Genomic DNA, 57,671 nt, shown 5'->3' with positions numbered 1-57,671 from the left:
AGCAATGGGCACCCAAAGCCTGAGCCCGTTCGTGGCTGCCCGCCGCGCTGAGCTAGCCTATTATTCACCCTATTACTTTCTGCGGCAGCTCGCTGCTGAGCATCAACAGGAACTGTTTGGCACCGGGGCCGCCACCCGCTGGCAGCAGGAGGCCGGAGCGGAAATTGTTGCGGCTGCCTCTGGCGACGTGCAATGGCTGCTCCAGCACCTGACCTGGGATTCGGGCTACTTCAATGCGCCGATGTACCGGCTGTTCACTGCTTTGTTCGATGGAATGACCAGTCCGACCCAGATGACGCAGGCTGCTACTGAGCTGCGCCAGCGGCTGGCCGCCCGGCATGGAGCTGTTTACTATGCTTTCAGCGTGGTTCCGGCCGAGGATATTCGGCTGTTGCAGGCCCTCACCGGGGCCGGCTGGCAATTGGTGGAAACCCGCCTGACTTACTACCGCGACCAACTCCCGTCTTTCGACTATCCACGCTACTCGGTTCGCCCGGCTGCGGTAGGGGAGGCCGCCCTCGTTGGTCAGGTAGCGGCTACCGCTCGCAACGCTTACGACCGTTTTCATGCCGATTCTTGGTTTGGCACTGCGCGAGCCGATGCCTACCTGGCCCGCTACGCCGAAAACACGGTAGCTGCCGGCCTGGCCGATGTGGTGCTGGTGCCTGACCAGCCCGATTTGCCAGTCGATTCTTTCTTGGCCATTAGCGACCTTGCTCATGATGCGCACGCATTGGGAACAGCCCTTTCGCGGGTGTTGCTTACGGCCGTGGGCCCGGCCAACCGCGGCTGGCACGTAAAGCTGATGGCCGAAACCGTGCGCCGTGCCCAGGCTGCCGGCCACGAAGCCGTGCTCATGACCACGCAGGCCACCAACCACGCCGTATTTCGGTCCTGCGAGAAGCTGGGCTTCCGGCTGGGGGCCACCAGCCATGTGCTGGCCTGCAATGGACTGATGGATTGATTATTACCCGCTACCAAGTACTCCTACTCCGATGAATATTCCTTTCCTGAGCTTTGAGCCCCAGCATGCCCCGCTGCGCGATGCCATGACCGCCGCCTTCAGCCGCGTCTACGATTCCTACTGGTACGTGCTGGGCGAAGAAGTAAAGCAGTTTGAGCGGGAGTATGCCGCATTCAACCAAGTGGCGCACACCGTGGGCGTGGCCAACGGCCTCGATGCTTTGGTGCTGGCCCTGCGCGTGCTGGGCGTAGGCCCCGGCGACGAAGTAATCGTACCCTCAAACACCTACATCGCCACCTGGCTGGCCGTGACGCAGGTAGGCGCCACGCCCGTACCCGTTGAGCCCGACCCCGCGACCAGCAACCTCGACCCGGCTCGCATTGCCGCTGCCCTCACGCCGCGTACCCGTGCCATTATGCCGGTGCACCTCTATGGGCAAGCCTGCCGCATGACGGAAATTATGGCCCTGGCCACGCAGCACAACCTCTACGTGGTGGAAGACAATGCACAGTCGCAGGGAGCGGCTTTCGCGGGCGGGCTCACCGGCAGCTTCGGGCACTTGAATGGCACCAGCTTCTACCCCGGTAAAAACCTGGGTGCCCTCGGCGATGCCGGGGCCGTGACCACCAACGATGCCGCCCTGGCCCACAAGGTGCAGGTGCTGCGCAACTATGGCTCACAGCAGAAATACTACAACGAAGTAGTGGGCTACAACTCCCGTCTCGACGAGCTGCAGGGGGCTCTGCTCCGTGTGAAGCTGCCGCACCTGCCGGAATGGACGCGCCAGCGCCAGCAGGTGGCCGCCTGGTACGACCAACACCTGGCTGGAATCCCCAACCTGCACCTGCCGGCCGTGGCCGAGGGTGCCACCCACGTCTACCACCTCTACGTGGTGCACACGCCCCAGCGCGCCGCCCTGCAGCAGCATCTCACGGCCCAGGGCATCGGCAGTCTGATTCACTACCCTGTGCCGCCTCATTTGCAGCAGGCGTATCAGGCGCTTGGCTTTGCGCCCGGCAGCTTCCCCATTGCCGAGGAGCTGGCCAATACCTGCCTAAGCCTGCCCATGTGGCCCGGCATGACCGAAGCGCACGTTGCCGCTGTGGCCGATGTCATTCGGGCATTCTAGTGCGGTATCAGTACCGTGGACCCTGCGAGTCCGCGTGGTGAACTACATGCTGCGCGTACTCGCAGAGTCCACGGTACGCTAACCGGCTGCCTTTAAAGTTATGCCGAACGCGCCCGCGCGGTTCCAATCAATCTACCCCTTCCATGCCTAAGCTCTCTGTCATCGTTCCCTGCTACTTCAACGAGGATAATATTCCGGTGACAACCCGCGAGCTGGTGGCGAACGAAGCAAATTTCGCGCCCGAAGTCACGTTCGAGTACATATTCGTGAACGATGGCTCCGGCGACGACACCCTGGGGGCCCTGCGGCGGGCGCAGGACCTGTACCCCGGCCGCATTCGCATCGTGGATTTGGCCGGCAATGTGGGCTCCTACAACGCCATCGTGGCCGGCATGGCCTATGCCACCGGCGACTGCCTGTCCGTCATCACCGCCGACCTGCAGGACCCCCCCGAGCTGATGGTGGAGATGTACGGCTACTGGCAACAGGGCATTAAGCTGGTCATCGGCAACCGCCAGGGCCGGGAAGATACCGGCCTGTCCGTGGCCATGGCCAAGCTGTTTCATTGGCTGATGAAGAACCTGGCCCTGAGCAACATTCCCGACGGTGGCTTCGACTTCGTATTTTTCGACCGGCAGGTAGCCACCGAGGTGCTAAAGCTGCACGAGCGCAACTCCAACGTGTTCTACCTCATGGTATGGCTGGGCTTTGCCTACGTCAACATCCCCTACACCCGCCGCAAGCGGGAAATCGGCAAGTCGCGCTGGACGCTTTCCAAAAAAATCAAGCTGCTGGTCGATTCGCTGCTGGCATTCTCTTTCGTGCCCATTCGGGCCATTTCCGTACTGGGCCTGGGGTTGGGATTAATTGCCCTCGTTTACGGCCTCTATGTGATTGCCCTCAAAATTGCCAGTCCCGACGAGCCCGCCGGCTGGACCACGCTCATGGTCGTTATGCTCTTCGTATCAGCTTTTCAGATGATTGCGCTGGGGGTAATTGGCGAGTACGTGTGGCGTGGGCTGGACGCATCTCGCAAGCGGCCGCTATATGTGGTACGGGAGGTTTATTCCTGAGTTGATAACATGCATATATTTTTGACTATTAGTTATTTGTTAAGTGTATAGTGCTGCTGATTACCTGGCGTTCAAGCCTTGGTGATTGACTAATGCGAACTATTCATAGCTATGCTGCAGGCTTCAGCATTACATTCTTACCTAACTTTGCCAGCGTTATACCAACCTGTTTCTGCTTTGCTCGAGATGACCATGCCCAAAAAAGTTGCCATTCTTCAGTCGAATTATATTCCCTGGAAAGGCTACTTTGATATGATAAATGCAGTCGATGAATTTATTTTCTACGACGAAATGCAGTACACGAAGAATGACTGGCGTAATCGAAATAAAATTAAGACTCCGCAAGGGAGTGCTTGGTTGACTGTTGCGGTAAGACAGGAGCATTTGCACCAAAAAATTAACGAGACCGAAGTGTTTGACCCTAAATGGGCAGTTAAACACTGGCGTACATTGGCTCAGACTTATGCGAAAGCGCCTTACTTCTCGCAATACAAAGCCGAGTTGGAAGCCATTTATAATACGCCTGATTTCACTAATCTGAGTCAGATTAACGTTACCCTTATTCGTGCTATCTGTGGCTGGCTTGGTATTACAACAAAGCTGAGCTGGTCGACGGATTATGAGCTTATCGAAGGCAAAACGGAACGGCTGGTACAGTTGGTGCGCGATGCCGGGGGGACCAGTTACCTTTCAGGGCCTGCTGCCCAGGACTATTTAGATACGTCCTTGTTTGACCATGCTGGCATAGATGTTAGCTGGATGGATTACAGTGGCTATCCGGAATATCGCCAATTAGGAGCGGCTCCTTTCGAGCATGGAGTGACAGTGTTGGATTTGTTGTTTAATACCGGCCCTAATGCCCCACAGTATATGAAAACCTTTGCGCCACAGGCTGCGGTGCCTGTGTTGTGATAGTTGGTGTGCCGCAATACTCAGTGGTAGTGCCTACTTACCGAGGGCAGGATACCATACGCCCATTGGCTCAGCAGATTGACACATTCTTCCGGAGTGCGGGGCTGAGCTATGAGCTTATTTTTGTGAATGATTGCGGCCCGGACCAGTCGTGGCAGGTGATGCAGGCTTTGCAGCAGGAACTGGGGGCCGACCTGGTGAAAATCGTGCGCCTGGCCCGAAACTTCGGCCAGCACAATGCCCTGATTTGTGGCTTTGCGCACGTTCGTGGTCAGTTCATCGTTACCATGGACGAAGACTTACAGCACAGCCCGGCCGATATCGGCCGGCTGATTGCGGCCCAGGCTGCCGGCAATTTTGACGTGGTATACGGCAAGTACGAAATGCTACAGCACTCCGGCTTTCGCAACGTTACTTCCACGTTGCTCAAAAAGCTGTTAAGCGCCAGCATTCCCGACCTGCACGCCGACTACACGGCCTTTCGGCTGATTCGGACCAGCATTGCCCGGCACTGCCTGCAAATGCGCAATTCCTACACGTTTCTGGATGGGTATCTTACCTGGATAACGAGCAATGTTACCAGTGTGTTTGTAACGCACAGCGAACGAGCCGCCGGCCAAAGCTCATACACGGTGCGCAAATTAATCGAGCATTCCATCAACATTTTCGTTACGTTCTCCGACCTGCCGGTTCGCATATTTTCGGCAACTGCAGTGGGAATATTCTTCCTCACAACGTGCTACGCCCTCTACGTACTGGTTCGAAAGCTGCTTTTTAACGACTTGAGCGCCGGCTTTCCTACGCTGGCCATTCTGTTGGGCTTCGGAGTGGGCATCATCCTGTTGGGCCTGGGTATTCTGGGGGAGTATATCCATCGTATCAACCTGAAAACCACCCGTCGTCCCATCTTCGTTGAGGCCGAAACGAGCAATGAATAAGCCAGGCCTCACGTCCAGCGCCGACGTTCGGGTTGCCATCATCGGGGCCGGAGCCCTGGGGCAGCAGGTGGCGCAGCACTTGCACCAAACTGCCGGCTGGGCCGTGACCGGTTTCTTCGATGATTTCGCGGCTCACGCTACCGTCACTCCTCACGGCACGGTACTGGGCCGGGTCGAAACGATTGAAGCGGCATTCGCGGCGGGCACTTTCGATGCCCTGCTCATGGGCATCGGCTACAATCACCTCGCCGTTAGGCAGCAGTTGTTTGAGCAATTGGTGGCGCGGGTGCCCTTTGCCACCTTTGTTCATCCGGCCGCCTACCGGGATAGTAGCGCGATGGTAGCTCCCGGCTGCTTCGTGTCGCCGGGTTGCATTCTGGATTTGAACGTGCACCTCGGCCCGAACACCTTTTTGTATCCGGGCTGCGTCGTGGCGCATGATACCACGATTGTTGGGCATTCTTTTCTGGCCCCAGCGGTGCGTTTGGCCGGGCACGTCACGGTGAAGCCCCGTTGCTTTCTGGGTATAGGTACCACTGTCATTGATGGCCTGGAATTGGGAGAGGATATTCGGACGGGTGGGGGAGCAACCGTTGTGCATCACCTCACTACACCTGGAACCTATGTAGGTACTCCGGCCAGAAAAACGCTTCCCATCGGCAAATAGTCTGCCTTTTATCGGAAAAACAAGCGCCAAGTCAACACTTGGGTGAGTCTGCCTTTTCTGATGGTTTAAAAGCACCGGACGTAACTTTGCCCCAAATTACAAGCTTAGCTAATGCAGTACGCCATCCCTTTTAACAAGCCCTATCTTTCCGGGAATGAAGCCCGGTACATCGAAGAAGCCGTTCGCTCCGGCAAGATTTCCGGCGATGGCATCTTCACCAAGCGCTGCCATACGTTCTTTGAGCAGCAGCTGGGGTTTCAAAAGGTGCTGCTTACGACTTCCTGCACCGATGCCTTGGAACTGGCGGCGCTGCTGCTCGACCTGCAGCCCGGCGATGAGGTAATTATGCCCTCCTATACGTTTGTGAGTACCCCCAATGCCTTTGTGCTGCGCGGGGCCAAAATCGTATTTGCCGACAGCACCGCCGAGAATCCCAACATGGATGTGGCCACGCTCGAAAGTTTGGTTACGCCGCGCACCCGTGCCATTGTGCCGGTGCACTACGCCGGCATTGCCTGCGACATGGATGCCATTATGGCCGTGGCCGCCCGCCACAACCTGACCGTGGTGGAAGATGCCGCCCAGGCCATCGACAGCTTCTACAAAGGCCGGCCGCTGGGCACTATTGGTGCGCTGGGGGCTTTCTCCTTCCACGAAACCAAGAACATCACCTCGGGCGAGGGTGGAATGCTGGCCATCAACGACAAGCAGTATGCCAGCCGCGCCGAAATAATCCGGGAGAAGGGCACCAACCGCTCATCGTTTTTCCGGGGCGAAGTTGATAAGTACGGCTGGGTCGAAGTGGGTTCCAGCTTCCTGCCGTCTGACATTATCGCCGCCTTCCTCTGGGCCCAGATTGAGAACATGGCCATTATCCAGCAGCGCCGCAAGGACATCTGGGAGCGTTACTATGCCGCGCTGCAGCCCTTGGTGGCGCAGGCCGTGGGCCTGCCTATCGTGCCCGATTATGCTACCAACAACGGCCACATGTTTTACCTCGTGTGCCGCGACCTGGCCGAGCGCAGTGCCCTCATCACGCACATGCGCCAGCTGCAAATCTCGCCGGTATTTCATTACCTCTCGCTGCACAAAAGCCCTTTCTACGCCGATAAGCACGACGGCCGCGAGCTGCCCTGGGCCGACCATTACACCGATTGCCTCGTGCGCCTGCCCCTCTATCACGAGCTTGATGAAAACTTGCAGCAGCGCGTGATTGATGGCGTGTTGAGCTTCTATAAATAGGCTTATCCGGACTTGTTTTATGCATCTGGCTAGCGCAGCGCAGTTGGCGCTGCCTGCCGGTGGGTTTGGCCCATGGTTGCGCTGGCCGCGCTGGTATGGGTACTGCTCCGTTGCTTAGCCACTACTGATGAGGGTTTCTGCGTCCTGAATGGATGGTAGCTGGTCGAATAGGAAAACAGTTTTTTTGCGTTTTACCTCATTGCAGCCAGCGTACTGGGCTTCACCAACGCATCAGTATTTAGCGCTTGGAGCGGTTCTTTGGTTAGGATGCATGATAACCGCAGTGGTTAACTCGGTTTTTTGCGTCCCGCTCGGTTATCCAGTTCGTCGTTACTTGGGTGATGGCTCCAACGGCCTCGCGGGTTTCGGGCCTGAGCCCTTTGTAACCATTTTTGGAGGTTGCTGAAGGTGAAGCAATGGAGTTGAAGCCGGGCTAATAGGGCGACATGCAACGTAGCCGTGCCCTGCGGACTCCGACGGGTTCGGCTAGGCCGGCCGGCCAGCTTGTGGCTAGGTTATCGAGCACGACGCCGGACCCGTATGTATGCAATAAGGCTTCATGCAGTAAGCCAAGCCTAATTATTAGTGTCATGACTGTCAAGGTTTTATAATCGGATGCTGGGTTTGTCCGCTTGCTGGGTAATTGCCTCACCGGTTTCAACTGCATCGAGCATCTGGTCCAATGTACCAGCCCACATTTTTCCAAAGCATGCATCCCGTTGGGCACAGTTGCGTATCAGCCCCAAGAAAAGGCCCATGGTTAGTACAACAGTTGTAAACTTATTGCCGTTTGCCGCACCTGCTAAGAAGTCCAGCCTTATGATTTATGCTTAACTTTGTCACTTAATGGCATACGCGCTTATGCTGGTTTAACTTATGGTATCAGGTATTATTTCTTATTCGCTACGGAGCGTTTCCTATTATCTGAATTCAAAGCAGAAGCGGCAGGCTGTAGTTCAGTTTAGTTTACTGTTGCTTTCCTCGGTGCTCGATGTGTTCGGACTGGCAACTCTGGTTCCGGTATTGCTCGTGGCGGCCGAGCCGGGCGGTGTTCAACACAGCCGTTTCTTCAATCCCATTTATCATGGTCTGGGATTTACATCGGAACGCACCTTTCTGGTCGCCCTGATTGCTGCACTTTTGGTGTTCTTTCTATTAAAAAATGTCTTCAGCACTTGGATTAACTATCTCCAAGCCCGTTTTACAGCTGATGTAGGTCTGAGCATCGTTCGAAGCCAACTGCGGAAGTATCTGCATTTGCCTTTCTGGAATTTTGCTGATTTAGGCTCAGCAAAGCTCATCAACAGTACATTGCAAGTGCCCAGCACCTACGTCAATATGGTGTTGCGCCCCTTGTTTGTGTTCTTTTCGGAACTCACGGTCATCATTGTTATTGCTGTAGCAATTCTCGTATATAAGCCGGTGCTTATAGCCGTGCTGATAGTTGTACTGGCTCCCGCTACCTTGCTCACTTACCGGGCATTAAGAACACGTTCTCAGGCCATCGGCAATCGGCTGAATGAGCTGCGGCCGGCTTCTTTTAACATTATTGGCGACCTATTCTCGGGCTTTGTCGAGCTAAAGCTGGCCAACCGTCAATCCCTTTTTGCTGAGCGCCTGCTCAACAACCAATCCACCGTGCAGGACCTCGATGCCGAGTCTTACCTATACTCGCTGCTACCGGTTCGCGTGATTGAGATGGTAGCTATTTTGGGGGTGTTTACTATTATCCTATACTCCCTCTTTGGCCCCGCTGGCAGCGGGGGACTCATCGCGCTGGTAGGCATGTTTGCGGCCGCCGCTTATCGCCTTATGCCTTCTGTCAATCGCATGCTCATGGCAATGGTTCAGATAAAGCAAAACCAATACACGATTGAGAACCTAGAGCTATTCCGCGAATCGGAATTCAATGAAATGCCGCCTGTCGAGCAGCTGCCGCTTCACTTTGGCCGTGAGCTCGCCTTAAAGCAGGTTACCTATCGGTTCCCAAGCCAGCCGACCGGCGACGCACCGGCTCTACAGGATATTACCCTGCAAATCCAGCGCGGTGAGAAAATTGGGTTTATCGGAGCGTCAGGTTCCGGCAAAACTACGCTTATGAACGTTTTGCTGCGCTTTTACCGCGAGCAGCTCGGCCAGGTGCTGGTTGATGGTCAGCCACTTACGAATCAGCACTTAGCAGCTTGGTATGAGCTGGTAGGCTATGTTAAGCAGGACACTTTCCTGATGGAGGCCACCATTCAAGACAACATCACGCTGGGTGCCCCGGCTGCGGAAGTGCACGTCGACCGCCTGCGATATGCGGTAGAGCAAGCCTCCCTAAGCGAGTTTGTAGCCAAACTGCCCGAGGGGCTGCATACCTTTATCGGCGAGCGGGGTTCCAAGCTTTCGGGTGGCCAGCGGCAACGCATTGGCATTGCGCGGGCACTATATAAGCAGGCGGAAATCCTGCTGCTGGACGAAGCTACCAGTGCCTTAGACAACGAAACGGAGCGGGAAGTAAACGAGGCTATTACGCGCCTGACGCACACCGACATAACCATTCTCATCATTGCCCACCGCCTCACCACCCTCCGCGAATGCGACCGTATCTACGAGTTGCGGGATGGGCGTATTGTGGCCGAGCGCCAATATGCCGAACTGGTGCATTAGCGCCACGCGCTTAGCTTGAATCGACTATGACAATCAACGTTACCAAGGCATATCTGCCGCCCATTGCTGAATACACAGCTTACTTAGAAGGAATCTGGGAGCGTTCCTGGCTCACCAATAACGGCCCATTGGTGCAGCGCCTTGAAGCCGACCTAAGTCGGTACCTCGACGATACACAGGTGCAGTTCACCAGCAATGGCACCATTGCCCTACAGGTGGCCATTAAGGCCTTGGACCTGAACGGGGAGATTATCACGACACCCTTTTCGTATGTTGCGACCACCACTGCCATTCTCTGGGAGAATTGCACACCGGTATTCGTCGATATTGAAGACCGGACTTTCTGCTTGGATGCCACCAAAATTGAGGCGGCCATTACGCCCCGCACCAGTGCCATCCTAGCTACGCATGTGTACGGCTACCCGTGCGATGTGCTTGCGATTGAAGACATTGCCCACCGTCATAACCTGAAGGTTATTTATGATGGGGCCCACGCATTTGGTGTGCGCGTGCACGGCCGTTCACTGTTGAGCTACGGTGATTTGTCAACCTGTAGCTTCCATGCTACTAAGTTGTTTCATACGGTCGAGGGCGGCGCGATTGTGATGAATGACAAGGAGTTGGCTCGAAAAATATGGCTTTATAAATCATTTGGGCACATTGGGGATGAGTACTTTACAATAGGAGTAAACGGGAAGAATTCGGAGTTTCATGCCGCCATGGGCCTCTGCAATCTTCCGCGGGTGCCAGGGTTCATTGAGCAGCGCCGGGCATTGGCAGCCATCTACCGTCAGGAATTAGCTGGTCTCCCGCTCCAGTTTCCGGAGCCAACGGAAGAAAGTCTGGAGTATAATTACGCCTACTTCCCGGTGCTGTTCGACTCGGAGAGCCGTCTGTTGCGAGTGAAGGAAGCCTTGGCTGCGCAAACCGTGAACACGCGGCGTTATTTCTTTCCTTCCCTCAACCAACTGCCCTATCATCAGGGGGCCCCCTGCCCGGTATCGGAAGATGCTTCACGCCGCGCGCTGTGCCTGCCTTTTTACCAAGAGCTCACCGCCGACCAAGTACGCTGGGTTAGCCAGTTGGTGCGCAACTACCACTACTAACCAGTACCTTTTTCATAAGTCGAGCGTATGCTGATTATTGGTGCCAAAGGGCATGCTGTGGAAGTGTTGCAGTGCCTAACAGCTGCAGAGCGCGAGCAGGTGGTGTTCTTTGATGACCTTACCCCAAATCAGCCGAGCCATATTTTAGACCGTTATCCGCTACTACGCAGTGTTGCCGAGGCACAAGATTACCTGGCGCGCACCGACCATCGCTTCGTGCTGGGGCTGGGCGGGCCAGCCCTGCGGCAGCGACTCGCGGTGCAGTTCCAGGGCTGGGGAGGAGTGCTCACTACCACAATGGCCGCCACCGCTGTGGTAGGCCCACACGTAGCAGGAGTGGGTGTGGGAGCTAATATAATGCACTATGTGCTGGTGGCACCGAGTGCCCGACTTGGGGAGGGGGTGCTACTCAACGCCGGAGCTGCGGTGCATCACGACGTGGAAGTGGGAGCCTATTGCGAAGTATCGCCGGGGGCCCGTCTACTGGGCCGCTGCCGTCTGGGCAGCAGTTGCCAGGTAGGAGCAATGGCCGTGGTGCTGCCCGATGTAGTCATCGGCGTCAATGCGATAATTGGTGCCGGGGCGGTAGTGACGCGAAACGTGCCAGCCGGCACTACCGTTGTCGGCGTTCCTGCTCGCCCACTACAAACCAGCCGTAAATAATCAGCTTTTTCGTTTATACTATCCGATGTCTTCTCCTTCACCCACCGTCAGTGTTTGCTGCATCACGTACAACCACGAGGCATATCTGGCACAGGCAATCGAATCGGTGCTAGTGCAGCAAACCGATTTTGCCGTAGAAATGGTGATAGGGGAGGACTGCTCAACGGATAGTACTCGGCGCATTGCGCAGGAGTACGAGCATAAGTATCCAGAGCGGATACGGGTGCTTACCCCGGCGCATAACTTAGGTATTATGCCTAGCCTGATGGCAACCATGGCCAGTCGCACCGGTGCGCCTTATCCCATTTCTGAGAGTGCATCACGGCAGGCATTATGCCTGCCATTTTATCAAGAGTTGGAGTCCGAGCAGGTCAGGCGCATTGCCAGGCTGCTGCGCCAAGCGTTGGCAGCTTAATGTTTTCACTTTTTAATCAACTGCTACCTATTATGCTTATCATTGGGGCTAAAGGATTTGCCAAAGAAGTGCTGGAGGTATTCAGCCAACGTAAGGAACTGACGGGTCTGGCTTTCTATGACGATGTGTCAGCCGATGCGCCGCCGCTGCTTTATGACCGATTTCCGGTGCTGACGGCCGCCGCAGCCGCCGCCGAGCAGTTTGGGCAAAATCCGCATTTTGCGTTAGGTGTGGGCAGCCCGGCATTGCGGCGCATGCTTGTGGCTAAGATGCGAGCCTTGGGCGGTACGCTGACCTCGTCGGTGTCGCCCAACGCCCTCGTGGGCGGCTTCGGCAACGTGCTGGGCGAGGGTCTGAATTTGATGAGTGGAGCTGTGCTAACTAACGACATCCGCTTGGGCGAAGGGGTGCTGGTGAATCTGAATTGTACCATTGGGCATGACGCGGTGCTGGGCGACTTCTGCGAACTCTCGCCCGGTGTTCACGTGTCGGGCAACGTCGTACTCGGGGCCAACGTGGTGCTGGGTACCGGGGCTGTGGTACTGCCCGGCATCCGCATCGGCGACAACAGTGTGATTGGGGCCGGCAGTGTGGTCAATAAGGACGTGCCGGCAAACGCCGTGGCCGTAGGCATCCCGGCCAAAGTCATCAAAATGCTGGTCTCTCCATCTGCCAACCCGGCATGAGCGGCCTCCGGCAAATGAATGTGAGCATGTGCTGTATCACCTATAACCACGCGGCGTACTTGGCCCAAGTATTTGAATTAGTGCGGTCCCGAAATTTGGAAGGCTTAGGTGAAATGGTAATAGTCGAGAAATGCTCTTCCGATGGCACCAGTGCCTTGGTTCTGGCCTATCAGACGTGGCATTTGGCTGGGTGCGGGTGCTTACCCCGCTGCCATCCTGAGTACGATGGTCAATCTCACAGCTACACTTGCGACGACTACGGCTACTGGCCCGACTCCACCAAGCTCCAGCGGCAGGTGGACGTGCTATAAGCCAACCCCGCTTGTGCATTCTGCTTTCATGATGTCAAAAGCCTCTGCTAGGCCTCATCTGTGAGGTCGCCGGTTGTCATTAGTGCTTGATTACGTTGGCCGGAGACAATACCGTGGGCGCGTATGCCTTTTTGCCCGTGACACAGGGCCTTTTATGCTGGTAGTAGAAGTGCTGGGCCGAAATCTACGCGACTGTAGCCGGAACTTGCTCATATTGAAGCAGCGTTTTTTTTACTTCCGACCTCATCTAAACATGACTACTTCGCCTCATAGCACTTCTACACCGGCTACACAAGCTGCCCCTAAGGTGAGTGTGTGCATGATTACTTACCGCCATGAGCAGTATATTGGGCAGGCTATTGAGAGTGTAATGGCCCAGGAAACAGATTTTGCGGTAGAACTAGTGATTGGCGAGGACTGCTCCCCTGATAATACACGGGCAGTCATTCAGCAGTATCAAAAACGTTTCCCCGGCCGGATTCGTATCATCACGGCCGAACAAAACGTGGGGATGATGCCGAATTTTATACGAACTTACCTAGCTTGCACGGGCCAGTACGTGGCGATGCTTGAGGGCGATGACTACTGGACGGACCCACACAAGCTGCGCGACCAGGTAGCCATACTTGACCAAAACCCTGACGTAGTATTATGCTTCGCCGGCTGTGCAGAAGTAGATGAGCAGGGGCAGATATTGAAGGAAAATTTTGTGCCCTCTGCTTACCGGCGCGACTTGTCTCAACTGGAAATCGTGGGAAGCTATTGCCCACCCACTCTCAGTGTTTTGTTCCGGAATCATGTCTTGACCAACCTGCCACCTGCCTTTGCAGTGGTTGGTAACGGAGACTATTTTTTGTTCGGCATGCTTACTGACTTTGGTCACGCGGCATACCTGCCGCGTAGTGTCGCACACTATCGACGGCATGGCGGAGGCGTTTGGTCGGCTCAGAGCCTGGAAAACCAGTACCGAAGTAACCTCAATACCAAATTGGCCATGCTGCGGTACTTCGGAGGGCGTTACCAAGCAGCTATTATGCACAATGTAAACTGGTACTATGTACAATTGCTGACCTTGCTTTGGCATCAGGGGCGCCGGGCCGAGTTCTGGCCGCTTTACCGTGATTTTATCCGGATATCACTCCAAACACTTAACAAAGAGCTTCCTGCTTTCACGCTACGGCTGTTAACCGGGCGGTTATCTACCTCGGCGCTTGCCATAGCGCCTACTAGAAGCTACTAATACCCATTTATCTATCTGAATTACTAGCTATGAATGGCATCACACTGCTTATCTGCACTTACAACGGCGCTTTGCGCTTGTCCGAAACACTTCGCCATTTGGCAACTCAGCAGGTGCCTGCCGGCCTTGGATGGGAGGTACTGCTGGTGAGCAACGCCAGCACCGACGACACCCTAGCAGCCGCTGAGCAAATCTGGGCGGAGCTGGGACAGCCCGTGCCCCTGCGGACGCTGGAAGAACCCAAGCCGGGCAAAGAAAATGCGTTGATTAGGGGTTTCGACGAGGCGAAATACGAAAACATATGTATCGTTGACGACGACAACTGGCTGTATCCGGATTACGTTGGCCTGGTCGCCGAAATCATGAGCGAACACCCGCAAATCGGGATTTTGGGGGCTCTCGCGGAGGGGGCTTTTGAAGTACCGCCACCGGCTTGGTTTGAGCGGTTTCAGGCAGTATACGCGGTGGGTGCCCAGGCAGCCCAGGCGGGGCCGCTCACCGGTCAGGGTGGGTATCTGTACGGGGCTGGCTCGGTAGTACGCCGCTCCGGATGGCGGCACCTGCGTGCCAACGGTTTCAAATTCAGTACCTCCACCAAGCGGGGAAAGATTATCGTGAGCGGGGAGGATGTGGAATTGGGCGATGCCCTGCGTATAGCTGGCTATCAGCTTTGGTACGACCCCCGTTTGCGGTTGCGTCACTTCATGTACAAAGAGCGGCTGACTTGGGAATACCTGCGTCGCATAGGCCGGGGAACGGCCTCTTCGGGCCTTACAAGCTTGGTGTATTACTTTCTTCACCGAGAGCCGCAGCTCGACTTGCCCACGTTTCGAACCCGCTACCTGCGGTGGCTGGCTTGGATGGGCAAAGAGGTGCTGTCGCGGCCCGGTGAACTACTTACTTACCGACTGCATGGGCACGACGAAAACTATCCGGACACTTTTGAGACGCTACGCCGCGGGTACCGCTTGCGCATGGGACTGACCCGGCGTGCGGACGCGGAGCGTATCTTTTTGCAAGTAAAAGAGCTGCAGCAGCGCCTTCAGGTAAACCCTGCCCCAATTACTTCTATTATATGACCGTGCGCGAGACAAACGAAGCCCCGCCGCCCTTGATATCGGTAATTATACCCGTTTATAACGCCGGACCCTACCTCGGCGAAGCCATCGAGAGCATACTGAACCAGACGTTCAACAATTTTGAGTTGTTCGTCATCGACGACTGCTCCAGCGACGACAGCGTGGCCGTGGCCCGGCGCTACGAAACCCAGGACCACCGGGTGAAGTTGCTGGTAAACGACCGCAACCGCGGTCGCGCCTTCGCCGACAACCGCGGCCATTCCCTCGCCCGTGGCCAGTACATTGCCAAGATGGATGCCGATGATGTCTCGTTGCCGCATCGGCTACAGACTCAGTTCGATTTTCTGGAAACCCACCCTGATGTAGGAATTACCAGCGGCTTCGTGGAAACCTTCGGGGACAACCGCACCGTGTACGAGTATCCCGTGGGTGCTGACGAAGCCAAAGGGTTTCTGCTGTTTAACATGCCGGTCAGTAACCCTACGGTTTTCTTTCGGCGTGCTTTGATTGAGGAGCACCAACTCCACTACGACGAACAGATACTTGATACCTTCGGTGAAGACTACGAATGGGTGGCGCGGGCCTCGGCGGTTACCACCATTGCAAACCAGCCCACGGTTCTGCTCCGCTATCGTACCTTTCCCTCAGCACACAAAGCCGACGTGCATGCCCGCCGAACTGACAAGGCCAATGTAATCCGAGGGCGGGTGCTGGAAAGAGCGGGTTTTAAAGCCTCGGAACGGGAGTTGCTGGTGCACAACACCATTGCGCATTATCCTTTTACCCTGGGCGACATAACCTTGGTCGAGGCGCACGCCTGGCTTCTGAACCTAGCTGCTCAAAACAAGCAAATTGCGTATGCCGAACCTGGAGCGCTACGCCGTGTGCTTGCCGAGCGCTGGTTTTGGACCTGCTACCACAACCCCGACCGCACCGTAGACAATTATCGGCAATTCGGTGCGCAAGGGCTGAGCCGGTTTTATCGACCAGCCGTTAAACTGCAACTGAAATTTTGGCTAAAAAATAAAGTGCTCCGGCACATCTAATCTACGCTTTTGAGGACGCAACACCCAAAAAACATTTTAATGCTCATTCCTCAGCTCACCTTTGGTGGCGCTGAGCGTGTATTTCACGACCATGGCCGCGAGTTTGCGCGCGCTGGGCACACCGTTACCGAATGCGTATTCGATAGCCAGGGTCGGATTGATTTTCCCACCCACAACCAGCTTATTGGCCTCGACGTGCCGGCCGCAGGTGCTTCGCCCCTCAGTAAGGCCCGGATATGGCAGCAGCGCGTGCAGCGGCTGCGGCAGCTAAAACGTGAATTGCAGATTGACGTCTGCATCAGTCATTTGGAGGGCGCAGATTATCTTAATTTATTAAGCAAAGGGAAAGAGCAGGTAATTTTGTGCGTGCACAACTCCAAGCGCCACGACCCGGGCTATGCAGGGGCAAGTGGTTGGTTGCGGCGCCGGATGCTCATGCCCGTGCTCTACCGCCGGGCAGACGGCGTGGTGGCTGTGAGCCGTGACCTGCGACAGGAGCTTATCGACTACCTGGGTCTTCCCACTGGGCTGGTACGCACCATTAACAATTTTGTCGAGTTGGAAGCGGTACGGACCCAGGCTGCCGTGAGCCTGCCTCCGGCTGAGGCCGCGCTTTTTGCCCATGGGCCGGTGCTGGTAGTGGCGGGCCGTCTCTCTCTCGAGAAAAATCAGCCTGCGCTGCTGCCCGTTTTAATGGGCCTGCTACAAACCCGTCCCGCAGCAGGACGGCTGTTGCTGCTCGGCGATGGGCCCTTGCGGCCGGCCCTGGTGGCAGCGTCCATCCAGCAAGGCTTACGGGTATGGGACGGCCCCGCCCAGGAGGGTGCTCCTCCTCCCAATCCGGCGCTCTACGACGTTATTTTGCTCGGCTTCCGGCCTAATCCGTTTCCCTATATCGCGCAAGCAGCGGTGAATGTGTTGCCCTCGCTGACTGAGGGCTTCCCGATGGCTATTTGCGAAGCCTTGGCCTGTGGGGTGCCTGTGGCTAGTGCCGACTGCCCCACGGGCCCGCGCGAGATTCTGGCGCCCGCCACGCCCGCTACGCAACGCGCTAGTGGACCCGAATGGGCCGAGTTTGGGCTTTTGTTGCCCTTGCTGAAGTCCGGTGCCAGCCAAGATGCCGGAGTAGCAGCTTGGGTTGCTGCCCTTAGCGAATTGCTTTATAACCCGGCCCGTCGTGCCCATTATGTTGCTCAATCCCTCCTGCGGTCCGAAGCCTTTGGGCCCGAGCCCGTACTGGCACAATGGGAGGTGCTCATTCAACTTCCTACCACTCGCTCGTGAAAGTTCGTTCAGTTATTGTGTTTGTGTACAACAGCAGCCAAGACCCGCTTTTCAAAGGTAATCTCTTGTTGTTTCTGCAGAATGCCGGCCGGCAGCAGCCTGACATACGCCTGCACCTCATCACTTTCGAGCAGGTGCAATACCAGCTCAGCGCGAGTGCGCAGGCCCAACAAAGCGCTGAGTGGGCTGCCGACAATATCATCTGGCACCCGTTGCGCTGGCATTCCGGCTCGTTCAAGTTGCTCAAAAAGATATATGATTTGGTTATAGGACTACTCCTGTGCCTAAACTTGCGCATGAATGGGGCGCGCAGTATCATGGGCTTGGGTACGGTAGCTGGCTCATTCGCACTAATAATTGCGAAGCTTCTGGGCCTACGTTATTACGGCTATCAATTCGAGCCGCACAGCGAATTCATGCTCGACTGCAACGTGTGGCCGGCCAGTAGCATGGCTTACCGCGGCTTGCACTATCTGGAGGGCCTCACCAGCCGACATGCTGATATTCTGAGCACGGGAACTCACCACATGATAGCCCGACTGGCAGTTGAGGGCAGTCCGGCCCGCACCTATTTACTCCCTAGCTGCGTCGATGACCAGCGGTTTCAGTTTTCGGCAGTTGGCCGTAGTCAGGTCCGCGCCCGCTATGGCCTGAGCGAAGGCCAGCCGGTAGTGTTGTATCTGGGCAAGTTTGGCGGAATTTACTATGATGACGAAATTGGAGAATTTTTTGGCGCTTTACGCCGGCATCTGCCCGCGCTACACATGCTTGTGGTAACCCCCGACCCTCCCGCTCATGTAGAGGCGGGCTTACAGCGGGCGGGGCTGGTGCCTAGTAGCTACACCATTACGCGTTGTGCCTATGAGGAAGTGCCCGATTACATTTCGGCGGCCGACTTTGGCTTAGTGGCTGTGCCACCGCTTCCGTCACAGCGCTTCCGCTCGCCCATTAAGGTGGGCGAGTACCTATGCTGCGGCCTCCCGTACTTGGTCTGTCGGGGCGTGTCCGAAGACGACATGGTTGCCCTGCGCGACAGAGTTGGAATAGTGGTAGAAGCCTTCGACCCAGCCGCCGCCCAAATGGCCGCGCCGCAGTTGGCCGCTTTTCTGTCCGAAGACAAATCAACTCTGCGGGCCCGCTGCCGCACCGTCGGCATCGCATACAGAGGTCTTGACCAGTTTTTGCCCGTAGCTGACGAAATATTCAGGCAACTGTAGCTAAGCTGCAACCGCCGCTAGAACGGCCGGGCAGAACCATCGCTGCTGGGAATATCTACTCACTCCTCTACCTAAGTAAATGCATGACAATTGCTGGCTACTCATCAACTTGGCATAGTTGGAGTGAAATTCTTTACGAGTTAAATTATTCCCACGATGTCCCCTTATTTTTCCATCGTTGTTCCGTGCTACAACCGGCACGAGATACTGCCGGCCACAGTAGCGGCAATTTTGCAGCAGCAGGATGGAGATTTTGAGTTGCTGTTGGTTGATGATGGCAGCCAAGACCAAACCTTGGCAGTAGCGCAGGAACTGGCCCTGTGCGACGCTCGGATTCGGGTGTTTACGCAGCCCAATGCCGAACGGGGAGCTGCCCGCAACTACGGCCTGCACCAGGCACGGGGCCGTTACGTCAACTACTTCGATTGTGACGATAAAATGTACCCACACCACTTACGAGTGATACGTGAGTTTTTAGCCCGTAACGGCGAAGTTGAGCTTTTGCATACGGAATACGATGTAATAACTGCCGATGGAAAAGTAGTTGGCCGGCCGGCATACCCGCTCCGAGTTTCAACTAGCGAGGCCTTGCTCCACGACAACTTTCTGGCCTGCAATACGGTGTTCGTGCGCCATGACATTGCCTTGGCCAACCCATTTGTGGAGGACCGTTGCTTGGCCTCGGCCGAAGACTGGGAGCTATGGCTTCGATTGGCGAGCCAATACTCTTTCCATTACATTGCCGCGCGCACCTTTGGCCTGTGCGAGCATGCCGGCCGTAGCCTCAATACCATCGGGGCCGAGGCTGTACGACTGCGCGATGAACGATTTATCGAACTTGTGGAGTCTAATGCCGCATTCGTGCAACGCTACGGGTGCAGAGTTGCCTATTTCGTGGCCAACCGCTATACCTTTATTACCCTCACGTTCGCTCTCACCAAAAGGCGTCGTCTCGATACCCTGCGATATTTGCTAAAAGCCCTGCGCGCCGACCCCACCGTATTGTGGCGCCGTCGTTTCCTGGCATCCTTAAAGCATTTGATATAAATGAAAAGCGCGCTACAAACCCCGGCACCTGAGCGGCCCGCGTTACTGCTGCTTATTCCGAACCTGGGGTTGGGCGGGGCTCAGCGGGTTTTTGCCGACCATGCCCGCCTACTGGCGGGGCCTTATAAGGTCACGGAATGCGTATTCAATCTGGACTGCGCCCAAGGATACGAAACTGCCAACGAACTGCATGATTTGAGCGTGCCGGGCGGCGGCGGGCCGCTGGCAAAAATTGGCTACTTCTTTCGGCGGTGCCAGTTGCTGCGACAGTTGAAACGGGCCCGGCGGGTAGCCATCAGTATCAGCCACCTCGAAGGGGCTGATTATGTAAACTTACTGAGCGGAGTCGGTGAGCGGCGGGTGCTATGCGTGCACGGCTCTAAATTACACGACCGCAACATGCGGGGTGGGTTGGGCTGGGTGCGTCGTCACCTGCTTATTCCGCTGCTGTACCGGCAGGCGGCGCGCATTGTAACCGTTAGCGCCGGCATCCGGGCCGAGCTGGTAGAGCAACTGGGCCTGCCCGCCAGCAAAGTGCAGGTAATAAATAATTTTTTCGATGACGAAGCTATTCGGCAACAAGGCGCGTTATTACCGCCGTCGCCGTACGCTGAAGTTCTGGCTACCCATCCAGTATTGGTCGCGGCCGGCCGGTTGGCCCCCGAAAAAAACCTGCTGGCCTTGCTCAAGGTATTCGCGCAGGTGCGCCAGCGAATACCTTCTTGCAAGCTATTGCTGGTAGGGCAGGGCGAGCAATATACCGCGCTACTAGCCCGATGCCACGACCTCAACCTGACGGTGTATCAGTCCGGACAGCAGATTGGGCTGGCCCGTACGGCCGCCGTATTGTTTGCGGGCTATCAAAGTCAACCGCACACGTTCATCGCCCGCGCCACAATATTCGTGTTGCCTTCCCTCAACGAAGGCTTTCCGATGGCCTTGGGCGAGGCCATGGTGTGCAGCCGTCCCGTAGCCGCCGCCGACTGCCCCACCGGCCCCCGAGAAATGTTGGCACCGGGTACCAGCCCGCCAAAAAAGCCGCTCCGACAGGCCGAAATGGCTGCTCATGGCGTGCTCCTCCCCGTTATCAGCAACCTCGCCACAGTGGCCGCCGACGAGCAAGTTTGGGTTGATACCCTCGTGCAGCTGCTCGCCGATGCCGATAGGCGGCGTGCGTTGGGCGAGCAGGCGAGCCAGCGGATGCGAGCCTTTACAAAAGATACAATTGGCCGCGAATGGCTGGCGTTGCTTGAAAAATTATAATCCTTATTAAGTAATTATATAAGTATAAACGGGCGGTAGTTGCTTCACGCTAATTGTGAGTCAGGTGCTTGTTATATGATTAACGACTTAAAATTAAAGCGGTTATTTTTTGCTCATTGAATAAGGTATTGTATGATTTAATGAATAAAGTCTTGCTTTGTATGTTGCCGGATAAACAATTACGTGTGCTGATAGTAGACAATTCACGGGCCATTACAGGTGCGTTGAATGCCATGCGCCGTGCTACGCAGTCACTTCGTTCGGGTATTCATTTTGAGTGGGTACTGCCCGTTGGCAGTACTTGTGTGGCTGAACTCGAAGCCGATGGCTACGTGGTGCACGAGTTACCCTTTGTGGAGTTGAGCCGCCGCAAAAGCGACTTGCTGCTGTACCTGCCCATGCTGCTCCTCAATGGCTGGCGGCTGCACCGACTGGCCGCGCGACGCCAAGTGGACATTCTGCACCTCAACGATTTTTATAATCTCACGGCTTATGCAGCGCGTTGGCTAAGTGGATGCAAGCTGCTGGTGGTTGCGCATGTACGCTTTCTGCCCCAGGCCCAAGTGTCTTTTTTGGCGCGTGGATGGCGGTGGCTAGCCGAAAACGCGGCGCAACAGGTGCTGTGCGTGTCGGAAGCGGTAAGGAGCTATTTTGCCTCGGATTCCGTGTGGATACACACAGTGTATGACCCGCTGCCCGTACGGGGAGAAAAGCTGCTGCCTCATATAGTTTCCCACGATAATACCTCTCCCGTGCGGCTCCTGTATCTAAGTAACTACATACGTGGAAAAGGTCAAAACTTGGCGTTAGAAGCTTTCCAATCAGCGTATGCCCGTAACCCTAACCTGCGACTGCGTTTCATGGGCGGCAACATGGGCATGGGAAAGAACCAGGAATTCCAGCGCGAACTGGAGACGGCGGCCCAAGCCCTAAATTTGGTTGGAATAGTTCATTTTGAGGGCTTTGTAGTTGATACCGAAGCCGCAATCAAGGCGCACGACATCATTCTCAACTTCTCGGAAGCCGAGTCGTTCTCGCTTACCTGCCTCGATGCGCTGTATTACGGGGTACCGCTGATTGCCAGCGATTGTGGCGGACCAACCGAGCTATTTGAAGCCGGGAAATCGGGGTTGCTCGTACCCAACCGTAATGTGTCCGCAATGGCCGATGCCATAGTGGCCTTGGCGGCTGATGAGGGCCTGCGGCATCAGTTTTCGGGGGCGGGGCGGATATTTGTGCGGCAGAAATTTGCGCCGGCTCACACATACGAGTTGCTGGCGGGTTACTACCAGCAGGCTTTGGCTAACGCGTAACCGCTTACCCATGCGACTAACTACGCCCAATCGTATCGCTCCCGGTTGGCTATTAGAGCGCTTCTCAGGTTGGTTTGACCTAACCTAAGAAGCGCTCTAATTTCCTTAAACACGCGGTTTAGCAAAAGTCCTTAAAGTACTTTCCGAAGCTAATCCGCGTCGCATCCCCGCTGAGGTGACGCGCTTTATCCAACGTATTAACTCTCCGTATGCGCATATTATTTCTTGTGCCTTATCCACCCGGCCGGGCACCATCCCAGCGTTTTCGCTTCGAGCAGTATCTGGACGCCATGACGGTGGCTGGGCATACCTGTCACCTAGCCCCGTTTATATCGGTGGCCACTTGGAACATCCTGTACCAGCCGGGCCAGGCCGGTGCCAAAGCGTTGGGCATTCTGGGTGGTTTTGCCCGACGGATGGTGCTGTTATTACGCGTGCCAAGCTATGATTTCGTGTTCATTCACCGCGAAGCTGCGCCCGTGGGGCCGCCCGTGTTTGAGTGGGTTATCAGCAAAGCGCTGGGCAAGAAGATTATCTACGACTTCGATGATGCCATTTGGTTGGCTAATACCTCCGAGGCCAACAAAATAGCCGCTGGGGTAAAATGGCACCAAAAAGTAGCCGATATCTGTCGCTGGGCTTACAAAAATAGTTGCGGCAATACTTATCTGGCCAATTACGCCCGGCAGTTCAACCCAGTGGCCATCGTAAATCCCACTACCATCGATACCGTGAACCTGCACAACCAAGTGCGCGACCAAGCCGCGTCCGGCCGTCTCGTTATCGGCTGGACTGGCACGCACTCTACCCTTAAGTACCTCGACCAAGTAGTGCCGGTACTGGCCAAACTGGAAGACGAAGGACTGGACTTTGAATTCCGGGTCATATCCAACCAGCCGCCGGCTTTCCCGCTGAAATCACTAGTGTACCTACCGTGGCGCAAAGACACAGAAATAGCCGACCTGCTGGGCTTTCATGTTGGCCTGATGCCGCTGGAGGATGACCCGTGGGCCAAGGGTAAATGCGCATTTAAAGCCCTTCAGTACATGGCTTTGGGTGTACCCGCGTTAGTATCGCCGGTCGGAATGAATACCGAAGTGGTGCAGCACGGCCACAACGGTTTCGTGTGCGCTAATCCCGCCGAGTGGGAAGCCAGCCTGCGCAAACTGCTGGCAGATGCCAGTCTGCGCCAGCACCTGGGTGCCGCCGCCCGCACCACCATCGAGCAGCGCTATTCGGTGCTAGCCAATACGCCCAACTTCCTAAATCTATTTAGCTAAGCATGAGCGCGTGCCAGACGCGGTACGCCTGCAAGACGTCGCTGCCCTGCTCGGGCTGCGGCCTGTGGTACCGTGAGGCTTTGTAGAATGTACAAGCCGCTCAGGTAGAAGGGCATAAGCGGGATTTTGTAGCGCACCAGCGTGCCAAAGTTGCCGCTGGAAATCCCTACCGAAATAGCAAAAATAAGGCTGAATACAAAGCAGAGCGTAAGCACTGGTACACTACTTATGGCACCGATGGTTTTGAAGAATCCCACGCGCCAAAAGATGCGCACCGTGAGCAGCATGAAGTAGGAGGCTTCCAAAGCAGATAGTAACATGGTTGGGTTGCGAGCTTCCCATAGGAACGGCCTAAACAACGATACCACAATGGCCTGGGGAGCCAGCTTTGCCATGCCACCGAGGGTGCCATCCTGCTCTCCTATATTGTAACCCGAACCCTGTTCTGTTTTGCTAACCTGCTGCAGGTAGTCGGCAGTGATTTTACTCTGCTCGCCGATTTTGTCAAGGTTGAAGCGAGCATCAGCAGCGGCTAACTGCGACATAGCGAATATAGCAACTAATGTACCCACACCTAGGAAAAGTGGCTTAGCTAGCCAGCGCACGGCCGCGCTCTTGATGTTACGGGTGCTCTCGTTAAATACCCATAACAGCGCTGGGGGCATGAAAGCCAACAGAATGTACGTCTTCATCGACAGGATAACCGCACTCATCATTACGCCTAGTACCAGACAGCGAATTATATTCTTGCGTTCGATGGCTCCACGGTAGAAGCAATAGAAAAGCCAGCCCAATGCGCCCAGACAGAGTGAATCCTTTAATAGCCCTGAACCCCAGAAAAATACAGAGGGCAGAAAAAATACGGCAATAGCCAATTCTTTGTATGCCTGTGGCCGTATTTTAGAAAATGTCATATACATCACCCACATACCGCTGAAAGTAATAGCGGCAAATAAAATGGCAATGACAGTATATGTATAAAAGCAGAACAGGGCAAATACGGCTGCAACCCGGATAACAAAATACTCGTTGCTGCCATGGCCAAACCACGTCATCCTCGAAACATACTTGCTAATCGCCGGAGTTATATCGCCGGAGGTCGTAACTAACTCCAACCCCGCCGCAAAAGAGTCGCCAAATGCATGGTAAATGATACCAGCCTGATGGTAATAGTTATTAGTATCGCCGCCATATAACGTGTGATACAGAATGCCGAGGGCAATAGCCCCCACGATTTTAACCGTCAGGGCCGGAATAAAGTACTTTTTAGTGTACACGTTCGTAACCGAGCCGCGCACCCCATAGGCAATGCCATAGATAAGGGCCAAATAGAATGGGGTGATATATAAATCCTTTAGCTCCATAATGCGCTGGCTAAGCTTTGCCGTTCTTTTTCAACCACATTTTGGCCTCTTTATATTGTTCTGACTTATGGTCGGCTTTGTCAGCTACTACCACGTAGTAGCGCTTAGCTGCTGTTAGGTCCTTTTCCTTTACTGCGATACGGGCCAGGTTGGCATTGGCAAACAAATAAAATCCGCCGGCAGTCTCGCCTGTGCTTTCGGAAAATACGATGCACCGCTGGTAATAGTCCTTGGCCTTGGCGATATCGCGGTAGCGGTTCTGCATCAGATAACCCAGGAAGTAGCTTGCGTAGCGCCCGCTAATGCCTTCGTAACCTGGCATGCCCTTGTTAATCTTGTCCAAAATCTGGCGGCTCACCCGCTCGCAATCCGTGAATTCACCTTGGTCATAAGCCATAAAGGCGTAAAACCGCTGGAAATAACCATTGTCCGGAAACCGGTTGGCTAAGTACTTCGCCACGGGCATGGCTTCTTCGGCATTGTTCTCCTCGTTTTTGAGGATGCCCATTAGAAATACCCGCGCCTCAGTAGCGGTGTAGAAGCCATTAGCAGCCACGCTACGCAATTGTTGCAGACCCAGTTTTTTATCACCCTTCGGGAAAAACAGCAGCACCGGTTTAAGCAGGGTGTAGTTTTCGCCAATCCAAACCGAATAGTAGTTGAATAGTGCCTGCCCGAATTGAAATTCTGGGCTCAAATCATTTGCTTCCTGGCTTTTTTTGAGGTAGTTGAGGGAGCGGCGGGCATCGACGGTGGCTTTGCGCCAATCGTGACGCTCGCCGTGCAGTCGGGCCGAAAATCCATAAGAGGCCGACAGGAAGAAGCTGGCTTCGTAGTTGTGGTTATCTGCATCATAGAGCGCCTGGGCCTTGGTGACAGCCGTGTCCATATAAGCAAAAAAGGGCTTGTCGTATTGGGTGCTCTGAAAGTTGGTGGGGCGAATTTTCCACCAGGTGCTCAGCCCCAGCATAAAATACGACATGGGGTGGTTTGGGTAGCGGCGGCGCAGCGAGCGGAATTGCTTCTCGGCCTTGTCGAACTTGAAGTTATAAATGTTGTCGACCGCGCCATCCAACTCTGTCTGAATATCCTTATCCACCAGGAGCCAGCCTTTGGTATCAATGGCTGAGGGCATCACACCCACCGAATCGAGCGCCACCGTTTTCATCGGGGGCGGGGTGCGGATTGTATCAAGCGTTTGGGCCCTGCCCAGGAATGGCAGCATGAGCAGCCCCAAGCAGACACAAAACAGCGAACGCAGCATAGAATGAGAGTAGAGAGCAGCCCCAAACCGTTGTTCTTCCAGCACGAATTGGGAAGTAGAGGAAATGGGTCTGCTAAAGTACGGAGTTTGCCTTAGCTTTGGCCGTACTTCCTCTTGCTTATGCATCTGCTCCACTCGCTTTGCCGCCTGCCAGCCCCCGCCGGCAACGAGGCTGCCCTCACCAAATTTGTGCTCGATTATGTTCGGCAGCAGCAGGCCACCTGGCTGCACCAGCCTCAGATTATCGCCGATGAGAGGTTCCAGGACTGCATTCTGCTGGTGTTCGGGAAGCCACGTACGGCCGTTTTTGCCCACCTCGATAGCATCGGCTTCACGGTGCGCTACGGCCGGCAATTGGTACGAATTGGAGGCCCGCAGGCCGAAGCGGGTTATCGCCTGGTAGGAAAGGATTCGCAAGGAGAAGTAGACTGTACATTAACCGTTGACGAAGAAACCGGGGAACTAGGCTACGCGTTCCACCGCGACATTGACCGGGGTACGGAGCTCACCTTCTACTGCGACTTCCGCGAAACGCCCACCACCGTACAAAGCTGCTACCTCGACAACCGTCTGGGCGTGTGGAATGCCCTGCGCTTGTGCGAAACCCTGGAGCACGGTATCATTGCTTTCTCGTGCTGGGAAGAACACGGCGGCGGCTCGGTGTCCTACCTCGCCAAGTACATCTTCGAAACCTACGGCGTGCGCCAGGCCCTGATTTCGGACATCACCTGGGTGACCGAGGGTGTACACGCCGGCCAGGGCTGTGCCATTTCGTTGCGCGACTCGCTCATTCCGCGCCGAGCCTACGTCGACCGCATCCGGGCCATCGCGATAGATTCGGGCATTCCCCACCAATTGGAGGTAGAAGGCAGCGGCGGCTCCGATGCCAAAGAGCTGCAACACGCCGCCGCGCCCTGGGACTGGTGCTTCGTGGGCGCACCCGAAGACCACGTACACTCGCCCGATGAGTTGGTAGATAAGCGCGACATTACCAGTACGCTGGCACTTTATCAGGTGCTGATGCGGTATTTATGAGAGGACAGTGGGAATGTCAGGTAAAGTACGGGAGGGGGTAGCTATTGCGGGACATTCCAGAATCGATGCAATAACGCTGAGTAGCTTTGTGGGCTTTTACCGTTGCCCATCAGTCAGCACTACTTTTTATCCCAAAAATTAGATACTGGGCTATTTTGCTTCGAAGAAATCCACTTTCACCTCGCATGAATACTAATGTCAGTCCGGCTACTGCTTCACATTCAACTTCTCGGTTGTTTCCCTATGCAGTACCTCTGCTGCTAACCCTAGGGATGGTAGTACGGCTCTGGTTTGTATGGGTAGGAGCTATGCTGTATTACAAAAGTAGCAGTCCGTTCATCAACGACGACACTGCTTCATATACTGACAGCTTCATCAACCTGTGGCACCGTGGTCTATACAGCTTTAACCTTCTGAACCCGGAAGCTGCTTTTGGGCGGCTGCCCGGATACCCGTTTTTTTGGGGAGCGCATTACCTGTTGTTTGGTAAGCAATACGTTTTTCAGGCGGTGGCTTTCAGTCAATGCTTGCTCGATACGCTTGCTATCTACTTGGTGTACGCTGCGGCCAAAGCATTGTCGCACGATGTCCGCGCAGCTTGGATTTCGGGGCTGTTCTACGCGCTGTATCCATTCATACTGGTGTGGATGCCGGTTTCAAGCACTGAAGCCTTTGCCACTTTTTTAACTATCGCAGTATTTTGGTGGTTGGCTACCCGCCCTGTAGATAAGCGCAATGCCTTGGTAGCTGGCTTACTGGTGGGCCTGTCCCTAATAGTACGTGAATACCTCGGGATACTGTTGGTGCCGGTGTTTTTCTGGCTTTACACAGCTAAAGGCTTTGGGCGGCAATTTGTTGGATTGAGTTTTGTGGCCTTGCTCGGGTTCACAGCTTTGTACATTGGCTGGCCTGTCCGCAACTACGTGTTTCAGCACCGTTTCCTCCTGCTCAAACCGCCCACCGCTGGATACGAACGGTACACAGAGGACGTGAATTCGGCTCGTAAATGGATATACGGCTGGGACCCTGATGCCAATGCTTATTTGGACGGCATTGCTGGCATTACTGTCTTGCCCGAGTTTCCAGCCGATGTTTTCGGTACATATGCTGAAACTGCCCGTGCTCAAGCCCTTATTCAAATGGCCCGGCAGTGCGGAACGGGCTTCTACATATGGCGGACTAACCAACACTACAGCCAAGCCAGTAATTGTAACGCCGAGCTGAGGGCAGGTTTCACGGCTTTAGATAGTTCGTACCAGCAGAGACACCCATTTCGGTACTGGACTCGCGTTCCGCTGCTGAACCTTAAAAAGGCGTTTTTCAAAAACCAACTTATGCAGGGCGGCAGTAAACTCATAGGTATGCTGTTCTTATACCGAAGCATTATGTTGATAGTCTGCTTGGTGGGAGCATTTCTGCTACGTCGGCACCGGAGCGTTTGGCCATTACTATTCTTCTTTGCCTTTATGTATCTGTTTATCTGCGTCGGCTTACGCCAGCTAGAAATGCGGTATTTAATCCAGTCTGATGCTGCTCTTTTAATTTTGGCTGGGGTTCCTTTTGGGTGGCTGCTCAACCGCCTCGAACATCTCGCACCAACTCAAAGTAAAAGGTAGTAGCTGCTCCGATGCCGAAGCATTGCAACACGCCGTCGCGCCTTGGGACTAGTGCTTTATCTGTACGCCCGAAGTGCATATGCGCTTGTCCAATGGATTGGTAGAATAGCGCAATATTACCAGCAGGCTGCTACTCTGCCATGTTTTGCTTCGGAAATTATTAAGGGCTCGGCTGTACCTTTGCCCGATTATGGCTATAATCGTACCTGCGTCATCCTTACAGAATAAATCCGTTGTTCCTCGGTTGCTCAGCTATCAGGAACTGGATATTCTCCACGCGCTGCGGGGATTTTGTGCCTTTTACGTTGTCGTTTATCACGCCAAGTTTCTGTTGTGGTCGGGGGGCACCGAGTATTTACGGGTTTCCCCCGGGCTAGTTGGAGCCCATCGCAATACGTGGCCTTCATTGGCGATATGCTTAGTTCGGCAGGCTATGAAGTGGTAATTTTCTTTTTTGTGCTTTCGGGCTTTTTTATCCGCTACGCGCAACTCAAAAAGCACCGTCCGGCCTTTCGGTTCTATCTCAACCGTATTGTACGCATTTACCCGCCTTATCTAGCCTCGCTTGCGCTGGGAGTATTGACCCTATATTACGTGGCAGCGGCGCATCCAAATTTGATGACCAATGCTATTGGTCGCGAGTTTAATGCCAGCCGACTCGCAGCTTGGCACGAGTTGCACCCGCTTACGCTGCGAGCAATAGGTCGCGCTGTCCTTTTTCTGATGCCTGGCAAGCAGTTTTTTGGATACAATAACGTGTACTGGTCGCTGCTGCCCGAGGCGCTTTTTTATTTGGCAGTGCCTTTGGCTTTCTGGCGTGTTCGGTACTACTACTCACTGTCGGCAGCCTTCTACGCATTTGGTATGGTGGCCAGTGTGCTGCACTTGAATATCAGTTTTTTGGGTGATTTTCTGTTACTCTACAACGGCTACTTCGCGCTGGGAGTGGGGCTTTACGATGTGGTGACGACGCGACCCCGCTGGCTGCCAGCCTTCCGGCAGTTTTCCGGGTTCTGGTTAGCGTTGGGCATTGGAATGCTTTTGCTATTGCTCATCGGCTTGGCAGCATTACACTTGCGGCTGTTATCGGGGCCGCTGGCCTCGGCGCTGGCGGTATTAAGCGTGTCGGCGCTGTTGGCTGGGCGTGTGCAGCGGCAAAATCTACTGGTACGAGCATTTCATGAAGTTGGGATTTTTAGCTTTTCGCTCTATCTGTATCATTTCCCGCTCCTTATCCTGAGTTACGTCGCCTTGGTCGCGCTGACGGGCGAATTGGTCAACTTTACCCGCTACTATTGGATTGCGTTGCCAGTAGTAACAGTCAGCTGCTTTGCCCTTTATTACGTCACAGAGCGGGCTGCGGTGCGTTATTTTCGAGGAACCTGATTATGAAGTGAATGGGAGAGTAGTTTTCGGTAGTATTTCCGCTATTTTGCGAACCAAAACTGCTCTAATCACATTTTCCCACCCATTCACTTTTTATGACCCCATACCTTTACGCCGTGCCCGCGCTGGGAATTTTTGCCTTGCTCTACACCTGGCTGCGTGCTGGCTGGGTAGCAAAGCAGGATGCTGGTGACGCGCGCATGACCACCATTGCCGGCTACATTGCCGATGGTGCCATCGCCTTTCTCAAGGCCGAATACAAGGTGCTGGCCCTATTTGGGCTGATTGCCGGGGCTTTCCTGTTCTATCTGGGTAGCACGAGCGGCAATTCCAGCCCCGTCATCGTCATTGCTTTCTTGATTGGCGGGGTGTTCTCGGCACTGGCCGGTTTCATCGGGATGAAAATTGCCACCAAGGCCAACGTGCGTACGGCGCAGGCGGCTAAAACCAGCCTCAGTACCGCGCTCAACGTGTCGTTTTCGGGCGGCTCGGTGATGGGCATGGGCGTGGCCGGCCTGGCCGTGCTGGGTTTGGGCTCGCTGTTTATTGTGTTCTATAAAATGTTTGTGCCCAGCGGCCTCGCCAATGGCATGGAAATGGAAAAAGCCCTCGAAGTCCTTACCGGCTTCTCGCTCGGGGCCGAAAGCATTGCCCTGTTTGCTCGCGTGGGCGGCGGCATCTACACCAAGGCGGCCGATGTGGGCGCCGACCTCGTGGGCAAGGTCGAAGCCGGCATCCCGGAGGATGACCCCCGCAACCCCGCCACCATTGCCGATAACGTGGGCGACAACGTGGGCGACGTGGCTGGCATGGGGGCCGACTTGTTCGGCTCCTACGTGGCCACCATTCTGGCTACCATGGTACTAGGGCGCGAAGTAACCGTGACCAATGACCAGTTCGGCGGCCTCTCGCCCATCTTCCTGCCGATGGCCATTGCGGGCATGGGCATCATCGCCTCGCTCATTGGTATTCTCTGCGTGCGGGTGAAGGAAGGTGGCAACGTTCAGGGCGCGCTCAATACCGGCAACTACATCTCGGTGGTCGTGTCAGCCGCCGGTGCATATGGCTTGATTATGTGGATTTTGCCGGCTGGTAATTTCACCATTCGCGGCATCATCTTCGATGCCATGCACGTTTTTTATGCCGTGCTGGTGGGCCTCGTGGTGGGCACGTTGATGAGCATCATCACCGAGTATTACACCGCCATGGGCAAGCGCCCGGTCAATAGCATCATTCAGCAAAGCAGCACGGGCCACGCCACTACGGTTATCGGCGGGCTGGCCGTGGGCATGGAGTCCACGGTGCTGCCTATTCTGGTGCTGGCGGCTGGCATCGTGCTCAGCTACGAAGCGGCGGGCCTCTACGGTGTGGCCATTGCCGCCGCTGGAATGATGGCCACTACCGCCATGCAGCTGGCCATCGACGCCTTCGGCCCCATTGCTGACAATGCCGGCGGCATCGCCGAAATGTGCGAGCTGCCCAAGGAAGTACGCGAGCGCACTGATATTCTGGATGCCGTGGGTAACACCACTGCCGCTACCGGCAAAGGCTTCGCCATTGCTTCGGCCGCGCTTACCTCGCTGGCCCTGTTTGCCGCCTTCATGGGCACGGCCAACATTACGTCCATTGATATCAGCAAAGCGCCCGTGCTGGCTGGCGTGTTTATCGGGGCTATGATTCCGTTCATTTTCTCCTCGCTGGCCATTGCCGCCGTGGGCCGGGCCGCCATGGCCATGGTGCAGGAAGTGCGCCGGCAGTTCCGCGAAATTCCGGGCATCATGGAAGGTACGGGCCGGCCGGAGTACGAGAAATGCGTAGCCATTTCGACCCAGGCAGCTATCCGGGAAATGATTTTGCCGGGTGCTATTGCTTTGCTCACGCCTATCATCGTGGGCTTCGGCTGCCGGGGCCTCTTCTCGAACGCGTCTTCGCCTGAGGTGCTGGGCGGTCTGCTGGCTGGTGTTACCGTCAGCGGCGTGCTCATGGCCATGTTCCAGAGCAACGCTGGCGGGGCCTGGGACAACGCCAAAAAATCTTTTGAGAAAGGCGTGATGGTGAACGGCGTGATGCAGTATAAAGGCTCCGACGCGCACAAAGCCTCCGTAACCGGCGACACCGTGGGCGACCCCTTTAAAGACACTTCCGGCCCGAGCATGAACATCCTCATTAAGTTGATGAGCATCGTGTCGCTGGTTATCGCGCCGCACATTGCCGAAAAAGGCGGCGAGCGCGGCATGGCCCCCGTGCAACTGGAAAAGCAGCGCATCGAAGCCACCCTGCAGCCCCACGTTCGCTACGCCGAAGCCTTTGTGCCGGCTGCGGCCCGCGTGATTTATACGGCGTTGCGGACGATAGAGTAGGGGAGGTTTCCTCCGCCGCGTCAATCTTACCGGACCACTTCGGGGCATGTACCCTGCCGGGTACGGCACTCTCCGGAAATGCGGAAAGGGCGTAAGGTTGATGCGGCGGCCGATTCCGGCCGTAGCTTTGCACCCTCATTATACCCCTCCCGCGCCGCATGGGCCACTCCCACATCACCATCCACAATAAGGAATTTCGGCCGTATTTATCGGCTGCTCAGTTGGATGAAGTCGTGGCCGGCCTGGGTGCCCGCCTCAGTGCCGACTATGCCGGGCGAAAGCCGTTGTTTGTGGTCGTGCTCACCGGTGGGTTCATGTTTGCTTCCGATTTGCTGAAGCGCTTCGTGGGCGAATGCGAGATTGTCTTTATTCGCGTGGCTTCTTACGAGGGCACCGATAGTACCGGCGTGGTGCAGGAAATTCTGGGTCTGCGCGAAGAAGTGCAGGGCCGCCACCTCATCATCGTGGAGGATATTGTGGACACAGGCACTACCATGCACCACCTGCTGCCCACACTGCTGGAAAAAGGCCCGGCTTCGGTCGAGATTGCGGCGCTGTTTTTCAAGCCTGCTAGCCTGCGGCACGACCTGTCGGTGCGCTACGTGGCCCAGGAAATCCCCAACGACTTCGTGGTCGGCTACGGCCTTGACTACGACGGCTTAGGCCGCAATCTGGCCGATGTATACGTAGCTGTGTAGCAACGTTTCTGCCCCCGATTGAGTAACTTGCCCAAACCCACCTAAATCACCTCCCTCGCGCAACGCGTCTTCTACATGTTGAATATCGTGCTGTTCGGCCCTCCCGGCGCCGGCAAAGGAACCCAGAGCCAAAAACTCATCACCCACTACAACCTCGTGCACCTGAGCACCGGCGACCTGCTGCGCGCCCAGATTGCGCAGGGTACCGACCTTGGTCTGCAAGCTAAAAAGCTTATGGACGAAGGTTTGCTCGTGCCCGATTCTGTGGTTATCGGGATGATTGGCAGTGCGTTGAAAAATAATCCGCAGGTCGGGGGCTTCATTTTCGATGGCTTCCCGCGCACCGTGGCCCAGGCCGAAAGCCTCGACCGCCTCATGACCGAGCACAACACGCACATTGGCTGCATGATTGCGCTCGAAGTGCAGGAGGAAGAACTGGTGACGCGCCTGCTGGAACGTGGCAAAACCAGCAACCGCCCCGACGACCAGGACGAAACCAAAATTCGCCGCCGCGTGACGGTGTACAACACCGAAACCGCCCAGGTAGCCGGCTACTACGCCGCCCAAAACAAATTCCACGCCCTGAACGGCATTGGCCCTATTGACGATATTTTCGGCCAAATCTGCGGGCTGATTGACAAGAACAAAGCGGCTGCTCCCGAAACCCCGGCATCTGCGACCAAAGAAGTTAAAGCGTAACTTTACGTTTTTACACGACTGTTTTAATACGGCTGTCATCCTGAGCGCAGCGAAGGACCTTATCACGCTTGTACGGTTTAGCGTTACTGCAAATCGTTTGGCGGGCCTAAGGTCCTTCGCTGCGCTCAGGATGACAGTTCTTTTACATCAAATACCCAATCCCCGTGGCCTCCAACAATTTCATCGACTACGTCAAACTTATCTGCCGCTCGGGCAAAGGCGGTGCTGGCTCGCACCACTTCTTCCGGGCCAAAGGCCTGCCCAACGGCGGCCCCGATGGCGGCGACGGCGGCCGCGGCGGCCACATCATCCTCGAAGGCAACTCGCAGCACTGGACGCTTCTGCACTTGCAGTACCAGCGCCACGTATTTGCCAAAGACGGCGAGGGCGGGGGCGAAAACCTGCGTAGCGGTGCGCAAGGAGCCGATATTGTGCTGCAAGTGCCCCTGGGCACCGTGGCCCGCGACCCCGACGGCACCCAGATTCTGGAAATCACGGAGCACGGCCAGCGGCTGGTGCTCGTGCCCGGCGGGCGCGGCGGCTGGGGCAACGACCACTTCAAGAACTCCATCAACCAGGCCCCCGAGTACGCGCAGCCCGGTGAGCCAGCCATCGAGGCCATCATCATTCTGGAGCTGAAGCTGCTGGCCGACGTGGGCCTCGTGGGCTTCCCCAACGCGGGCAAGAGCACGCTGCTCTCGGTGGTGAGTGCCGCCAAGCCCAAGATTGCCGACTACGCCTTCACTACCCTAGTGCCCAACCTGGGTGTGGTGGCCTACCGCGACTACAAATCCTTCGTGATGGCCGACATTCCCGGCATCATCGAGGGCGCGGCCGAGGGCAAGGGCCTGGGCACCCGCTTCCTGCGCCACATCGAACGCAACTCTATCCTGCTCTTTATGATAAGCTGCGACAGCCCCGACATCGCCGCCGAATATCAAATCCTACTGGGCGAGCTGGAGCAGTTTAACCCCGACCTGCTGGACAAAAAGCGCCTGTTGGCCATCACCAAATCGGATATGATTGATGAGGAACTGGAAGCCGAAATCCGCCAGACGCTCCCGGCTGACGTGCCGTCCATGTTCATTTCCAGCCTGGCAAATAAGAACATTGTGCAGCTGAAAGATATGATTTGGAAGGCGCTGCACGAGTAGGTCGGTGGCAGCGTGTCATTGAAGACTATCGGAAAGGATGCCCAGAATGCATACGCTGGTATTTCTCATAAACTAAATCGGGGTCTTGCTGTACGCGATAATCAAAGTGCATTGACAACACATTTCCCGAAAAATTCAACCTAGAGAGAGGTGGTATTGGTGTCAGCATTTTCGCTTTTGCCCATTGCTGAGCCACAACCGCTACGGGGATGCGAGATAAAGCAATCCATGTGGCTTTACCTCCACCAATGGAGGCCAAGAAAACAGCGTGCAAGACTACCCGCAGAATTTCTATAATACTCGCATTATTACTCACAGTCAGTTCCTTCGAATAAGGGTCGTCCCCGTTGGCAACACTGTCGCGGGTGAGATGAACTTTCATAGACTAAAGATGCGATAAAAGGAATCGTGACTTTATGCAGAATTAGGTTGGGCTTAGGGCGAAATTCTATCTCACCCCCATTCCGCCACTATGGCAGCCCATGCCCCTTTGGCCCACTCCTTGCGCCCGCAGCCTGACTAACCGGCTAACCCCGTGAAAAACCCCTTTCGACGAATATTTCCGCAAATGGCTAACGAGAACAACCTCCCCGAGGACGACAACCTGACCGCCGACCCCAACCACGTAGCTGGCGAAATGGCCGATGGCGAAAGTACCGACCCGGACATGACCGCCACCGGCGCGCCCCAGCCTGAGGCCTCCCGCACCGACGCCGAGCTAGTTGAAATCAAAGACAAATACCTGCGCCTCGCCGCCGAGTTTGAGAACTACAAGCGTCGCACCAGCAAGGAGCGCATCGACTTGTTCAAAACCGCCAATCAGGAGTTGATGGTGGCCCTGCTGCCCGTGCTCGACGATTTTGAGCGTGCCCGCAACGCCACCCAGGCTACCACCGATGCCAACGCCGTGCGCGAAAGCATCGAAATTATTCAAAGCAAGCTGAACAAAACGCTGCAGCAAAAGGGTTTGACCGCCATGGATGCCCAGGGCGGCGACTTCGATGCCGAGCTGCACGAGGCTATTACCCAGATTCCGGCGCCCAGCGACGACCTGAAAGGGAAAATCGTGGACGTGGTGGAGCAAGGCTATTACTTGGGCGACAAGGTTATTCGGCACGCCAAAGTGGTGCTTGGGCAGTAATTTTAAAGTAACTGTCATCCTGAGCGTAGCGAAGGACCTTATCACGGCCGAATTGATTATTGCGAATCGTTCGGCCGTGATAAGGTCCTTCGCTACGCTCAGGATGACGGACGATTCATAAAGCAGAAAATGGCTACGAAGCGCGATTATTACGAAGTATTAGGCATTGCCAAAAACGCGGAGGGCGACGTTATCAAGTCGGCTTACCGCAAGATGGCCATTAAGTATCACCCTGATAAAAACCCCGACGACCCAACCGCCGAGGACAAGTTCAAGGAAGCGGCCGAGGCGTACGAAATCCTCAGCAACGCTGATAAGCGCGCCCGCTACGACCGGTACGGCCACCAGGGCATGGGCGGCGGTGGCGGCGGCCCGCAGAACATGGAGGACATTTTCTCGCAGTTCGGCGATATTTTCGGCGGGGGTGGGGGCTTCGAGGGCTTCTTTGGGGGCGGACGGCAGGGCGGCGGCCGACGCCAGAAGAAGGGCTCGAACCTGCGCATCAAGCTGAAGCTTGATTTGGAGGAAATCGCCAACGGTGTCGAGAAGAAAATCAAGGTGAAGCGTTACGTGGCCTGCCAGCCGTGCAGCGGCACCGGTGCCAAAAATGGCACCGATATGAAAACCTGCCCCACCTGCCAGGGCCAGGGCCAGACCAAGCGCGTGGTGAACACCATGCTCGGCCAGATGGTGAGCAGCAGCACTTGCCCCACCTGCAACGGCGAAGGCAAAACCATTGTGGCCACCTGCGACGTGTGCAAAGGTGAAGGCCGCCAGCTGCACGAGGAAGTGATTCCCATCAACATCCCCGCCGGCGTGGCCAACGACATGCAACTGAGCATGAACGGCAAAGGCAACTTCCCCGAGCGCGGCGGCGTGCCCGGCGACCTCCTTATTCAGATTGAGGAGGAGCCGCACGAATTCCTGAAGCGCGACGGCAACAACATCATGTTCGAGCAGTACATCTCGTTCGTGGATGCGGCGCTGGGCGCGAGCCTGGAAGTGCCCACCATCGAGGGCAAGGTGAAAATCAAGGTTGACCCCGGCACCCAGCCGGGCAAAATCCTGCGCCTGCGCGGCAAAGGCATCAAGGACCTGAACGGCTACGGCCGCGGCGACCAGCTTATCCACCTGAACGTGTGGACGCCCAAAAACGTGAGCAACCAGGAGCGCGAGCTGCTGGAGAAGCTGCGCGACTCGGACAATTTCACGCCGCACCCCGGCAAGAACGAGAAAGGTTTCTTTGAGAAAGTGAAGGAGTATTTCGCGTAAGTGGCATAAGCTTTAGCTTGTGCCCATCCGACTAGCCCTAGCGGGGCGACATATCGGTAGCAATAGCTCCGGCAGCAATCTTTAAGCCCCAGCGGGGCGGCATTCGTGCATACGAGTGTCGCCCCGCTGGGGCTTTCTCGTTGTTTTTATAGTGTTTTGCTACCAATATGTCGCCCCGCTGGGGCTTGCCCTGCCAACGGCGAACAAGGGTGCTCGAAAAAAAGCTGCGCCGCTGTAATGCCCCCACCACCCCGGCGATAAACTTCCCGAAACCATTACACGCCGCATGGCCACCGCCACCCCGTCTGCTGAATTTGTTGCCGTGTTGCACGAGTACCAGCCTTTGCTGCGGCGCGTGGCCCGCCTGTACTGCCAGGATACCGATGACCGCCAGGACCTGTTTCAGGAAATAGTGCTGCAGCTATGGCGGGCGTGGCCGCGCTACGTGCCCCAGCCGGGGGCCAAACTCAGCACCTGGCTCTACCGCATTGCACTGAACGTGGCCATCTCAAACCTGCGCCAGCGCACCCGTCGCCCTGCGCCGGTGGGCCTCGATGCCGAGGCGCTGGCCGTGGCCCAGGCTCCCGATAGCGGGCCCGATGCCGATGACCGTGCTGCGCTTTACCGGGCCATTGGCCGCTTATCCGAAGTCGATAAGGCTTTTGTGCTGCTCTACCTTGAAGACCGGTCATACGAGGAAATGGCTGATATTCTTGGTATTACCCAAAACAATGTGCGCGTGAAAATGCACCGCGTGCAGGAAAAGTTGCGGCAGCAATTAGTCCCCTGCTAACCATAAAACCGGTACCATCCTATGGAACTTGATGACCTGCGCCGCCAATGGCAGCGGCCTGAGCCGGACAACGAACCGGCTGCTTTCGATGCCACCGAAGTGGCCCGGCTACTGGCCCGGCGGTCGGGGGATAGTTTGGAGCAGTTGCGACACAATGCCCGTAAAGACCTGTTAATCAATACTGGATTTCTGGTAGTGTCGCTGGGGGCTATTGTCTTTTCCCCATTTGCCTGGTTGCGAACGATGGGGTGCCTGCTGGCTTTGGTAGCGTTGCTGTGCATCTACTACTTTTATCGGAAGATGGGCCTGCTGCGCGGCATCACTAAGCCCGAGGGCGACTTGCGTACGCACCTTGTGCGCGTTACGAGTGGGCTGCGGAGCCTGATGCGCTTCTACTATCGGTTTACGATGGTACTGATTCCGGTGGCGGGGCTGGTGGGGCTTACTGCCGGACTGCTGGAACCTAAGAATGGCGTGGTGTCTATTCCGCAGTCGCGGCTGATGCTGGCTTTAGGCCTGGAGATTGTGGTAAGTCTGGCGTTGTACTGGCCCGTGACAAAGTACATCCGCTGGTACCTGCAACGGGTATATGGCCAGCATCTGGACCGCCTCGAAGCCAGTCTGCACGAGTTGAGCGAAGCCGAAATCGAAGCGGCCAGCTAGCCCAGGCCGGCCCGTTCATCCCCGTTATTCACCGTTTGGGGAGCCGCAGAACCCGCTTGGCGCCCAACTGCTGGCAAAAGAGCCGGGTGGCCAATACATTTGCTCAGCTACATTCTTCTACATTTAACCCGCCAACCAACCTTTTTTTCTGTGAAACCTATACTTGAAGTCCTCAACGTGCGCAAGGCCTACGCCAACCACGTTGCCCTTGACGGGGTGAGCCTTGAAATTCCCGAAGGCAGCATTTTCGGCCTGCTCGGGCCCAACGGCGCGGGCAAAACCTCGCTCATTCGCATCATCACCCAGATTACGGGGGCCGATGAGGGCGAAATCCGCTTTCGGGGCGAGCGGCTGAACCAGAGCCACATTGCCCAGATTGGATACCTGCCCGAGGAGCGCGGCCTGTATAAAAAGATGAAAGTGGGCGAGCAACTGCTCTATCTGGCCCGCCTGCGCGGCCTGAGCCGCGAAGATGCCACGGCGCGCATCAAGCAGTGGCTGAACCGGTTCGAGATAAAAGAGTGGGCCGGCAAGAACGTGGAGGACTTGAGCAAGGGCATGCAGCAGAAGGTGCAGTTTATTGCCACGGTGCTGCACGAGCCCAAGCTCATTATCCTCGATGAGCCGTTCTCGGGCTTCGACCCGATTAATGCCAACCTGATAAAGGACGAGATTCTGGAGCTGCGGAATCAGGGCGCGACCATCATCTTCTCGACGCACCGCATGGAATCGGTGGAGGAGATGTGCGACAACATTGCCCTCATCAACCGTTCGCGCAAGGTGCTGGACGGGCCGATTGGCGTGATTCGCGACCAGTTTAAAACCAATACCTACGAGGTGGAGGGCACGGGGCATCCCGTGCTGTCGAGCCCCGATTTCAAGGTGGTGGAGCAGAAAAAGCGGGAAAACAACCATTTCTACCTGCAAGTGCAGCTGCAGGAGGGCGTGCGGCCCAACGACCTGCTGCGCTACCTCATTGGTTCAGTGGGCATTGAAGTAGCCGCTTTCCGCGAGAAAATCCCGAGCATCAACGAGATATTCATCCGGCGCGTGCGCGAAACCATGCCCGAAACCCTCCTCGAAACCGCTAACGCGCTGCTTTAATCCATCATCATGGCCTCGAAATTTTTCCTCATTGCCCAACGCGAATACCTCACGCGGGTTCGCAAAAAGTCTTTCATCGTCCTCACGCTGGCGGTGCCGCTGTTGCTGGCGGCGTTCGGCTTCATCATCGCCAAAGTAGCCAGTTCCGATAACGATACCACGGATGTGATAGAAGTGCGCGACGACAGCGGCCTAAACATCGCCAGCCACTTGGTGAGCACGCCACAGCTGCGCTTCGAAGCGGCCACCGGCACGCTGGCAGAGGCCAAAAAAAGCTTCTTGAAGGCCAAACACGATGGCCTAGTGGTGCTGCCCGCCGGCCTCGACGTAGAGAATCCCACTGGCGTGCAGTTCTTTGGCAAGGGCAACATCAGCCTAAAGAAGGAGCTTGCTGTAAAAAATGCGCTCGATAAGGCATTTTCGGATTTGAAAATGAAAAAATCCGGCCTCTCGCAGGAGCAGCTTGACCGGCTGCGCTCGAAGGTGGTGTTGCAGGCCGTGAGTCTGGACGAAACCGGGAAGGAGGCCGATAGCAATGCGCTGGCTACTTCGGGCATGGCCTACGCGCTGGCGCTGGCCATCTACCTGTTCATCTTCATCTATGGCGTGCAGATTATGCGCGGGGTGGGGGAGGAGAAGTCGAGCCGCATCATGGAAGTAATGCTGTCGTCGGTGAAGCCGTTTGATCTGATGATGGGTAAGATTGTGGGCATCGCGGCGGTAGGCCTCACCCAGTTTCTGCTGTGGGGCGTGCTGTCGTTCGGCGTGAGCTCGGTGGTGCTGCCCATGCTGATGGGCAAGGACAAGCCCAAAACCGAAGTAGCCGCTGCCCCGACGGCTCCCGGCGCCGCCGCCGCCAGCGCTGCCGATGAGCCGGAGTCAGCTGAGGTGGCTTTTGATAAGGGGATGGATACTCAGAAGGACCAGGCCACCAACCCCGCCGGCCGTTTCGCCTTCTTCAATACGATAGCCAACCTGCCCCTGGGTACTATTCTCTTCGGTTTCATCGTTTACTTCCTGGGCGGCTACCTGCTGTATGGGGCGTTGTTCGGGGCCGTGGGCGCGGCCGTGGATGACCAGACCGATACCCAGCAGTTCATGTTTCCGATTACGATGCCGCTCATCCTGAGCTACATCGTGGGTGTGTCGGTCATTCTGCGCAACCCCGATGGGCCGGTGGCTTTCTGGATGTCGATGTTCCCGCTGACTTCGCCGATTGCCATGGTGATTCGGCTGCCGTTTGGCGTGCCGGCGTGGCAGCTGGCGCTGTCCATCTTCCTGCTCATTCTCGGCTTCATCGGTACGGTATGGGTGGCGGCCCGCATCTACCGCGTGGGTATTCTGATGTACGGCAAGAAGGTGACGTACAAGGAGCTGGGTAAGTGGATGTTTTATAAGGGATAAGAAAGACGTTTGATAGAACGTCATGCGGAGCGCAGCCGAAGCATCTCGCGTGTGGTAGTAATTCTTTTGTCTAACGACATTGTTTACTACTGCACGCGAGATGCTTCGGCTACGCTCCGCATGACGTTCTTTGTTAATATCCCAGTTTCCTGCCCTGCCCATGCGTTTCCTTCGCTTCACCAGCTTCTTTTTCCTCCTTCTCGTTCTTGCCAGCTTCACGCGGGGCGACCGGCCGGCCTACCGCCTCTTCACTGCCGCCGGCCAGCCCGTCGACTACGACCAGATGCTGGCTGAGCTGGCCCAGGCCGATGTGGTCCTCTTCGGCGAGCAGCACAACGACGCGCTGGCCCATTGGCTGGAGCTGCAGGTAGCCAAAGACTTGCTAAAGCTGAAAAAGCCCGGTGATTTGGTGCTGGGAATGGAGATGTTTGAGCGCGACGTGCAGCCCCTGGTGGCCCATTACGCTGCCGGCACCCTGGCCGATACCGCTTTCGAGCGCCAGACCCGCCCGTGGCCCAACTACGGCACCGACTACCGTCCGCTGCTGCAATTTGCCCGCGAGAATCACCTTGCCGTCATTGGCACCAACGCCCCGCGCCCCTTCGCCAAAGTGGTAGCCCAGCGCAGCCTCACCGCGCTCGATAAGCTTCCCGCCGCCGACCGCGCCCTGCTCGCCCCGCTGCCGCTGAAAGTGGATTACGACCTGCCCGGCTACAAGAACATGGCGGCCATGTTCGGCGGCGACGGCAAAGCCCACGGCGGCGGCGCCCAAAACATTATTCAAGCTCAGGCGCTGAAGGATGCCACCATGGCCCATTTCATCGAAACTAGCCGCCAGCCCGGCCAGACCTTGTTACATTTCAACGGCAGCTACCATTCCGACCACCACGACGGCATTGTGGCCTGGCTGCGGCAGTATGCGCCCAAGCTGCGCGTGAAAACCATCAGCGTAGTGACGCAGGAGGAGTTGAAGACCCTGGATAAAGAGCAGGTGAACGTGGCCGATTTCGTGGTAGTGGTGCCGGGAGATGCGAGCAAAACCTATTAAGCAAATCAACGCATAACCGTAATGGATAAGTAGATATATTTGCTTTCACTCCAGCGCAAATGCTCATGCCTCACACCGACCCCCAAAAAAGCGCCCTGTTCCAGCAAGTGGCCGCGCAGCTTCGGCAGCAAGGCTTCACTATTGCCAAAGAAGACCCAACGCGCCCGTGGGGTGGTTTTTTCGTGATTGATGAGGCCCAGGCGCAGGAATTTGCCAACACTTATTTTGATGGCTTATTGGTAGACAGCCTGCGGATTTCGGGCCGGCTGAGCCCCAAAATTCTGATAGTGGCCCCGCACCAGCGCCTGAGCTGGCAGTACCACCACCGCCGCGCCGAAATCTGGCAGGTAGTGCAGGGGCCGGTGGGCGTGGCCGTCAGCGATTCCGATGAGCAAAGTGAAGTAAAAAACCTGCAGGTGGGCGAGCGGATTATTCTGCGCCAGGGCGAGCGGCACCGCCTCGTAGGCCTGAAAGAATGGGGTATCCTGGCCGAAATCTGGCAGCATACCGACACAGACCATCCCTCAGATGAAGATGATATCGTGCGCGTTCAGGACGATTTTGGCCGCTAAAAGCCATTGAATAAAGACGAAATAGCCCGGTAATACCGGGCTATTTTGCTGTTAAAAAAGATACACAAATGCGGGGTTACGCTTCGTCATCGCTGGGTTTCACCTTCTTCATCGCCTCGGCCAGCGACTGCTGCAGCTTGGTGCCGGAGTCGGCCGGGGCTTGCTCACTGATGTTGTACTGCTTTTGCAGCCGCTCCCATTCCTCGATGGCGATGAACACGCCGGTAATTTTACCTTTGTCGTCGGAGAGATATTTGATGTCCATTGTCAGTAGGGGTTAGGTGATTTTTTCGGAACGTTGGGCTGCGCTGGTCGAAGCATCACGCTCCTTTTTGAACAAACACCGCTTACTCGCCGGGGCGATATGTTTTTTCGGCGTGGGCCTGCACGTCTTCGGGGTAGAAGCGCACTTCTTTGAAGCGGCCGTTGCAGTATAAATCGGCTTGGTCGGTGAAGTGCGGCGTGCCGGGGCGGCTGCTCTGCCCCCCGGTCACGACCGAGCGCGCCGTGATGCGCGGGCCAAATTCCACTACTGCTACGAAGCTGTTGCCCACGTTGCCGTAGCGTTTTTTGGTGCCGGGATACGTGCGCGCACCAAACGCGGCCAGCGAGCCCCAGGCCGACGAGGTGAAGGCCACCGGCTGGCTGGGCTGCTGGTCGTCGTAGGTTTCCTCAATGCGGCCGGTGAGGCGCTGATAGCGGTTCACCTCGCCCCAGGGCATTTTCCAGGTGCCGAAATCGCGCGTCAGGTCGTCGAGGGTTTCGGAGAGGGTCGTGATTTTTTCCGCCGGCGAAGTATTGGCCAGCGCGAAGCGAACAAAGCTGATGTAGTCGAGCTGCGGCTGGGCTTCGGGCACGTGGGCGCGGGCTTTGGCTAGCAGCCGCTCGGCCCAATAGATAGCCACCGTTTGGGCCACCGAAGTTTGGGCGTAGCCGTGGTTCCAGGCGCGGAGGGTGGCAATGGCTTCGGCTACGGCGGGCGCGACAGCTTTTTCAGCCGAAGTGGGCTGGTAGGCGGCCAGCAGTGGCGGCAGCATGTCATCGAAAGCGGTGAGGTGCGGGTCGTCGGCCGCCGCAATGAGCGTGTCGAGGCTGACCACGGCTTTGCTGCTGAGTACGCGCACGGCGTTCAGGCCGCGGTAGTTTTCGGCGTCGGGGGCTTCGTATTTGGGGTATTTTGCGGCGGCCGGACTGCTGGGGCCGCTCACGGTGAAGGGCGTGGAATTACAGTTCTGGATGAAGCCGCTGGCGGGGTTGTGCACCTGCACCAGCTCGCTCACCGGGTGGAACCCCTGCCATTCGGTGGCCGAGGTGCTGCCGTCCACCGGCTGGCTCCAGTCGAACTTTGGGTTGCGCCGGGGCATGAAATTGCCGTGCCAGTAGGCAATGCTGCCCTTGGTATCGGCAAATACGGTGTTGTTGGAGGCGTTGCCGTTCAGCTTCATCACCTGCTGAAAGCTGGCGTAGTCGGTGGCCTTGGTGCGTTGGTACGACTGCTGCAAAGCGGCCAGCGGCGCGTTCATCATCCGCACCGCCACCCACTGCCCGTCCGACTTCTGCCCCACAATCGGGCCGTGGTGCGTGCGGAAGATGGTGAAGGTTTTGCGCAGCATTTTATCGCCCGATTTGTAGGGCAGCGCTACTTTTTGCGCCTGCACGGCGCGCAGCTTGCCATCGTATTTGTAAAATGCCTTGCCGTCTTTTTCCTCAATCGTTTCGAGGTACTCGTCCATCGAGTCGGCTTGGCTGGAGGTGTGCATCCAGCCGCAATGCTCATTAAAGCCTTGGTAAATAAAAAACTGGCCCCACGTCACGGCTCCGTAGGCGTTTAGGCCCTGCTGGCTCACCATCTGCACTTCGGAGCGGAAGTAAAATGAGGTGTGCGGGTTGATAAGCAGCAGGGCGTGGCCGTTGGCGCTTTTGGCGGGCGCAATGGCAAAGCCGTTGGAGCCCACCGGCTCGCGGTCGGTGCGGCCGAAATCGGTATCAATCCACGAGCTTGACTTTTTCTGGCTGTAAAAGGCCTTCAGCCGCTCCAGCGATACCACACTGATATTGCCCCCAATGCTGCCCTCGCTAAACATGAGCGGCATCCAGGGCTGGAAGCGGCGCAGCAGGCGGGGCTGCACGGTGGGGTGGGTGGCCAAGTAGTAGTTGGTGCCGGCCGCGAAGGCATCGAGCAGCAGCTTCATATCGGCCGGGCTCTTCTTATAGATGCTGAGGGCCTGCGTGCTGTCCAGAAACATGTGGGCACGCAGGTCGTGGTAAAGCTGGGTTTCGCCCTCCACTTCGGCCAACCGGCCAATGGCATCGAGGTAGTTGGTTTCGACGCGGGCAAAATCATCCTCGCACTGCGCGTAGAGCAGGCCGAAAACTGCGTCGGCATCGGTCTTGCCATAAATGTGCGGCACGCCATAGCTGTCGCGCGTGATGCGCACCTGCCGGGCCTGCTGCTGCCAGCGCGCCACTTCAGTAGGGGTAAAGCGTTGAGCTAGTCCAGGGAAGCAAAGGCCGGCGCACAGGGCCAGCACAAACAGAAAGCGCATCATAGGAAGTGAAAAGAAGGATGAAGCCGCTGCGGCCATCGGCGGCCAGGGAGCGGTAGTCGCCAAAGTACGGCGATTTGCCCGGCTCTGCCGCTTAATGACGTAGCGGCCGCGTCAGGCAGCGGGGAAGCTCATGGCTGACCCCGTTGCCTAACGCGGCCGCTACTTTCGCCGTTAGCCTTGTATGGAAAACCTGTTTTTTACCAGCTGGACCAGTATAGGCCGTACGCTCATCATTGGCCTGCTGGCCTACGCAGGGCTGATTCTGATGCTACGCGCCTCAGGCAAGCGCACGCTGTCGAAGATGAATGCCTTCGACCTGATTGTGACGGTGGCCCTGGGCTCCACGCTGGCCACGGTGTTGCTCAGCAAGGGCGTGGCGCTGGCCGATGGGCTGCTGGCTTTTGCCCTGCTCATTGGCCTGCAATTCAGCATTACCTGGCTCTCGGTGCGCTTCAAAACGGTAAGCCGGCTGGTAAAATCCGACCCCACGCTGCTGGTGTACAACGGCCACTACCTGCCCGATGCTATGCGCGCCGAACGCATTACGGAAGGCGAAATCCTGGCCAGTCTGCGTGAGCGCGGCATTGCATCGCTGGCTGATGCTGCCGCCGTCGTGCTGGAAAACGACGGCACCTTGAATGCACTATCCAAAGCCTCATCGGCCGAAGGGTCGTCGCTGGGCAATGTGCCCGGTATACCCCAGTAATATTTTAATAAATGTTTGATTGTAAGCTGAAGCTGTTTAGGCTTTCCAACACGAACAGACCGTCATTCCGAGCGTAGCCGAGGAATCTTGCTCGGGGTTGTTTGGGTGTCGTTCAACGATACATGCGAGATTCCTCGGCTGCGCTCGGAATGACGGTCTTTCTATTCTCGGGTACTTCCTAATCAGCTTCACTGACTAAAATAAAATAACCCAAGGTTTGGAGCGACTGAACATCAATCGTTCCAAACCTTGGGTTAGTAAGCCAATCCGGGTTCAACCGGGCCTACTGGTTACTTATGCCGAAAACGACGAGCCGCAGCCGCAGGTGCTTTTGGCCTGGGGGTTATTGAAAACAAAGCCGCGGGCGTTTAGGCCATCCTGGAAGTCGACTTCCATGCCCAGTACGTACATGGCGTGTTTTTTATCCATGATGAGCTTCAGGCCGTCGAGGTCGTAGGTTTCGTCGGCATCTTTGGCTTTGTCGAAGCCCAGCAGGTAGCTCATGCCCGAGCAGCCGCCGCCCTGCACGCCGATGCGCAGGCCGTAATCGGCGGGCACATTCTTCTCCTGAATGATGTTTTTCACCTCCACTACAGCGCGGTCGGTGAGGGTAATGGGGGCGAGGGTGGCAACAGCAGCCATAATAAAAATTGATTTAGCGGGAAGTGGAGAACAAAGATACGGCCGCAGCCGGCGTTGCCGTTGGTACGGCCGCAGCAGAGGAAACAGCGGTTGGGGCCCGGCGGTTCACGGCGTAAGTTTGCGCCGAGTACGGTAAGCTTCAGCTCGCCGTTTCATGCTACCCAATCACGCAACGGCAAGCTAGAGCTTACCTCACATGGATTCAACTACCTACTTCTTCGACGTCCTCAAGATTACCCTGCCCGCCATCATCGTGGCCGGCGCCATTTACATGTTGTTTCAGCAGTTTCTGGAGAAGGAGCAGCAGCGCCGCCTCATCGAACTGCGCCTCGAAAGCAACAAAACCACGCTGCCGCTGCGCCTGCAGGCCTACGAGCGCATCGTGCTGTTTCTGGAGCGCATCTCGCCCAATAATATTCTCGTGCGCCTAAGCAGCGGGGGCATCAGCGCGCCCGAGTTTCACCGGCTGCTGCAGCAGGAAATCCGGGCCGAATACGAGCACAACCTCTCGCAGCAGCTCTACCTCTCGGCCGATGCCTGGACGCTGGTGAAGGAAGCCAAAGAAAACGTGCTCACGATGGTAAACCGCGCCTTCCACGGCATTCAGAACCCGGCGCAGGCAAGAGGCACCGAGCTGGCCAAGCGCATCCTTGAAGGCCTAATGATGGACGGAGCCGAGCCTACGGCACAGGCGCTGGCCGTGGTGAAGAACGAGGCGGCCGGGCTGTTTTAACTTGTAGCACATGCTTTAGCTTATGCATAGTGGCGCCACCATGCACAAGCTAAAGCATGTGCTACAAGCCCTACACCGCCACGCTCACTTCCTCAATCGCCTTGCGGTAGCACTCCTCATACAGCGGCACGATGTTATCGACAGCGAATTCCTCGGCGCGGGCGCGGGCGGCGGCTTTGAAGCGGGGCAGGTTCGCGTCATCGAGCACGAAAAGGGCATTTTTTACCATGTCGGGCACGTCACCGATTTCGCTAATCATGCCCGTTACGCCGTGCACGTTCAACTCGGGAATGCCGCCGGCATTGGTGCTCACCACGGGCACTTCGCAGGCCATGGCCTCGAGGGCGGCCAGGCCGAAGCTTTCGTTTTCGGAGGGCATCAGGAACAGGTCGCCCACGCTCAGCACTTCCTCCACAGCTTCGAGCTTGCCTAGGAAGCGCAGGTCGCGGTGGCAGTCGAGGTCGCGGGCCAGCTTCTCCATGCGGCTGCGGTCAGGGCCGTCGCCCACGAGCAGCAGCTTGGCCGGTATCTGGGCGCGCACGCCGCAGAAGATGCGCAGCACATCTTCGACGCGCTTCACGGTGCGGAAGTTACTGGTATGGATGAGCAGCTTTTCGCCATCGGGGGCAATGGCGGCCCGGAAGTGGCTTTTCTCCTGCTTCTTGAAACGGTGCAGGTCGATGAAGTTGGGAATGACGGTGATTTCTTTCTCGACGGCGAAATACTCGTAGGTTTCGCGCCGCAAATCGGCCGATACCGACGTCACCCCGTCACTCTGGTTGATGCTGAATGTCACCACGGGCTCGAAGCTGGGGTCTTTGCCCACCAGCGTAATGTCGGTGCCGTGCAGCGTGGTCACTACCGGAATTTGAATGCCCCGGGCCCGCAGAATCTGCTTGGCCATGAAGGCTGCCGAAGCGTGCGGAATGGCGTAGTGAACATGCAGCACGTCCAGCTTCTCGTTCTGCACAATATCGACCATCTTGCTGGTGAGGGCCAACTCGTAAGGCGGAAACTGGAACAGCGGATACGCCGGCACATACACCTCGTGGTAGAAGAGGTTTTCGTTGAAAAAGTCGAGCCGCACCGGCTGGCTGTAAGTAATAAAGTGCACGCGGTGGCCGCGCTGGGCCAGGGCCTTGCCCAGTTCCGTGGCCACCACGCCGGAGCCGCCAAAGGTGGGATAACAAACGATGCCGATGTTCATGAGATAATGCTGTTGCGCTTAGCGAACCAGATAAGAGGCGCATTGTTGCGCCAGGCTGCCGAGTGGGTTGGTTGACGGATGAACCGTGGTTTTATTTGCTCCGACCCCTCACCATACGTAAAAACCGTAATTCCGTATCGGCAGATGCTGTTCACATTTGCGCTTCATGGGCATTGTGGCCGCTGGCGGTAAAAATATGGAGCTGCCGGCCGGTGAAACGGCAACTGTGGCATTTTTCGGCGCTGGTTACGGTTGCTGCTTCATGAAAAATTTATGGTCTCCGTGCGAAACTGCAGCCGTAATCCTCGTGCCGCAGGCCATCAATGGTAAGTAACCCGGCGGTCTGGCGTTGATTACGCCGCACTGCTATGGTCAATCCTACGCGCTTCACCGCCCTGCTTGCTTTTGCTATCCCATTGCTGGTGCCTAACCGCGCCGCTGCCCAGATTGGGGCAGAAGCTCAGGGCGGCAAGCTTACTACCTGGGTCGCATTCGGGCTCGACAAGGAGCTTTCGGCGCACTGGACTTCGGTGACGGACATTGGCTTCGGCCGGCACAGCGACCCCACCGGCGACCTGAACCCAGTGAAGCGGCAGGGCCTTTTCGTGCTAACGCAGGACTTCATTTACCAATTGGCCCCGCACTGGCGCACGGCTGTTTCGGTGGGCTACTGGCGGCGTAATTCTTACTTGGAAGAAGCGCCCTACGAAGCCAGCCAGCCCAACACGTACCGCAACGAGCTGCGGCCATTCCAAAAGTTATACTACGATGCGAAATTTGGCAAAGTGTTATTCACCAATACGCTGCGTGCCGACTACCGATTTTATTTCACGTCCGATTTCGGCCGCTGGCCCACGCCCTTCGAGTTTCGGGCCCGCGAGATGGTGAACGGTAAAATTCCGCTTGATTCGCAAGGCCGTCACTGGCTCATCCTCAACGACGAAATACTGACGGCCGCCGACGACTACAGCACCGCCACCGCCGAAAAAACGGGCCACCGCTGGAGCCCCTACAAGCTCACCGAAAACCGCGCTTCCGTGTTCTACCGCCGCAGCTTCCCCGAGCACAAGCTGGACTGGGATATTGGCCTCATGTACCAATACTGGCGCGAAACCCAGCAGCCGGCGTTTAATGTGAGTTATAATCTGATGATGGATTTCATTATCAAGTAGGCCCAAACCATAACGGGGCCACGACTGCAAAATCGTGGCCCCGTCGTGGTTTTAACAGGTCAGAAGTCTTTATTTCTGACTCGCCGTAGCCGGCAGCTTCTTCGCGCTTTCCGCCGCCATGGCCTTGTAAATAACCTCCTGAATGCGGGTGCGGATGTTGTACTGGCGCAGCTTGTTATTGCCCGCGTCGGGGTACACGCGATTGGAGAGGAAGATGTAGAGGATGTTGTTTTCCGGGTCCATCCACACGCAGGTGCCCGTGAAGCCGGTGTGGCCGAAGGTACTGGCGGGCGAGAGGTTGCTGGTGGGGCCTTCGGGCTTGCTGGGGTCGCCGTGGTCCCAGCCCAGGCCGCGCCGGCTGCCTGCCGTCTGGGGCCGCGCAAACTCCGTCACCACCGGCGATTGGAAGTAGCGGGTACCGCCATAGATGCCGTTTTGCAGGTTCATCTGCATTAGTACGGCCAGGTCGTTGGCGGTGGCAAAAAGGCCGGCGTGGCCGCCCACGCCCCCCACGAGGGCGGCAGTTTGGTCGTGCACCGTGCCTTGCAGCTGCTCGCGGCGGTAGTACGTGTCGTTCTCCGTGGGCGCAATGCAGGTTTTGGGAAAGCGCTGCAGGGGGTTGTACGTCATGCTGCCCAGGCCCAGCGGCCGGTAGAAGTTGGCCTCCAGAAAATTCTCAATCGGCTGCTTGAGAATCTTTTCGCACACCCGCTTCATTACCATAAAGCTCAGGTCCGAATATTCCGTAGGGTACCGGCCCTTTATTTTAGGCAGCAGGCCGGAGCGCATGGTCCAGGCCCAGACGGAGTCATCGGCGGCTTTGGTGCTGTACTCGCCGGGCGCCACCTCGTTAGGGAAATCGTCGGAGCGGGTACTGGCGTAGAACGTGGGTTTCAGGCCATTGCCGTTGATGGTGCGCTCCCAGGTCGGAATGCCGGGCTTGAGGCCGGCCTGGTGCAGCAGCACATCGCGCACGGTCATGTCGCGCTTGTTGGTGCGGGCCAGCTCGGGCAGGTAGGTGGCCACTTTCTCCTCAATGTTCAGCTTGCCCTGGTCCTTGAGATACATCACGGCTTGCAATGTGCCGGCCACTTTCGTCACCGAGGCCAGGTCGTATAGCGTGCTGCTGGTCACCGGTTGGGTCTGGTCGTAGGTGCAGTAGCCGTAGCTTTGGTCGAAGACCACGGTGCCGTTTTTGGCCACCAGCACCTGGCAGCCGGGGGCGGCGGCGTAGGTCTGGCTTTCGAGGGCGATGTTATCAATCTGGGCCAGCACCCGCGAGCTCAGGCCCTGGCTTTCGGGCACGGCGTAGCGCAGGCGGTGCAGATCGGCGGTGGCAATGCCGAAATTGGTTTTGAGCGTGGGCGACACCGTAACGGGCAATTTGCCCCGCGCCGGCAGCGCCCCAAACAGCACCTGCGGCACCACCAGCTGCGCCGCGTAATGGTCTTCGTAGCCGCACACCAGCGTGCGCGCATTTTCCAGAAACTTCAGCGAATACGCGTTGCCCATGGCCACCACCACCGTTTTGATGCGCTTGTTGGCCTCCAGCTGCTTGATGAATTTCAGCGCCCCATCGCCAAGGCCATAGTTGTGGCTGGGCGTGTTATTCATGGCGTGCAGGCTCACCACTACCACGTTGTAGCCCTGCAGGCGGCTGCTGATGCGGGCAAACGTGGAATCGGGCGCGTAGCGGTCGGGCACGGCATATACCGGGCCGGGCTGGTACTTATTGAAAATGGTCGCGTACGGCCCTTCCGCCTGCGTGCCGATGGTGATGGCCGCAATCCGCAACGTATCGAGCCGCTGGAAGGGGAGGAGATTGTCATCGTTTTTTGCCACGGTCACCGCGTGCTCAAAAATGCTCTGGGACAATACCTTAGAAGCCGGCAGGTTCAGGCTGTCGCGTAGTGTACGCATGTTTACCGGCTGGTAGTGATTCAGCCCGGCCCAGTATTTGGCCCGCAGAATTTTCTTGATGCGCAGGTCCAAATCCATCTGCGTGAGCTTGCCGGCGGCCACCGCCTCGCGTATGCGCAGCAGGGCCGAGGGAACATCTTCCGAAAACAGCAGCACATCGTTACCAGCGGCCAGGGCCAGGGCGTCCAGCTCGCCGTCTTTGTAGAGCTTGCTCACGCTGCGCATGTTAAGCGCATCGGTGAAAACCAGGCCTTTAAAGCCCATCTTGTCCTTTAGCAAGTCCGTTACCAGCGCATGCGAGAGGGTAGTGGTTTTGGCGTCCGTGGTGTCGAACAGCGGCATGTAGAGGTGGGCCACAATCACGCCCATCACGCCAGCTTCGAACGACTGCTGGAACGGCACCAAATCCACCTTTGTGAGGCGGGCCATGTCGGTATTAATTACCGGCAGCGAAACGTGCGAGTCGGTATCGGTGTCGCCGTGGCCGGGGAAGTGCTTGGCCACGGCCATCACGTTGTTATCCTGCAAGCCCTTGATATACTGAATGCCCAGCGCGGCTACGCGGTTCTGGTCCTCGCCAAACGAGCGGTTGCCGATGACCGGATTGCTGGGGTTGGAGTTCACGTCGAGCACCGGCGCGAAGTCGATGTGCACGCCCAGCGCCCGCATTTTGCGGGCAATGTCGCGGCCCATCTGGTACACGTACTTGGGGTCGTCCATGGCCCCCAGCGTCATTTGCTTGGCGAAGTGGGCCGAGGAGTCGAGGCGCATATCGAGGCCCCACTCGGCATCCATGGCAATGAGCAGCGGCACTTTGGCGGTGGCTTGCAGGCGGTTGGCCATCAGGGCCTGGCGCTTTGGGCCGCCCTGCATAAACATCACGCCGCCAATGCCCTGGTTGCGCACCAGCCGCTCGATGCGCTCGACGTGGCTGCGGTCTTTGTTGGAATACGCGGCCACCATGAACAGCTGGCCCAAGCGCTGGTCGGGCGTGAGGGCATTAAAAATGCTATCGACCCAGGCCGTTTCCACGGGGCCGGAAGGCAGCGGGTCGGCGGGCATTTTTTTTACTTCGGCAAACGACAGCAACAGTCCCGCCGTCAGCAGCAGAGCCGCCATGGTAAGCTGGAAAGGGATGCGCATCAGCCCCGTAGGGTTGGTGGGTTGGTTCAAGGGGTAAACGGGCCGCGGGGGCCGTACTTTTGTCGTGAGTAGCAACGGAACCCGCCGGCCGGGTTTGGAGGTTCCAATCCTGGGCGGCTCTGGTGCGAAACCAAACGGCGCGAGCCGTAAAATTTCGCTTTGGAACTCCGCTATTTAGCCGCGAAGGTACGCAACAAACCCCGTCGCGGGTTTACAACGCGGCAGTTTTTTGGTTATTGCTCAACACGTTTCGGCTTGTTTGCGTGTTGGTTAGCTGTTCGTTGCCCGCGTCTCAATTCTCGCTTCCCGTTTCCAGAAAATGCCTGATATCATTCATCTGCTTCCCGAATACCTTGCCAACCAGATTGCGGCCGGCGAGGTGGTGCAGCGCCCTGCCTCGGTGGTGAAGGAGCTGCTGGAAAACGCCGTCGATGCCGGCGCCACGCAGGTGCAACTGATTGTGAAAGAGGCCGGCAAGCAGCTGGTGCAGGTGGTGGACAACGGTGCCGGCATGAGCCCCACCGACGCGCGCATGAGCCTGGAGCGCCACGCCACCAGCAAAATCCGCTCGACCGAAGATTTATTTCGCATTCGCACCCTGGGCTTTCGGGGCGAGGCGCTGGCCAGCATCGCGGCCGTGGCTCAGGTCGAAATCCGCACCAAGCAGCGCGACCAGGATACCGGCAGCCTGTTGCTCGTGGAGGGCTCCCAAATCACCAGCCAGCAGCCCACCGCTTGTCCGGACGGCACCAGCATCGCCGTCAAGAACCTGTTTTTTAACGTGCCCGCCCGGCGTAACTTCCTCAAGAGCAACGCCGTGGAAATGCGGCACATTCTCGACGAGTTTCAGCACGTAGCGCTGGCCAATCCGCAAATTGCCTTTTCGCTCTATCAGAACGAGCTGGAAGTGTTTGGCCTGCCGGCCGGCAAGCTGAGCCAGCGCATTGTGGCGCTGCTGGGTAACGGCTACAAAGAGCAGCTGGCGGCCTGCGAGGAAGTGACGCACTCCATTTCGGTGCGCGGCTTTGTGGGCAAGCCTGAGTCGAGCAAGAAAAGCCGGGGCGACCAGTTTTTCTTCGTCAATAACCGCTTCATTCGCTCGGCCTATCTCAACCACGCCGTGCTGGCGGCTTACGAAGGCCTGTTGGCCCGCGACACGCACCCGTTCTACGTACTGTTTCTGGAGCTCGACCCCAAGGCCATCGACATCAACGTGCACCCAACCAAGACGGAAATCAAGTTCGAGGACGAGAAAACCGTGTACGCCGTGGTGCGCGCCGCCGTGAAGCAAAGCCTGGGCCTGCACAACATTGCGCCCTCGCTGGACTTCGAAGGCGACGTGAATTTTGCGCCCATCCGCCCGCTGCGGGCCGGCAAGGGCACGGGCGGCATCCCCACCGAAGCCGACGACCACCTGCCCGCCGCTACCCCGCTGGCCCGCGCCGCCAGCTCCGACGGCTACCGCCCCGATGCCTTGGCCGCTGCCGCCTCGGGGGCGGCTCCGCGCACCGCCGGGGGCAGCTCTGGTTTCGCCAACTTCAATTCCGAAACTCGCCGCGACGGCTTCGAGCGCGAGCTGCCGCCGCGCCCCACCGAGCAGGCCCGCCGCGACCTCGAAGCCTTTTACCGCGAGCTGGGCCAGCCCGTGCGCGACGATGCAACCATTGATGCCGTGACCGCCCGCAGCTTTGAGGGCCCCCCGCCGGCCGTGCCCGTCGAGTCCGTTATCAATAGTCTGCCCGGGCGGGGTAGCCCCGGCTCAGCCGAGCTGTCGCTGGGCCTGAACGTGCCCGATGGTGCCCCGGGCCGGGTGGTTCCGGCCCGCGAGGGTGGTGGCGCGGGCAGCCGCGCCGTGCAGGTGCAGCAGCGCTATGTGCTGGTGCCCGTGAAGTCGGGCGTGCTGCTGATTGACCAGGAAGCGGCCCGCGAGCGCATCCTGTATGAGCAGTACCGGCAGGAGTTGAGCCGGGCCGTGGGCACGTCGCAAACGCTGCTGTTTCCGCGCACGGTCACGTTTTCGCCGGCCGATTTTGCTGTTCTGCGAGAGCTCACCGAGCCGCTGCACGCGCTGGGCTTCATTTTTAACGAGTTCGGGCCGAGTACCATTGCCGTGGAAGCCATTCCGGCCGGCATGCCCGCGCAGGACGAAAAAGAGCTGCTGGAAAGTCTTATCGAGCAATTCCGGACCACGGCCGGCCCGCTCAAGCTCGACCAGCGCGAGAGCCTGGCCCGGGCCCTGGCCCGCCGCGTAGCCGCCGGCACCGCCGCCACCCGCCTGCCCGAATCCGAGCTCAACGCCCTGGCCGACCGCCTCTTCGCCTGCCAAACCCCCGGCTACACCCCCGACGGCCGCAAAACCCTCGTACTACTTGACGGCCAGCAGCTGGCCGATTTCTTCCGTAAGTAGCGCGGTTTGTAGAGGCGCATCTTTGCGTCTCGGCGTTCGCACCGTTCAACGCCAAGACGCAAAGATGCAGCTTTACGTCATCCGCGCTACGGGTGCTCTAGCTTTGCGCTCACTACTTTCAATCGCTCGCCCACCACGCGGGGCGTTTTTTCAAAAGCATGTTCAATCTCACCCCCACGGTTCGTAATCTGTTGATTGCGAACGTTCTGTTTCTTGTTGCCCAGCAAAGCCTGTTGCCGCTCATCACCCAGGTCGGCAGCTTGTATCCCGTCGGTTCGCCGTTTTTCTTTCCCTGGCAGTTCTTTACCTATATGTTCCTGCACGCCGGTTGGGGCCACCTCATTGCCAACATGTTTGGTCTGATTTCCTTCGGGCCGCTGCTGGAGCAGCGTTGGGGTGCGTCGCGCTTTCTCACCTTCTGGCTGATTTGTGGCGTGGGGGCCGGCGTGCTCTACGAAGGCGTGCGCGGCTACGAGATGCACAAAATGGAAGTGGCGCGGCAGGAATTTCATCAGTCGCCCACCGGCGGAGATTTTGCCAATTTTTTCCGCTCGTACTTTCCCGATGCCACCGGCTACGAAAGCCTGGCCGGTGCGCTGGAGCGCAACCCGCAAAACCAGGAATACATCAATGCCGCCACCAAAGCTGTGGATGGAGCAGTTACTGAAACCCGCGATTCTCCCAACGGCGGCATGGTGGGCGCTTCAGGCGCACTGTTCGGCATTCTGTTCGCCTTCGCCTACCTGTTTCCGAATACAGAATTAATGCTGCTTTTCTTTCCGTTTCCCATCAAAGCGAAGTATTTTGTGTTTCTATATGCTGCGTATGAGCTGTACAACGGCGTGCACCGCACGCCCGGCGACAACGTGGCCCACTTTGCCCACCTCGGCGGGTTGCTGATTGGTTTCATCGTGCTCCGGTTTTGGGAGCACGGCCGGGAACGGTTTTACTAATAGTTGGTTGTTGAAATAAACGGGCCGCGCTGGCGGCTATTCCGTTACATTCATTGAATCTGTTTACTCCCGATACATGCCATGAGCATCGTTCAAGATATCCGCACCGCCTTCAGCCGCCGCGACAATGCTCTCATCCAGCTCATTCAGCTCAACGTGCTGGTATTTGCGGGCCTGATTGTGGTGCAGGCTGTGATGACCATCAGCAGCACCAGCGGGTATTTTCCGCTGCTGCTGCGCCAGTTTGAGCTGTCGTCGGCGCTGCCGGAGTTCATCCGCCACCCCTGGACGCTGCTCACCTACGCCTTCACGCACACCACCTACCAGAAGAGTTTCTTCGACGGCCTGCTGCACATCCTGTTTAATATGCTGAACCTGTACTGGTTCGGGCAGCTCATTCAGGAGTACCTCGGCAATCGCCGGCTCGTGAGCCTCTACGTGCTGGGGGCGCTGGCCGGTGCGGCCTTCTTCCTGCTCAGCTTCAACCTGATTCCGGCCTTTCAGCCCGGCCTGGGCAGCCCTATGAACGGCGCATCGGCGGCGGTTTCGGCCATCATCGTAGCAGCGGCCACGCTGCTGCCCGACTACACGTTCATGGTCATTCTCATCGGCCCGGTCAAAATCAAATGGATTGCGGCCGTGGTCATTCTGCTGTCATTGGCGGGCCTTAGCGGTGGCAACCCGGGCGGCATGATGGCCCATCTGGGCGGGGCTTTGTTGGGCTTCGTGTTCATCAAGCAGTTGCAGGCCGGGCGCGACTTGGGCCGCCCGGTGCAGGCCGTCGGCAACTGGTTCAGCCGCCTCGCCAGTCCGCGCCCCACCATGCGCGTGAGCAGCACCACGCGCCGCCCCGAGCCGGTAGCCGCTGTCACTATGAGCAGCAGTAAGAAGCCCGCCGCCCCCGGCCAGCCCCTGCAGGACGAAATCGACACGATTTTGGATAAGATTTCGCGCTCCGGCTACGAGAGCCTTTCCAAGGACGAAAAGCAGAAGCTGTTCCGGGCCAGCCAGCAGTAGGCCGGCACTGGTTAAGAAGCAGTTTACAGTTAGCGAAGAATACCGCTGGAACGGTGTAGAGACGCATCTTTGCGTCTTGTCGTTGAAGGAAATCGCCCAACGACAAGACGCAAAGATGCGTC

Annotated in this window: 51 protein-coding genes (1 of these 51 running past the window's edge); 43 read left to right on the top strand and 8 right to left on the bottom strand. The window is 57.1% G+C overall.

Annotated elements, in window-relative coordinates:
- From HBN54_RS20285 to HBN54_RS20180, 22 genes are all read left to right on the top strand, one after another.
- Positions 1 to 23, top strand: partial view of a sugar 3,4-ketoisomerase gene (locus tag HBN54_RS20285; RefSeq protein ID WP_168675059.1) — the final stretch only. The gene continues 400 nt to the left of window position 1, outside the view; 23 of the gene's 423 nt are visible here — the last part of the coding sequence; its start codon lies off the left edge, out of view; its stop codon occupies positions 21 to 23.
- Positions 5 to 964 carry a hypothetical protein gene (locus HBN54_RS20280; protein ID WP_168675058.1) on the top strand — a complete coding sequence of 320 codons (960 nt, stop codon included), beginning with the start codon at positions 5 to 7 and terminating at the stop codon, positions 962 to 964. Before HBN54_RS20285 ends, HBN54_RS20280 begins: the two co-directional genes overlap by 19 nt.
- 31 nt (positions 965 to 995) lie before the next feature.
- On the top strand, positions 996 to 2,093 hold the full coding sequence (locus HBN54_RS20275; protein WP_168675057.1) for a DegT/DnrJ/EryC1/StrS family aminotransferase: 1,098 nt from the start codon (positions 996 to 998) through the stop codon (positions 2,091 to 2,093).
- A gap of 143 nt (positions 2,094 to 2,236) precedes the next feature.
- Entirely contained in the window at positions 2,237 to 3,166 is a 930-nt protein-coding gene (locus tag HBN54_RS20270; RefSeq protein ID WP_168675056.1) for a glycosyltransferase family 2 protein, read from the top strand.
- Between the two features lie 111 nt (positions 3,167 to 3,277).
- Complete coding sequence (locus HBN54_RS20265) at positions 3,278 to 4,078, top strand: WbqC family protein (RefSeq protein ID WP_235955626.1); 801 nt, start codon at positions 3,278 to 3,280, stop codon at positions 4,076 to 4,078.
- Positions 4,075 to 5,016, top strand: coding sequence for a glycosyltransferase family 2 protein (locus HBN54_RS20260; protein ID WP_317170257.1), 942 nt, complete (start codon positions 4,075 to 4,077; stop codon positions 5,014 to 5,016). Before HBN54_RS20265 ends, HBN54_RS20260 begins: the two co-directional genes overlap by 4 nt.
- Positions 5,009 to 5,683 (top strand): PglD-related sugar-binding protein, encoded by a 675-nt coding sequence (locus HBN54_RS20255; protein WP_168675054.1) that lies wholly within the window; start codon positions 5,009 to 5,011, stop codon positions 5,681 to 5,683. The genes HBN54_RS20260 and HBN54_RS20255 overlap by 8 nt, the downstream gene beginning before the upstream one ends.
- A 111-nt stretch (positions 5,684 to 5,794) precedes the next feature.
- On the top strand, positions 5,795 to 6,925 hold the full coding sequence (gene rffA, locus HBN54_RS20250; RefSeq protein WP_168675053.1) for a dTDP-4-amino-4,6-dideoxygalactose transaminase: 1,131 nt from the start codon (positions 5,795 to 5,797) through the stop codon (positions 6,923 to 6,925).
- An 876-nt stretch (positions 6,926 to 7,801) separates the two neighbouring features.
- Positions 7,802 to 9,577 carry an ABC transporter ATP-binding protein gene (locus HBN54_RS20245; protein WP_168675052.1) on the top strand — a complete coding sequence of 592 codons (1,776 nt, stop codon included), beginning with the start codon at positions 7,802 to 7,804 and terminating at the stop codon, positions 9,575 to 9,577.
- A gap of 26 nt (positions 9,578 to 9,603) precedes the next feature.
- Positions 9,604 to 10,683, top strand: coding sequence for a DegT/DnrJ/EryC1/StrS family aminotransferase (locus HBN54_RS20240; protein WP_168675051.1), 1,080 nt, complete (start codon positions 9,604 to 9,606; stop codon positions 10,681 to 10,683).
- Positions 10,684 to 10,710: 27 nt separating this feature from the next.
- Positions 10,711 to 11,346, top strand: coding sequence for a NeuD/PglB/VioB family sugar acetyltransferase (locus HBN54_RS20235; protein ID WP_262888301.1), 636 nt, complete (start codon positions 10,711 to 10,713; stop codon positions 11,344 to 11,346).
- A gap of 25 nt (positions 11,347 to 11,371) precedes the next feature.
- Positions 11,372 to 11,761, top strand: coding sequence for a glycosyltransferase family 2 protein (locus HBN54_RS20230; RefSeq protein ID WP_168675049.1), 390 nt, complete (start codon positions 11,372 to 11,374; stop codon positions 11,759 to 11,761).
- A 32-nt stretch (positions 11,762 to 11,793) separates the two neighbouring features.
- Positions 11,794 to 12,447 (top strand): acetyltransferase, encoded by a 654-nt coding sequence (locus HBN54_RS20225; protein ID WP_168675048.1) that lies wholly within the window; start codon positions 11,794 to 11,796, stop codon positions 12,445 to 12,447.
- A gap of 465 nt (positions 12,448 to 12,912) precedes the next feature.
- Positions 12,913 to 13,998 (top strand): glycosyltransferase family 2 protein, encoded by a 1,086-nt coding sequence (locus HBN54_RS20220; RefSeq protein WP_317170256.1) that lies wholly within the window; start codon positions 12,913 to 12,915, stop codon positions 13,996 to 13,998.
- 29 nt (positions 13,999 to 14,027) lie between these two features.
- Complete coding sequence (locus HBN54_RS20215) at positions 14,028 to 15,077, top strand: glycosyltransferase (RefSeq protein WP_168675046.1); 1,050 nt, start codon at positions 14,028 to 14,030, stop codon at positions 15,075 to 15,077.
- Positions 15,074 to 16,123 carry a glycosyltransferase family 2 protein gene (locus tag HBN54_RS20210; protein WP_168675045.1) on the top strand — a complete coding sequence of 350 codons (1,050 nt, stop codon included), beginning with the start codon at positions 15,074 to 15,076 and terminating at the stop codon, positions 16,121 to 16,123. The genes HBN54_RS20215 and HBN54_RS20210 overlap by 4 nt, the downstream gene beginning before the upstream one ends.
- A gap of 9 nt (positions 16,124 to 16,132) precedes the next feature.
- Positions 16,133 to 17,407, top strand: a complete 1,275-nt coding sequence (locus HBN54_RS20205) for a glycosyltransferase (RefSeq protein WP_168675044.1) — start codon at positions 16,133 to 16,135, stop codon at positions 17,405 to 17,407.
- A 23-nt stretch (positions 17,408 to 17,430) separates the two neighbouring features.
- On the top strand, positions 17,431 to 18,624 hold the full coding sequence (locus HBN54_RS20200) for a glycosyltransferase family 4 protein (protein ID WP_168675043.1): 1,194 nt from the start codon (positions 17,431 to 17,433) through the stop codon (positions 18,622 to 18,624).
- A gap of 156 nt (positions 18,625 to 18,780) precedes the next feature.
- Positions 18,781 to 19,671 carry a glycosyltransferase family 2 protein gene (locus HBN54_RS20195; protein ID WP_168675042.1) on the top strand — a complete coding sequence of 297 codons (891 nt, stop codon included), beginning with the start codon at positions 18,781 to 18,783 and terminating at the stop codon, positions 19,669 to 19,671.
- Positions 19,672 to 20,934: a glycosyltransferase gene (locus HBN54_RS20190; protein ID WP_168675041.1), complete on the top strand. Its 1,263-nt coding sequence runs from the start codon at positions 19,672 to 19,674 to the stop codon at positions 20,932 to 20,934. It begins immediately after the preceding gene.
- Between the two features lie 140 nt (positions 20,935 to 21,074).
- On the top strand, positions 21,075 to 22,247 hold the full coding sequence (locus HBN54_RS20185; RefSeq protein ID WP_168675040.1) for a glycosyltransferase family 4 protein: 1,173 nt from the start codon (positions 21,075 to 21,077) through the stop codon (positions 22,245 to 22,247).
- 209 nt (positions 22,248 to 22,456) lie between these two features.
- Positions 22,457 to 23,527, top strand: a complete 1,071-nt coding sequence (locus HBN54_RS20180; protein ID WP_168675039.1) for a glycosyltransferase family 4 protein — start codon at positions 22,457 to 22,459, stop codon at positions 23,525 to 23,527.
- On the opposite strand, the gene HBN54_RS20175 is transcribed toward HBN54_RS20180, so the two are convergent.
- On the bottom strand, positions 23,524 to 24,891 hold the full coding sequence (locus HBN54_RS20175; RefSeq protein WP_168675038.1) for a hypothetical protein: 1,368 nt from the start codon (positions 24,889 to 24,891) through the stop codon (positions 23,524 to 23,526). The genes HBN54_RS20180 and HBN54_RS20175 overlap by 4 nt on opposite strands.
- Before the next feature lie 10 nt (positions 24,892 to 24,901).
- On the bottom strand, positions 24,902 to 26,281 hold the full coding sequence (locus HBN54_RS20170; protein WP_235955625.1) for a tetratricopeptide repeat protein: 1,380 nt from the start codon (positions 26,279 to 26,281) through the stop codon (positions 24,902 to 24,904).
- Between HBN54_RS20170 and HBN54_RS20165 the strand changes: the two genes are divergently transcribed.
- From HBN54_RS20165 to obgE, 7 genes are all read left to right on the top strand, one after another.
- A complete protein-coding gene (locus HBN54_RS20165) occupies positions 26,276 to 27,190 on the top strand; it encodes an aminopeptidase (protein WP_168675037.1) in 915 nt (304 codons plus the stop codon). The two genes, HBN54_RS20170 and HBN54_RS20165, sit on opposite strands and share 6 nt — an antisense overlap.
- A gap of 185 nt (positions 27,191 to 27,375) precedes the next feature.
- On the top strand, positions 27,376 to 28,806 hold the full coding sequence (locus tag HBN54_RS20160; RefSeq protein ID WP_168675036.1) for an ArnT family glycosyltransferase: 1,431 nt from the start codon (positions 27,376 to 27,378) through the stop codon (positions 28,804 to 28,806).
- A gap of 333 nt (positions 28,807 to 29,139) precedes the next feature.
- Positions 29,140 to 30,192, top strand: coding sequence for an acyltransferase family protein (locus HBN54_RS20155; RefSeq protein WP_210428128.1), 1,053 nt, complete (start codon positions 29,140 to 29,142; stop codon positions 30,190 to 30,192).
- Positions 30,193 to 30,287: 95 nt separating this feature from the next.
- Positions 30,288 to 32,552 (top strand): sodium-translocating pyrophosphatase, encoded by a 2,265-nt coding sequence (locus HBN54_RS20150; RefSeq protein WP_168675034.1) that lies wholly within the window; start codon positions 30,288 to 30,290, stop codon positions 32,550 to 32,552.
- A 158-nt stretch (positions 32,553 to 32,710) separates the two neighbouring features.
- The gene (locus tag HBN54_RS20145) at positions 32,711 to 33,250 is read left to right on the top strand and encodes a phosphoribosyltransferase (protein WP_168675033.1); all 540 of its coding nucleotides are present in this window, start codon (positions 32,711 to 32,713) and stop codon (positions 33,248 to 33,250) included.
- A 75-nt stretch (positions 33,251 to 33,325) separates the two neighbouring features.
- On the top strand, positions 33,326 to 33,949 hold the full coding sequence (locus HBN54_RS20140; RefSeq protein ID WP_168675032.1) for an adenylate kinase: 624 nt from the start codon (positions 33,326 to 33,328) through the stop codon (positions 33,947 to 33,949).
- A gap of 164 nt (positions 33,950 to 34,113) precedes the next feature.
- The gene (gene obgE, locus HBN54_RS20135; protein WP_168675031.1) at positions 34,114 to 35,103 is read left to right on the top strand and encodes a GTPase ObgE; all 990 of its coding nucleotides are present in this window, start codon (positions 34,114 to 34,116) and stop codon (positions 35,101 to 35,103) included.
- Positions 35,104 to 35,128: 25 nt separating this feature from the next.
- Here the strand turns inward: obgE and HBN54_RS20130 are convergent, their stop codons facing one another.
- Positions 35,129 to 35,485 (bottom strand): hypothetical protein, encoded by a 357-nt coding sequence (locus HBN54_RS20130; protein ID WP_168675030.1) that lies wholly within the window; start codon positions 35,483 to 35,485, stop codon positions 35,129 to 35,131.
- Positions 35,486 to 35,671: 186 nt separating this feature from the next.
- Between HBN54_RS20130 and HBN54_RS20125 the strand changes: the two genes are divergently transcribed.
- The 8 genes from HBN54_RS20125 (at position 35,672) to HBN54_RS20090 (ending at position 43,100) form a co-directional block, all read left to right on the top strand.
- The gene (locus tag HBN54_RS20125) at positions 35,672 to 36,244 is read left to right on the top strand and encodes a nucleotide exchange factor GrpE (RefSeq protein WP_168675029.1); all 573 of its coding nucleotides are present in this window, start codon (positions 35,672 to 35,674) and stop codon (positions 36,242 to 36,244) included.
- A 129-nt stretch (positions 36,245 to 36,373) separates the two neighbouring features.
- Positions 36,374 to 37,516 (top strand): molecular chaperone DnaJ, encoded by a 1,143-nt coding sequence (gene dnaJ / locus HBN54_RS20120; protein ID WP_168675028.1) that lies wholly within the window; start codon positions 36,374 to 36,376, stop codon positions 37,514 to 37,516.
- Between the two features lie 286 nt (positions 37,517 to 37,802).
- Entirely contained in the window at positions 37,803 to 38,309 is a 507-nt protein-coding gene (locus HBN54_RS20115) for an RNA polymerase sigma factor (RefSeq protein WP_168675027.1), read from the top strand.
- A gap of 21 nt (positions 38,310 to 38,330) precedes the next feature.
- Positions 38,331 to 38,972, top strand: a complete 642-nt coding sequence (locus tag HBN54_RS20110) for a hypothetical protein (protein WP_168675026.1) — start codon at positions 38,331 to 38,333, stop codon at positions 38,970 to 38,972.
- A 150-nt stretch (positions 38,973 to 39,122) separates the two neighbouring features.
- On the top strand, positions 39,123 to 40,076 hold the full coding sequence (locus tag HBN54_RS20105; protein WP_168675025.1) for an ABC transporter ATP-binding protein: 954 nt from the start codon (positions 39,123 to 39,125) through the stop codon (positions 40,074 to 40,076).
- Positions 40,077 to 40,085: 9 nt separating this feature from the next.
- Positions 40,086 to 41,480: an ABC transporter permease gene (locus HBN54_RS20100; RefSeq protein ID WP_168675024.1), complete on the top strand. Its 1,395-nt coding sequence runs from the start codon at positions 40,086 to 40,088 to the stop codon at positions 41,478 to 41,480.
- Between the two features lie 160 nt (positions 41,481 to 41,640).
- A complete protein-coding gene (locus HBN54_RS20095; protein ID WP_168675023.1) occupies positions 41,641 to 42,528 on the top strand; it encodes a ChaN family lipoprotein in 888 nt (295 codons plus the stop codon).
- A 65-nt stretch (positions 42,529 to 42,593) separates the two neighbouring features.
- Positions 42,594 to 43,100: a cupin domain-containing protein gene (locus HBN54_RS20090; protein ID WP_168675022.1), complete on the top strand. Its 507-nt coding sequence runs from the start codon at positions 42,594 to 42,596 to the stop codon at positions 43,098 to 43,100.
- A 76-nt stretch (positions 43,101 to 43,176) separates the two neighbouring features.
- On the opposite strand, the gene HBN54_RS20085 is transcribed toward HBN54_RS20090, so the two are convergent.
- Together HBN54_RS20085 and HBN54_RS20080 are read right to left on the bottom strand one after the other, a co-directional pair.
- Positions 43,177 to 43,365: a hypothetical protein gene (locus HBN54_RS20085; protein ID WP_168675021.1), complete on the bottom strand. Its 189-nt coding sequence runs from the start codon at positions 43,363 to 43,365 to the stop codon at positions 43,177 to 43,179.
- An 82-nt stretch (positions 43,366 to 43,447) separates the two neighbouring features.
- Positions 43,448 to 45,646: a penicillin acylase family protein gene (locus tag HBN54_RS20080; RefSeq protein WP_168675070.1), complete on the bottom strand. Its 2,199-nt coding sequence runs from the start codon at positions 45,644 to 45,646 to the stop codon at positions 43,448 to 43,450.
- Between the two features lie 184 nt (positions 45,647 to 45,830).
- Here HBN54_RS20080 and HBN54_RS20075 point away from each other — a divergent pair, with 184 nt between their 5' ends.
- The gene (locus HBN54_RS20075) at positions 45,831 to 46,355 is read left to right on the top strand and encodes a DUF421 domain-containing protein (RefSeq protein WP_168675020.1); all 525 of its coding nucleotides are present in this window, start codon (positions 45,831 to 45,833) and stop codon (positions 46,353 to 46,355) included.
- A 294-nt stretch (positions 46,356 to 46,649) separates the two neighbouring features.
- Here the strand turns inward: HBN54_RS20075 and HBN54_RS20070 are convergent, their stop codons facing one another.
- The gene (locus HBN54_RS20070) at positions 46,650 to 46,997 is read right to left on the bottom strand and encodes a HesB/IscA family protein (RefSeq protein WP_168675019.1); all 348 of its coding nucleotides are present in this window, start codon (positions 46,995 to 46,997) and stop codon (positions 46,650 to 46,652) included.
- A 196-nt stretch (positions 46,998 to 47,193) separates the two neighbouring features.
- On the opposite strand from HBN54_RS20070, the gene HBN54_RS20065 reads away from it, so the two are divergent.
- Positions 47,194 to 47,730: a DUF7935 family protein gene (locus HBN54_RS20065; RefSeq protein ID WP_168675018.1), complete on the top strand. Its 537-nt coding sequence runs from the start codon at positions 47,194 to 47,196 to the stop codon at positions 47,728 to 47,730.
- Between the two features lie 70 nt (positions 47,731 to 47,800).
- On the opposite strand, the gene bshA is transcribed toward HBN54_RS20065, so the two are convergent.
- Positions 47,801 to 48,937, bottom strand: a complete 1,137-nt coding sequence (bshA, locus tag HBN54_RS20060) for an N-acetyl-alpha-D-glucosaminyl L-malate synthase BshA (RefSeq protein WP_168675017.1) — start codon at positions 48,935 to 48,937, stop codon at positions 47,801 to 47,803.
- A gap of 368 nt (positions 48,938 to 49,305) precedes the next feature.
- Here bshA and HBN54_RS20055 point away from each other — a divergent pair, with 368 nt between their 5' ends.
- On the top strand, positions 49,306 to 50,109 hold the full coding sequence (locus tag HBN54_RS20055; RefSeq protein ID WP_168675016.1) for a DUF2490 domain-containing protein: 804 nt from the start codon (positions 49,306 to 49,308) through the stop codon (positions 50,107 to 50,109).
- 69 nt (positions 50,110 to 50,178) lie between these two features.
- Here the strand turns inward: HBN54_RS20055 and HBN54_RS20050 are convergent, their stop codons facing one another.
- Entirely contained in the window at positions 50,179 to 53,202 is a 3,024-nt protein-coding gene (locus HBN54_RS20050; protein ID WP_235955624.1) for a glycoside hydrolase family 3 N-terminal domain-containing protein, read from the bottom strand.
- A gap of 289 nt (positions 53,203 to 53,491) precedes the next feature.
- On the opposite strand from HBN54_RS20050, the gene mutL reads away from it, so the two are divergent.
- The 3 genes from mutL to HBN54_RS20035 all read left to right on the top strand — a co-directional run bounded on the left by mutL (position 53,492) and on the right by HBN54_RS20035 (position 57,549).
- Positions 53,492 to 55,579 (top strand): DNA mismatch repair endonuclease MutL, encoded by a 2,088-nt coding sequence (gene mutL, locus HBN54_RS20045; protein WP_168675015.1) that lies wholly within the window; start codon positions 53,492 to 53,494, stop codon positions 55,577 to 55,579.
- Positions 55,580 to 55,737: 158 nt separating this feature from the next.
- Entirely contained in the window at positions 55,738 to 56,532 is a 795-nt protein-coding gene (locus HBN54_RS20040; protein ID WP_168675014.1) for a rhomboid family intramembrane serine protease, read from the top strand.
- A gap of 81 nt (positions 56,533 to 56,613) precedes the next feature.
- Positions 56,614 to 57,549, top strand: a complete 936-nt coding sequence (locus HBN54_RS20035) for a rhomboid family intramembrane serine protease (protein ID WP_168675013.1) — start codon at positions 56,614 to 56,616, stop codon at positions 57,547 to 57,549.
- Positions 57,550 to 57,671 lie beyond the last annotated feature (122 nt).

The organism is Hymenobacter artigasi, assembly GCF_012275535.1.
Classification (GTDB): Bacteria; Bacteroidota; Bacteroidia; order Cytophagales; family Hymenobacteraceae; genus Hymenobacter; species Hymenobacter artigasi.
This window is presented reverse-complemented; position numbering and strand designations above follow the sequence as displayed.

Excerpts from the sequence above, each read along its gene's own strand:
- HBN54_RS20125 (WP_168675029.1), top strand. The coding sequence starts at position 35,672 with ATGGCTAACGAGAACAACCTCCCCGAGGACGACAACCTGACCGCCGAC.
- HBN54_RS20210 (WP_168675045.1), top strand. The coding sequence starts at position 15,074 with ATGACCGTGCGCGAGACAAACGAAGCCCCGCCGCCCTTGATATCGGTA.
- HBN54_RS20225 (WP_168675048.1), top strand. The coding sequence starts at position 11,794 with ATGCTTATCATTGGGGCTAAAGGATTTGCCAAAGAAGTGCTGGAGGTA.
- HBN54_RS20140 (WP_168675032.1), top strand. The coding sequence starts at position 33,326 with ATGTTGAATATCGTGCTGTTCGGCCCTCCCGGCGCCGGCAAAGGAACC.
- HBN54_RS20275 (WP_168675057.1), top strand. The coding sequence starts at position 996 with ATGAATATTCCTTTCCTGAGCTTTGAGCCCCAGCATGCCCCGCTGCGC.
- HBN54_RS20230 (WP_168675049.1), top strand. The coding sequence starts at position 11,372 with ATGTCTTCTCCTTCACCCACCGTCAGTGTTTGCTGCATCACGTACAAC.
- HBN54_RS20240 (WP_168675051.1), top strand. The coding sequence starts at position 9,604 with ATGACAATCAACGTTACCAAGGCATATCTGCCGCCCATTGCTGAATAC.
- mutL (WP_168675015.1), top strand. The coding sequence starts at position 53,492 with ATGCCTGATATCATTCATCTGCTTCCCGAATACCTTGCCAACCAGATT.
- HBN54_RS20040 (WP_168675014.1), top strand. The coding sequence starts at position 55,738 with ATGTTCAATCTCACCCCCACGGTTCGTAATCTGTTGATTGCGAACGTT.
- HBN54_RS20070 (WP_168675019.1), bottom strand. The coding sequence starts at position 46,997 with ATGGCTGCTGTTGCCACCCTCGCCCCCATTACCCTCACCGACCGCGCT.
- HBN54_RS20160 (WP_168675036.1), top strand. The coding sequence starts at position 27,376 with ATGAATACTAATGTCAGTCCGGCTACTGCTTCACATTCAACTTCTCGG.
- HBN54_RS20110 (WP_168675026.1), top strand. The coding sequence starts at position 38,331 with ATGGAACTTGATGACCTGCGCCGCCAATGGCAGCGGCCTGAGCCGGAC.
- HBN54_RS20245 (WP_168675052.1), top strand. The coding sequence starts at position 7,802 with ATGGTATCAGGTATTATTTCTTATTCGCTACGGAGCGTTTCCTATTAT.
- HBN54_RS20075 (WP_168675020.1), top strand. The coding sequence starts at position 45,831 with ATGGAAAACCTGTTTTTTACCAGCTGGACCAGTATAGGCCGTACGCTC.
- HBN54_RS20185 (WP_168675040.1), top strand. The coding sequence starts at position 21,075 with ATGAATAAAGTCTTGCTTTGTATGTTGCCGGATAAACAATTACGTGTG.
- HBN54_RS20085 (WP_168675021.1), bottom strand. The coding sequence starts at position 43,365 with ATGGACATCAAATATCTCTCCGACGACAAAGGTAAAATTACCGGCGTG.
- HBN54_RS20165 (WP_168675037.1), top strand. The coding sequence starts at position 26,276 with ATGCATCTGCTCCACTCGCTTTGCCGCCTGCCAGCCCCCGCCGGCAAC.
- bshA (WP_168675017.1), bottom strand. The coding sequence starts at position 48,937 with ATGAACATCGGCATCGTTTGTTATCCCACCTTTGGCGGCTCCGGCGTG.
- HBN54_RS20190 (WP_168675041.1), top strand. The coding sequence starts at position 19,672 with ATGAAAAGCGCGCTACAAACCCCGGCACCTGAGCGGCCCGCGTTACTG.
- HBN54_RS20090 (WP_168675022.1), top strand. The coding sequence starts at position 42,594 with ATGCCTCACACCGACCCCCAAAAAAGCGCCCTGTTCCAGCAAGTGGCC.
- HBN54_RS20255 (WP_168675054.1), top strand. The coding sequence starts at position 5,009 with ATGAATAAGCCAGGCCTCACGTCCAGCGCCGACGTTCGGGTTGCCATC.
- dnaJ (WP_168675028.1), top strand. The coding sequence starts at position 36,374 with ATGGCTACGAAGCGCGATTATTACGAAGTATTAGGCATTGCCAAAAAC.
- HBN54_RS20130 (WP_168675030.1), bottom strand. The coding sequence starts at position 35,485 with ATGAAAGTTCATCTCACCCGCGACAGTGTTGCCAACGGGGACGACCCT.
- HBN54_RS20265 (WP_235955626.1), top strand. The coding sequence starts at position 3,278 with ATGCTGCAGGCTTCAGCATTACATTCTTACCTAACTTTGCCAGCGTTA.
- HBN54_RS20100 (WP_168675024.1), top strand. The coding sequence starts at position 40,086 with ATGGCCTCGAAATTTTTCCTCATTGCCCAACGCGAATACCTCACGCGG.
- HBN54_RS20170 (WP_235955625.1), bottom strand. The coding sequence starts at position 26,281 with ATGCATAAGCAAGAGGAAGTACGGCCAAAGCTAAGGCAAACTCCGTAC.
- HBN54_RS20220 (WP_317170256.1), top strand. The coding sequence starts at position 12,913 with ATGCTGGTAGTAGAAGTGCTGGGCCGAAATCTACGCGACTGTAGCCGG.
- HBN54_RS20235 (WP_262888301.1), top strand. The coding sequence starts at position 10,711 with ATGCTGATTATTGGTGCCAAAGGGCATGCTGTGGAAGTGTTGCAGTGC.
- HBN54_RS20280 (WP_168675058.1), top strand. The coding sequence starts at position 5 with ATGGGCACCCAAAGCCTGAGCCCGTTCGTGGCTGCCCGCCGCGCTGAG.
- HBN54_RS20095 (WP_168675023.1), top strand. The coding sequence starts at position 41,641 with ATGCGTTTCCTTCGCTTCACCAGCTTCTTTTTCCTCCTTCTCGTTCTT.
- HBN54_RS20195 (WP_168675042.1), top strand. The coding sequence starts at position 18,781 with ATGTCCCCTTATTTTTCCATCGTTGTTCCGTGCTACAACCGGCACGAG.
- HBN54_RS20035 (WP_168675013.1), top strand. The coding sequence starts at position 56,614 with ATGAGCATCGTTCAAGATATCCGCACCGCCTTCAGCCGCCGCGACAAT.
- HBN54_RS20055 (WP_168675016.1), top strand. The coding sequence starts at position 49,306 with ATGGTCAATCCTACGCGCTTCACCGCCCTGCTTGCTTTTGCTATCCCA.
- HBN54_RS20065 (WP_168675018.1), top strand. The coding sequence starts at position 47,194 with ATGGATTCAACTACCTACTTCTTCGACGTCCTCAAGATTACCCTGCCC.
- HBN54_RS20270 (WP_168675056.1), top strand. The coding sequence starts at position 2,237 with ATGCCTAAGCTCTCTGTCATCGTTCCCTGCTACTTCAACGAGGATAAT.
- HBN54_RS20145 (WP_168675033.1), top strand. The coding sequence starts at position 32,711 with ATGGGCCACTCCCACATCACCATCCACAATAAGGAATTTCGGCCGTAT.
- HBN54_RS20115 (WP_168675027.1), top strand. The coding sequence starts at position 37,803 with ATGGCCACCGCCACCCCGTCTGCTGAATTTGTTGCCGTGTTGCACGAG.
- HBN54_RS20215 (WP_168675046.1), top strand. The coding sequence starts at position 14,028 with ATGAATGGCATCACACTGCTTATCTGCACTTACAACGGCGCTTTGCGC.
- HBN54_RS20080 (WP_168675070.1), bottom strand. The coding sequence starts at position 45,646 with ATGCGCTTTCTGTTTGTGCTGGCCCTGTGCGCCGGCCTTTGCTTCCCT.
- HBN54_RS20150 (WP_168675034.1), top strand. The coding sequence starts at position 30,288 with ATGACCCCATACCTTTACGCCGTGCCCGCGCTGGGAATTTTTGCCTTG.
- HBN54_RS20175 (WP_168675038.1), bottom strand. The coding sequence starts at position 24,891 with ATGGAGCTAAAGGATTTATATATCACCCCATTCTATTTGGCCCTTATC.
- rffA (WP_168675053.1), top strand. The coding sequence starts at position 5,795 with ATGCAGTACGCCATCCCTTTTAACAAGCCCTATCTTTCCGGGAATGAA.
- HBN54_RS20180 (WP_168675039.1), top strand. The coding sequence starts at position 22,457 with ATGCGCATATTATTTCTTGTGCCTTATCCACCCGGCCGGGCACCATCC.